Here is a 56206-nt window from a genome sequence, read left to right on the forward strand (position 1 = left end):
TACATTTTATGTCAATCTAGTATACTCGGTTTTACAAAGAGTCCCGTTCCTAATAAATTTGATGCTTATATTCAAGAAGCTATTCATGACGAGTTAACGCTGACTTTTAATCAAGATGGAGACTTGGTATCTGCCGAGCGCTCAAAGCGAGGAGACACACCGAGTGAAGATCAAAGTACTACAACAGATAGAGATGAGTCCTATGGATATGTTGATTACAAATTTCATTTAAGCTCGTTCATCACTTACCACGACCACAGGAGGAATGAGGTTTGAGAACCCGTCTAACCCCGCTCATTATCGGATCGATTTGTCTGGCCAGTCTTGTTCTATGTCGTACTTCTTTATCCGCCCCAACTGCATCTGCGAATTCCGCCGCGTCCCCGGCTTCAGCGATCTTATCTTCGGCATTAAGTGACAATGGCAGCCAGGTCTATCCCGTGGATAACCGCTCTGTTCTCGTTCGGGTCGATAACCGCATAGACGCGGCCAAAGACCGTCTGGTTCTGGTCGATCTCCAAGACGGAACGCTTATTAAGGATTTAAGCAGCAACCAAGATATTCTGGATGTTCACACGCTCTCACACCCGAACAAGCTCATTGTGATCAGTAGGTCCTCTTCCGGCAAAATCATTAAATTGGTATACAATGACCAGGGAACCCAACTCCGTTCATTTCAATACCCCATATCCGTTGATTCCAGTGCTGAAGCGAAATGGGCGGCGCCCTACGGCAAAGTAAATGAACGTCTAATGATTCGAACGGGCAGCAAGTTCTCCTTGTATGAACCGGCCAGCAAGTCGGCTTTAGCAATCTGGAATGCCTCATTGGATGACAATTCCGGATATGAATTCTTGCAAATCGACGATTGGGATTTTGCGGCTTACCCCTACCTTGCCATTAAATATTACTTACAGGGAATCATGTCAGATTCCTATGAGGTCCAGACTGTTAACTTGTATTCCCGGTCCGCCGCAGTGCTCAATCGGCCTTCCTACAACACCCGGCTGCAAATCGTAGACCGCAACAAGCTGGAGCTGTGGAGTTCCTACACTTACTCGGATACGCCTTCGGGGAATTCGCCGGTACCTAAACCAGCGGAGCGGCAGGCCTTTCATTCGCTTTATCTTTTGAATTCCGGACAGTTTCTGCGGCAAGATACTCATCTATTTAACCAGACGCCGGGGCGGACCTCGGGGTGGAAGACGCAGCTGTCCGGCGCATACGTATGCGTACAGGACTTGGGCACAGGGGGCTGGAGTCTGTATAACCGCACTTCCGGCGTTCCCATCGCTCTGAATCAGAGCGGGTTGCCAAGCCCCTGGCTGTTTCTAAGCTATGATCCCGATGCACGCGCGGCTTACTTTCTGTTCTCTTCCCAAGAGAGTAGTAATCCCCCCTCCGTAAAAAAAGTCCTTCTTCCTTAAGCTGCCGTCCTTGCAGCTCCTCACCCGCTATAATCCGGGCCGGTTCCCTGGCCCCCTGTCTGTCGCACACACCCCAAGCGGCACAGTTGCAACTGTGCCGCTGCTCTTGTCGTATCGCCCGAACCTGCGGTGCGGATGGCTTCAGCTTCCGCCGACAGGAGGACCGGGGTGCGGCCCTGGGTGCCGCCCTTCCTCCTGGAGGAGCAGACGGTCCAACTGCGTGTTCTCTACGCCGAGAATCTGTCCGCATTCTTTCCGCGTAATCAGCCCGCGGCGGTACGCGTGTATGACTTGATCTTTATCCATTGGGAATCGACCTTTCATTGGGCTTAGAGGGCATGGAGCTGCGGCTTCTAATTTCAGTATGACTGCGGGAGACGCTTCGTATACCCGAAGCCAGGCAAAAGGACGCAGCACAAAGCCGGGTCCTTTGCGGAACCCGGCCGGGAGATACAGCTTATTTTTTACGGTAAAAGAACGTTTCGGTCGACTCGAATCCGTACTGGGAGGGGGTGAAGATCTGCTCCGTGCTGCCCACGAACAGATAGCCTCCCGGCCGCAGGGCGGCGGAGAACTTGTGATAGAGCTTGGCCTTCGCTTCCTCGGTGAAGTAGATCATTACATTGCGGCAGATAATCAGGTCAAAGCCGGTGTCGAACGTATCCAGCAGCAGGTTCTGCTTGCGGAAGTCAATGCCTGGCTTCAAGGACTCGTCCACCTTGTACATAACGCCTTCAGGCTTGAAGTAACGTTCAGCGACCTCTTTTGGCACATCCTTGAGCGAGCGCTCCAGATACATCCCCTGCTTGGCCTTGGCCAGCGCGCCGTCGTCGATGTCCGTCGCCAGAACGCTGGAAGCCGCAAGCAGCTTCTTGTCCGCCAGAATCATGGCCAGCGTATAGGGCTCTTCGCCGGTCGAGCAGGCCGCGCTCCACAGCTTCAGCTTCCGGGAACTCTTCGTCAGCTCCGGCAGTATGGTATCCCGCAGCACCTCCCACCGGTTCGGGTTGCGCCAGAATTCGGAGACGTTGATCGTCATCCGGTCCAGAAACTCATAGAATAAATCCTTGTCCTTCATCATCGCGGCAAAAAAGTCGGCAAACGTGTGAAAGCCGTTCTTCTGCCGCAGTGTGGTCAGACGCCGCTTCATCTGGGCTTCTTTGTACTGGGAAAGGTCGATTCCGGTGCTCTTGTTCACATTGTGAATGAAACCGAGGTAATCGGGATCGGGAGTCGAAGTTTCGCGTTCAGACATCATGTCAGTTCCTGCCTTCCGCCTGTCCCTACATCCAGGCCGATATGGTCTTGTCGTACGTGTTGATCTCTTCGGGCGTGAAGAAGTTGGCAATCTCGCGCGCCGCGCTCTCCGGCGAATCCGAACCGTGGATCAGGTTCAGCGGCGTATGGCTGGCAAAGTCTCCGCGGATGGTTCCCGGCAGCGCTTCGCCCACTTTGGTCTTGCCGATCAGCAGCCGGGACAGAGCAATGACATCGTCGCCCTCCCAGACCATCGCGAACACGGGACCGGACGTAATGAACGATACCAATTCTCCGAAAAAGTCCTTCCCTTCATGCTCGGCGTAATGCCGCTTGGCCTGCTCTTCGGTTACGGTAATCAGCTTGGCCGCCGCCAGCTTGAAGCCCTTGTCTTCCAGCCGGGCCACAATGCGCCCGATCAGACCGCGCTGCACGCCGTCAGGCTTGATCATCAGATACGTTCTCTCCATTGGCTCACACTCCGTATTTGGCTTTGTGTTCGTCATGTAGCATATCTTACCAGAATCAGCCCCCGCTGTTAACGGGGAATTTGCACGAAATCAGTATGCCCGGCCGGTGACAAAATGAGCGATGTCGCGCAGATTGCGCTTCGTCCGGTTATTGGGGAGCTGATCGAGCGCGGCCAGCGCCTTGTCGACATACCGGGAAGCCAGTTCTTCGGCCCGCTTGATGCCGTCGCCGGTAAGAATCAGATCAATGGCCCGGCCGGTACCCGACCGGCTCTCGCGAATGCGCCCAATCTCGCCGAGCAATTCTTCGCGCAGCCGCTCGTCTTCCAGTGCGTAAATAACTGGAAGCGTAATATTGCCCTGCCGCATGTCACTTCCCGGCGGCTTGCCGATCTGCTTCTCCGTTCCGGAGAGATCGAGCAGGTCGTCGCGGATCTGGAAGGCCATCCCGACGTTGTAGCCGTAGCTGTACAGCAGCCGGACCGCCTCTTCGTCGGCTTCCGCAGCGAGTGCGCCGAGCTGACAGCTGATGGCGATAAGGAGCGCCGTCTTGCGCCGGATCCGCCGCAGATAATGGCGGACGGTCTGTTCGCAGTTGAAGAAGTCGCGGATCTGCTCCATCTCGCCGATGGACATCTCAACCATCGCTTTGGACAGGATGCGGTGAATCCGCGGGTTCGGCAGCCCAGCCGTCAGAGCCAGCGCCTTGGCGTAGATATAGTCGCCGGTGTACATCGCGATTTTGTCGCCCCATTTGGCTTTGACGGTCGGTTCGCCCCGGCGGGTATCGGCGTCGTCGATGACGTCGTCGTGCACAAGCGAAGCGCTGTGGATCAGTTCAAGCGGAATGGCCACCCGGCTCAGCTTGTCCAGATCGTACTCGCCGAATTTCCCGCCCATGAGGACGAAGACCGGACGAAGCCGTTTGCCGCCCGCTTTCAGCAGATGGAGCGAGGTTTCGGTCAGCAGTTCTCCTCCGCCTTCGACGCTGCGGTAGAGCTGTTTCTCCAGAAGGTCCATGTCCTTGTTTAAATACCCGAATAGCTGGAATCGTTTCATTCTTTCACCCGTGTCAACAGATTGTCGCGCCAAAGCTCCATCTTCACCCGCTTCGGCAGCAGCCCGAGCTCGTGAGCATAGCGGAAATAGAGATTCAGGCCTTCCTGCTGCCTTTCCCCGAAATCATAACATAAATGGCGGAAATAGCTGTACCAGTAGTCCGCAACGCCTCCGACGGCGGCGCAGGCCGCCTGCACGACCCCGGACAGGTCCTCCAGATTGCGGCGCTTGCTCGTCCTGAAGGCGTCCGAAACCGCAGCAAGCCGCTCCGGCCGCGAGGCGGCTGCGCTGCGCGAGACGGCCCATACGGCAAACGTCATGCTGCAACCTGTGAAATCCTTCCACAGTTGGCCGAGGTCGGTGACGGTATATCCGCTCCGGTCCCAATCGGCCCGGATGGCATGATCGCCGATCAGCAGACAGGCATCCGCCGAAGCCATCATCGCCGTCAGATCCGGTTCAGCCGTTCTGTACGCCGGCGAGCGGCCCAGCGCGTAATGCATCAGAATCTTAAGCAGATTGACCGACGTCGCCGAGGTCCGGGTTACGGCGACGGTATTCAGCGGCGCTGATTCAAGCGGTCCGCGGGTAAACAGCAGTATCGAACCGACCGGCCCCTCGGCGCTGACGGATAAATCCGGCAGCAGCAGCAGCCGGTCGCTCGCTTCGGCATAGGCGAAGGAGGACAGGGCTCCGATATGGATCGTGCCTTCCTGCATTCCGCGGTTCAGCTCCGAAGGCACCTCGCTTAGCATCCGCGCCGGAAATCCGAGCGACGCGCAGTCGAATCCGTGGTATACCGGCCAAGAGTTGGTATAACTGATTTTGCCGATTACGGTTGTCTCTTGTCCAGTCATTCCCCGCTCCCCCATCTCCGGAACAGCGTATGGTCGATCCGCAGACTGTCCAGCACTTTGCCGACCATAAAGTTCACCAGATCATCAAGGGTCTGGGGGCCGAAATAAAAGGCGGGCATGGCCGGAATCAGGGTTACGCCGAGCCGGGAGAGCTTCAGCATATTCTCCAGATGAACGGCGTGCAGCGGCGTCTCTCTCGGCACAAGCACGAGACGGCGTCCTTCCTTCATCATGACATCTGCGGCCCGGGTCATCAGGTTGTCGGAGGTTCCGTTCGCCACGGCCGACAGCGTGCCCATCGAGCAGGGCATAACAATCATGCCTTCGACCCGGAACGAGCCGCTCGCAATGGAAGCGCCGATGTCGCTCACGGGGTGATACAACAGAGAACCGGGACCGGCCCCGAACTTGTCGTTCAGCAGGCCCTCCCGGTCGGTGACATTCCAGCCCAGTTCCTCTTTGATCACGCGCCATCCGGCGTTGCTGACCACCAGATGCACCGTCATCCCGAGCCGGAGCAGCGTCTCGGTCAGCCGCACGCCGTATATGGCGCCGCTGGCTCCGGTTATACCAACCACATAGCTTGCGGAAGAAGGAGTACTCATCGGTATGTCTGCACCACCAGATCAATCAGAGTAAAGGAGAACACGACGATGCTGAGCACGCCGTTCATCGTGAAGAAAGCCGTCTGAAGCCGGCTCAGATCGCTCGGCGATACGATATGATGCTCATAGAACAGAATCAGATAAGCGATGACCATCCCGGCTACATAGAACCAGCTCAGATCGGCCAGGAAGAGCAGCGAAATGAATCCGATTCCGGTCAGGATGTGAAACGCCGCCGCGATCCGAAGCGCTCCCGCAACGCCGAAGCGAACCGGAATCGAATACAGTCCTTCCCGGCGGTCGAAATCTACGTCCTGGCAGGCATAGATCACATCAAAGCCGGCGGTCCAGAACACAATGGTAATGTACAGCACCATCGCCGTCAGATCCACATGTCCGGTAACGGCGACCCACCCGCCCAGCGGAGCAAGCGCAATGGTCAGGCCCAGAATCAGGTGGCAGGCCCAGGTGAACCGCTTGGTGAACGAATAGAACACCAGCAGGAAGACTGCGATCGGCAGCAATTTCGCCGACAGCGAATTCAGCTTGAAGGCTGCCCAGAACAGCAGAAAGAAGGAGACCGCGACGAAGACGATCACCTCTCCCACCTTCAGCAATCCGGCAGGAATAGCTCTTCCCGCCGTGCGCGGATTCTTCGCGTCGCTGATCCGGTCAATCAGCCGGTTCAGGCCCATCGCTGCGCTTCGGGCGCCGAACATGGCAATGACAATCCAGCCGATCTCGGGCCAGCTTGGCAGCTTGTCCGAAATCACCATGGAGCCCAGCAGGGCGCCCATAAAGGCGAACGGCAGGGCAAACACGGTATGCTCGAACTTAATCATTTGCATAAATACGCCGATTTTCTTAAACATTCGGATTCTCCTTGACGCCAAGATGTAATGCCGCGATGCCTCCGGTCAAGGGGAAGGATTCCACCGCCGTCAGTCCGCACTCCCGGAATATGCCTTCAAGCTGCTTGCGGTCCGGGAACATGGCCAGAGATTCCGGCAGCCATTTATACTGCTCGTAGCTCTTGGCGAACAGCTTGCCCATCAGGGGCAAAATTCGGCGGAAATAGAAATAATAAATGCCTTTGAACGGCTGGGCCGTCGGCTTGGACAGCTCCAGGCATACCACCATGCCGCCCGGTTTCACAACACGTTTCATTTCGGCAAGCACCTGCTTCGGATCAGGCACATTCCGGAGCCCGAAGCCGATGGTCGCGTAGTCGAAGGAATTGTCTCCAAAAGGAAGGCTCATCGCATTGCCCTGCACGAGCGAAATCTGTTTATCCATTCCGCGCTCGGCAATTTTGCGCCGCCCGACGGCGAGCATGCTCTCGCTGAAGTCGAGACCGACAATGCTGCCGGTTCGGCTGGCATCGGCCAGCGATATGCTCCAGTCGCAGGTGCCGCAGCACAGATCCGCCGCCGTATCGCCTTCCCGCATCGCCATCTTCTTCATGGCAAAGCGGCGCCAGGCTTTATGCCGGCGGAAGCTGAGAAGATCGTTCATCGTATCGTATTTGCCGGCTATCTTCTCAAACACGGAATGAACATACTGCTCTTTGGGCTTCATTTCTTCCTCGCCGGCTGTTGTCATCTTGTTCATGAATGCTACTTACGCCTCCCCCGACGCTTGTTCGGTTCTCGCAGGCTGCGCTATCCAAGCGCCCAAGGCAAGTTCCAATGCTGACCGCAGCGCTTCTTCACGCACCCCGGCCACCCGTGCGGCGATCCGCTCCCGGGACTCGCGCAGCTTGTCCGACAGCCGTTCCCGCATCTCATCTCCCGCATCCGGCTCTGTCTTGTTCCGTTCTTCCCAGGCCAGCGCTTCATACAGGCCCAGCTCCCGCAGCAGCGATAACCACAGTTCCTGATAAGAGGCCCCGATCAGAGGAGTGAACGACCGGAAAAGCACCGTATTCAATTCGGCCAGCATTTCCATTCGCGCTTCTCCCTCCGGCGCCCTGCTGCCTTCTCCGTACAATTCGGCCTTCTTCACATTGTATTCGGCAATCGCCTCGCTGAGGGAACCGACCCTCTCGATCTCGCCTTTCTCGGCGAGCAGCCGGTAGAACCAACTGCTGAAATAATCGCCGGCCAGCACTTTCAGCTGCCGCGAGCGCATCGCCTCTTCCCCGCTTCCAAGCGCGGGCCGCTCGATCTCTTCATGGGTGTCCAATCCCAGCTGGACCAGTCCCGTCACAAGCGCGTAGAGTTCGGCCAGTTCCTCTCTATTCGTGGAAGGGACACGGCTGCCGCAGCTCACAAAGGCGTACAGCAGCGCCCCCCGGGCGTCCGCGAACGGCGGCAGCTCCGTGTGCCGCTGAATCATGTCGTAATGGGTATATTGTTGGGCGGTTTGCGGTACGCGATACGATTTCATGTCAGCCTCCGAGCGGTTTTTCCATAACCGGTTGTTCACAATCTTGTCTATTATATCATATGTGATTTCTTCTCGCACAGTCCTGCCGCTCTTCTTAATCCCCGGGTGTCAAAAAGCGGAACCCGCTCTTCCACAGATCGCTCTCCCGCAAGCGCAGCAAATTCCGAAGCGGCTCCGTCGGAGGCCCGCTTCCGAGCGACAGCAGAGCGCTCCGGACCGATGCGTCCCACCGGCCCCGCCGGACATCGGCGGCCAGCAGCAGACGCGAGGTCCCCTGCCATTTGTCCACCGCGATGATACGCAGCAGCACCTGATTGACGTTGTCCGTGCGCCCGAAGGCAAAGTCGAGGACGTCGGCGATATTCAGGTAAACCTCGCCGGGAGGCTGCGCGCTGTCCGTTACCTGCAGATCCAGCGACAGCGCGCCGTCGCTCCAGCCTGCGCGGCCAATCGGCAGCGTCAGCGGCAGGGCAGCCAGCTCGTCGACGAGGGTGCCGCCGCTGAGCTGCACCGGTTCGCTTGATGCCATGACGGGGCGTTCCCCGCCATGGCGCACGCTCCCGTCCAGCCCGGCAAGCGCCGGCAGGAGAAAGGCGAACAGCAGCGTTGCCAGCAGCGCGGCGGCAAGCCGGCCTTTTGGAATAAGCGCCATCCCTCTCCCCTCCCGTCTGCCGAAATGCGGTATACCCCAATATATGGAGCAGAAGGGCGGGCTATGCCGGAGGCGGGGTCTGCGCTCCATGAAAAAGAACCCCACAGACGTGGGGCTTGGCAGCTGGAGTGCCGGAGACGCGGGGCGGAAGACCGCCATCCGCTAGACTCCGCTTTCGGTTCGTCCGTGCTTCGTGTGAATCTCCGCCCTGCCGCGAATCTTGATTGCGGAGGTGTGGTCGGTGAACTGCGCAATCAGCACTTCGCCTTTGTCGAGCTTCTCCGTATGATGGAACCGTGTGTCGAGACCGCGGGTCAGACCGATGACCTGGACGCCGTTCTCGACCGCCTTGACCACCACATAATCGTTCTCCGCCGACTTGGCCGCCGGAACGCTCTTGTTCTCGCTCATCTTGCCGCCTCCTTGCCGATAATCTATAAGGTGTAAGATCAACAAATGCCGCCCTTTCAGGCGGCATCGTGTGTGCTACTAGGAATCGATATGTAGGAATCTTATTTGATTCCGTCTTTAAGCGCCTTTCCTGGCTTGAACGCCGGAACCTTGCTCGAAGGAATTTCGATTTCTTCGCCGGTCTGCGGATTGCGGCCCTTGCGTGCGGAACGCTCGCGTACCTCAAAGTTGCCGAAGCCAACCAGCTGTACCTTATCTCCGTTCTGCAGAGCTTCAGTGATTGCCTCGAATACGGCATCTACCGCTTTGGTAACGTCCTTCTTGGGAAGTTCCGTAGCTTCTGTCACCTGGTTGATCAGATCAGATTTGTTCATTCATTTCACCTCCCCGACAAATGCTTGTTACTGTTCACTCTTTCCGTTTCAACGCAAAATATACGTAGATTTACTGCGAAGAGCAAGCTTATGGCCATCCTTACCTCAGGATGCGCAACAAATTTATAGTAATACAGGCGCTCCACAATTTCAAGGCAATCCTGAAAAAGAGCGCGCAAAAAGGGCGTTCCTTCGGCCTTTCGGCCATGAAACGCCCTCCTTGACGCGTCAGCGAGAATGGGAGGATAAGAAGAAGCGGCTACAGAATAATGGCGATCAGACCGCCGGAGCCCTCGTTAATAATCCGCCCGAGCGTCTCCTGCAGCTTGTAGCGGGCGTTGTCGGGCATCATGGCAATCTTGCCCTGAATTCCTTCCCGCACTATGCTGTGCAGCGAACGGCCGAAGATATCGGACTCCCAGATCTTGATCGGGTCGTTCTCGAAATCCTGCATCAGGTAGCGGACCAGCTCCTCGCTCTGCTTCTCGGTGCCAATGATGGGGCTGAATTCCGATTCCACATCCACGCGGATCATATGGATGGACGGAGCGGTCGCCTTCAGTCTCACACCGAATCGCGAGCCCTGGCGAATCAGTTCCGGCTCATCGAGCGCCATTTCCGCCAGAGACGGCGCCGCGATGCCGTATCCGGTCGTTTTTACCATTTCCAGCGCTTCCGAGAACCGGTCGTATTCCCGCTTGGCGTGCGAGAATTCCTGCATCAGCTGCAGCAGATGATCCTTGCCGCGGATTTCGACGCCGACCACTTCCATCAGCACCCGGTCATACAGCTCTTCCGGCGCGTACAGGTCGATTTCGGCCACGCCCTGGCCCATGTTCATGCCGCTGAGCCCCGCCCGGTCAATAAAATCATATTCGGCGAACTGGGCGACCAGACGGTCTACATCGCGCAGGCGGCGGATGTCGCGGACCGTGTCCCGAACCGAATTCTCGTAGCTGCTGCGCAGCCAGTGGTTCTCCGGAAGCACCATGACCCAGCTCGGGAGATTGACGTTCACCTCATGTACAGGAAATTCATACAGCACTTCGCGCAGCACGCCGGTGACGTCTTCCTCGGACATACTGGCCGCGCTCAGCGTCATCACCGGGATATCGTATTTGGCCGCAAGTTCGCCCCGAAGCTGCTGCACCTCTTCGCTGCGCGGACGGGTCGAGTTAATGACCAGCACGAACGGCTTGCCGACTTCCTTCAGTTCGGCGACTACCCGCTCTTCGGATTCCACATAAGAACTGCGGGGGATTTCGGCAATCGTTCCGTCCGTCGTAACGACAACGCCGAGCGTAGAGTGCTCCTGAATAACCTTGCGGGTGCCGATTTCGGCCGCCTCCTGAAAAGGGATCGGCTCCTCGAACCAGGGCGTCGATATCATCCTCGGCCCGTTCTCGTCCTCGTAGCCCTTCGCTCCTTCCACCGCATAACCGACACAGTCCACCAGCCGGACATTGACCTCAAGACCCTCGGCTACCTTGATCTGCACCGCATTGTTCGGCACAAACTTCGGTTCGGTGGTCATGATGGTTTTGCCCGCGGCGCTCTGCGGCAGTTCATCCACGGCCCGCACCCGGTCGGCTTCGCTGGTGATATTGGGAAGCACGATCGTCTCCATGAAGCGCTTGATGAACGTCGATTTCCCCGTGCGGACGGCGCCGACAACTCCCAGATAAATATCGCCGCCGGTCCGTTCGGCAATGTCTTTGAAAATATCCACTTTTTCCAAAAGAGATCCCCTCCTCATATGCTTCCGAAGAAAAATGCCGTTCCAGCATCGACTTCGCGCTTGGCGCCTTGCGTCCGCCCTGCCGGGCTCCATCTGCGCCGGCTTTCCGGCCTGGCTTCGGCCTCATTATCCCTGTCCCGTGCGCCAAGTCCCGAATGCCCGGACATGCATTTGGACTAGTATCATCCTATGTATCCGAATCGCATTTATGCCGGTTATCCGCAAAAATTGCGTCTGCCGCCGGCAGACGGGATACGAACCCGTACGCTTTTCGGCGCCCGAAGCCTTCCCGTCATTTGTATGCGGTCCCTGCGCCAAAAAGAACCCCGCGCGAGGCGCGGGGTTCTTCTCTACCACAGACTCTCTTCTTCGCCCCTGCGGGCGGCTTCCAGCTTCCTCCGAACCGCCGCCTTGAGCGGGTCCTCGGGCACCTCCGCTTCCACGTCTCCCGCGATGCGGGCCTGACAGGCGAAGCGGTAGCCGCCGTCCAGGAGCGTCCCAAGCTTGCGCTTCTCCTGAACGGAGGGCTCCTGAAGCCCCTGCCCGCCGCCGGCGGTGACCCGCACCTTGCACATCAGGCAGCCGAGCTTGCCTCCGCAGCGTACCGGAGGCGCCACGCCGGCTCTCCGGCAGGCGTCCAGCAGCGTCGTGCCTGCGGGAACGGCAACCGTACGGTCTGCCGGCAGCAGACGGACGCTGCAGGATTGGACGTTTCTCATATGGCCACACTCCTTCTGTATTCCGACCAGGAACCCCCGAGCAGGAGGGCCATGACCTCGATATGCCTCACGGTCAGCTGATTGCGGGCAATCAGCGTTCCAAGCTCTCTCAGATGCCGCGCCGGAGCCATTCTCATGGCTTCCGCGACCGCGCCGGCGCGGTCGCGCCGCCCCCGAAGCACATTGAAGATCAGTTCATGGGCAAGCGGCATCAGCCTGACCGGGATTCCGCCGGCGGCGCTCGCTACGGGAGCCCAGGCCTGCAGCACTCCGGCTTCCGTCCGGTAGCGCGATCCCTCCGCTCCGATCTCGAAGCCGCCGACGAGCTCCAGGGGAAAGCCCGCGAGCCGGTAGCGGCTCCTTACCGAGTAGCAGCCCCTGCTGTAATCCTCCTCGGGCTGGCTCTCCGCACAGCCGATCAGCGCCCGGTGCAGCACGGCAGCCTCCTCCGTATCCGCATACAAATCCAGATCGCGCGGCGGAGCCGCCAGCTGTACGCCCTGGAGCATCAGTCCTCCGCTCCCTCCCAGCAGCCAGCAGCTTCCGTCGCTTGCGCCCTGTGCCTCCAGCAGACCTGCCGCAGCAGCCAGCGCAGCCTCCCACCCGAAATCTCCCATCTTAATTCACGCTCCGCCTGTCCAGAATCGCACCTCGAAATTCAGCCATATTATAACATAAAAGGCAGCGAAGCAGACGCTTCAAGCGCTGCATTCGCTGCCCTTCAGTTCGGGTGCATCCTACTTCTTCATCATCATCTTCATCAAGGTCTCCATGCTGCTGGGATTGGTCCCGCTCTTCTTGACCGCGTTCACAATCTCCTGCACGGTATTCTCGGTTACGGGCACTTTGGCCATGGCCGACACCTGTTTGATCAATTGGCGGAGCTGGGCTTCGCTCTGCAGCGTGCTCGGCTTGACCGTGCTGGCCAGCTTCTTGACCGCACCCTCCGTGATGTGCTTGCCTGCTTTTTTATTGATGGCACTCAGGGCGTCCTTGGAAAAATTTCGGCTCACTTCTCATCCCTCCTCCGTCAATCCCAACATATGAGATTCGGCGAAAAAAGGTGTTGGGCGAACCGCCCGCCCTCTCTAGGTATACCACTGTTCCCAGGTCTCCTGGGACATGGTCTCCATTTCGGCCTTGGGATCGCGGCCCATCAGCGCCTCGACGGCGCTGCGGGGACTTTTGTTCTGGAAGAGAACCTGGTAGATCTGGACGGTGATCGGCATCTGCACGTTCATCTGTTGGGACAGCGCATACGCCGCCTGGGTCGTCCGTATGCCTTCTACTACCATCCCCATGGATTCCAGCACTTCATCCAGCGGCTTGCCCTGTCCCAGCAGCGACCCGGCCCGCCAGTTACGGCTGTGCCGGCTCGTTGCCGTAACCACCAGATCGCCGATTCCGGCGAGGCCGGCAAAGGTAAGCGGGTTCGCGCCCAGGCCGACCCCTACCCGGGAGATCTCGGCAAGACCGCGTGTAAGCAGCGCCGCCTTGGCATTGTCTCCGAAGCCGAGACCGTCGGACAGACCCGCGCCCAGAGCAATAATATTCTTGAGCGCCCCTGCCAACTCCACTCCGACCAGATCGCGATTCGTATACACCCGGAAGTCGTTGTTGTTGAACAGCGACTGCGCCCGGAACGCTGCCGTCTCGTCCTGGGAAGCGACCACTACCGTAGTGGGGCAATGGCGAACCACTTCTTCCGCATGGCTCGGCCCGGAGAGCACGACAATCTGTCCTTCCGGGCAGCCCAGCTCCTCCGAGATCACCGTAGACATCCGCTTCATGGATTCCGTCTCAAATCCTTTGGTAGCATGGACACAGAGCATGTCAGGCTTCCAGAACGCCTTCAGATCGCGGGACACCTGCCGCATGGCCGAGGACGGGGCCACGATGACGACCGCCTCCGCTCCGCTGACCGCTGCTCCCATATCAGTCGTAGCGATAAGATTGTCCGGAAGAAGGATTCCGGGAAGGTAGTGCTCGTTGCTGTGGCGCCGGTTGATTTCTTCCGCCTGTTCGGCACTTCTCGTCCAGATTCGGACCTCGGGATGATTGGATGCCAGTACGGAAGCCAGCGCGGTTCCCCAGCTTCCCGCTACCAGCACAGCTACTTTGTCAGACACAGCTACTTTGTCAGACACGGCTACTTTGTCAGACAACGCGTTTGCCTCCTTTGCTCTTGGAGCCGATCTTGTTCTCCCTGCCTTCTGCAATCTTCACGATGTTCGTCCGGTGTCTCCAGAACGCAAAAGCGGCAATAATCAGACTGCTCCAGAGCACCGGATATGTAAACCCGAACACCAGCAGGAACACCGGTGTCAGGGCCACGAAGATCAGAGAGCCCAGCGATACATAGCGTGTGATAAATATGGAAGCGATGGCGATTACGCCGGCGATCAGCGCCGGCCAGAAGCAGAGGGTTGCCATAACGCCGATGGTCGTCGCAATTCCTTTGCCTCCGCGAAAATGAAAGTAGACCGGCCAGTTATGTCCGATAATGGCCGCGATACCGCAGGCGGCCGCCACCCAGCTTCCGGACCCTTCTGCCCAGAAGCCGAGCCAGACGGCGGCAATTCCCTTCAGTACGTCCAGAGCCAGCACGGCAATGGCAGGCCCTTTGCCCAGAACGCGAAGCGTATTGGTCGCCCCCGCATTGCCGCTGCCGTACTGGCGGATATCGATTCCTTTCAGCAATCTGGCAAGCAGCACACTGAAGCTGACCGAGCCAAGCAGATAGCTCACCACAATAACCACGATGTCAAACGCCACGCTTCTTCTCCCCTAACTCTCGTCGGATTTACGCCGCGTAAAGATGCGGATCGGCGTCCCTTCAAAATTGAATGCCGCCCGGATCTTGTTCTCCAAATAACGCTCATACGAGAAATGCATCAGCGACGGGTCATTCACAAACACCACAATGGTCGGCGGTTTCACCGCAACCTGCGTCACATAGTTGATTCGCAGGCGGCGGCCTTTGTCCGTCGGCGGGGGATTGATGGCCACAGCGTCGGACACCACATCGTTAAGCAGATGGGTTGCAATCCGCAGGGCGTGCTGCTGGGCCGCGTGCTGAACCACCGGCAGAAGCTTCTGGAGCCGCTGCTTGGTGAGAGCGGACAGGAAGACAACGGGCGCATAAGTCATGAACAGGAAATGGTCGCGGATCTTGTTCTCGAAGTGCTGCATGGTCTTGTCGTCCTTCTCGACCACATCCCACTTGTTGACGACGAAGATCGAAGCTTTGCCTGCGTCATGGGCATAGCCCGCGATATGCTTGTCCTGGTCGATAATGCCTTCCTCGCCGTTGATGACCACCAGCACCACGTCGGCGCGTTCAATGGCCCGCATCGCTCTCATGACACTGTATTTCTCCGTGGTCTCGTAGACCTTGCCGCGCTTGCGCATTCCGGCCGTATCAATCAGCACATACCGCTGTCCATCCCGCTCGAACGGGGTATCGATCGCATCCCGCGTTGTACCGGCGACATCGCTCACAATAACCCGCTCTTCGCCCAGAATCGCGTTGACGAGCGAGGATTTCCCGACGTTCGGACGGCCGATCAACGCTACGCGGATCACGTCGTCGTCATACTCCCCATCCTTGGGCTCGGGAAGCAGTCCCACTACCGCATCCAGCAGATCGCCGATCCCGGTGCCGTGGCTTCCGGAAATTCCGATCGGATCTCCGAAGCCGAGGCTGTAGAACTCATAGATATCTTCGGCGCGCTTCATATTGTCCACCTTGTTGATCGCCAGCACGACGGGCTTGCCCGAACGGAAGAGCAATTGCGCCACTTCCTCGTCGGCGTTGGTCAGACCGCTCTTCGCATCGCACATGAATACAATGGTGTCCGCTTCCTCAATCGCGAGTTCCGCCTGCGCCCGGATCGATTTCAGCATCGTATCCTCGCCGTCGATCTCGATTCCGCCGGTGTCGATGACGCTGAACGGCTTGCCGTTCCATTCCGCCACTCCATAAATCCGGTCCCGGGTAATCCCCGGCTTATCCTCTACAATAGCCAGCCGATCACCGATCAGCCGGTTAAAAATCGTCGATTTCCCGACGTTTGGCCTTCCTACAATGGCCACAACGGGTCTTGCCATGCCCATTCCTCCTGTCGTCCTTACGTTACCCATCATAGCAAAAAAGCGCTGTACAGCACAATCGGCGAACCCCAGCTCCGGGGTTCGCCGATGAGTATACCCTTTAATTGAAACCAAAGAAATTATTTCTCTTTGAATTTGTCCAGCTTGTCGCCAAAACGCTCAGCCAGCGTGAAGCTCAGGCCCTGGTTGTTCATGGAGACGTTCGGGTTGTCCAGAATCTCCTTCGGAGTTCTGTCTCTGTCGCGGTCTCTGTTTCTTTCCGGCTTGCGCTCGCTTTGAGCAGGCGCCTCTTCGGTTTCCTTGATGCTCAGGCTCACGCGCTTCTCGCCCGGATTGAAGTCCAGAACCTTGACCTGCACTTCCTGTCCTTCTTTCAGCACTTCATGCGGAGTGCCGATATGTTTGTGGGAGATTTGCGAGATATGAACCAGACCTTCTACGCCCGGAAGCAGTTCGACAAATGCGCCGAAGTTCACGAGACGCTTCACTTCGCCGGTTACGATATCTCCAATATGGATTTTGTCGGAAGCCGTGTCCCAAGGACCTGGGGAAGCGGCCTTGATGCTCAGGCTGATCTTGCCCTTCTCCGGATCGACCTTCAGTACCTTCACGCGAACCTTGTCGCCTTCGGATACAACGTCGGATGGCTTGTCGACATGGTTCCAGGCAATTTCGGATACGTGAACCAGACCGTCAACGCCGCCGACATCGACGAACGCGCCGAACTGAGTCAGACGCTGTACCGTTCCTTCGATGACCTGTCCTTCGGACAGCTCGGACATGATGCGTTGTTTGTTGGCTTCGAATTCTTCTTCCAGTACATCCTTGGCGGACAGAATAACTTTGCCGTTCTCGCGGTCCAGTTCCTTCACCTTAACGCGGAGCGTGCGGCCCTTGTAATCGCTGAAATCTTCAACGAAGTGGCGTTCTACCATGGAAGCCGGGATAAAGCCGCGGGCGCCGACATCAGCCACGAGACCGCCCTTGACCACGTCGGCCACAGTAACTTCGATAACGTCCTGAGCTTCAAAATGCTGCTCCAGATCGTCCCAAGACTTCTCGCTGTCGATGGCGCGCTTGGACAGCACCAGGCTCTCCTTGTTGTCGTTGATGCTGACCACTTTGCACTCCACTTCCTGACCGACTTCTACCGCGGAAGCGGCATTGTCCAGTTGAACCGAGGACAGTTCGCGAATCGGGATGACGCCGTCGTATTTATATCCAATGCTTACATAAGCTTGGTTGTCTTCGATTTTGACGATCGTTCCCTTCACGGTGTCGCCTTTTTTGACGGAGATGATCTGCTCCAGGTCCGCCTGGCTGGTCATTTCCTCTTGATTGCTTGCTGCGGCTTCTTCTGCGGCAACGCTGCCCGCGGTTTCGGTCGCTTCTGCGGAAGACTGGTTCAGCTCCGCTGCTTCTTGATTTCTTGTTTCTTCAGACATGTGATTACCCTCCTCGATTCAAAACCCCATTTATTTAAACCCGCACCAAACGCAGGGTTCAAAACAAAAACCTCGCGGCCCTAGCCCGCGTCTACCCTCTTGCCTAGTATGTTCCAAATAATTCCCGTTAATGCTATTTGCCGCTCGGCACTCCCGTCTTGAGCATTTCGCGGATCTTCGACATGATGACGTCGGTGACTTCCTCCAGCGAATCGCTGCTCGCACCTTCAAAGTTCGAGAGATCAATCGGGGCGCCGTACACGACGGTCATCCGCCGAAAAGGCTTATAGCTTCCGATGATTGCTGCGGGCACAACGGCCGCTCCGCTGCGGAGCGCAAAGCTTGCCGCTCCCTTCTTCGCGGTTCCCGTATCGCTGTTGCGGGTGCCTTCCGGGAAAATGCCCATCACCTTGCCGCTGCGAAGCAGATTCAGCGAAGTCTTGATCGACTCCTTGCTGACGCCGCCCCGCTTGACCGGAAACGCGCCCAGCTGCCGGATCAACCAGCCCAGAACCGGAACCTTGAACAGTTCCGCCTTGGCCATGTAATTGACCTTGCGCTGAAGCGGAATCCCCATTGTCAGCGGATCCAGGTTGTTCGTATGATTGCCGCACAGCAGCACTCCGCCCTCCGCCGGCACATTCTCCCGGCCAATCGTTCGGAGCGGAAAGACAATGGCATAGATCAAACGAAGCAATCCCCGGCAAATCACATAGATCATAAATGATTTCTCTCCCCGTCTACATAAGCTCTGCAGCGAGAAACGATCGCCTCCACAACCTGTCCGATATCCATCGATGTCGTATCCAGCAAAAAGCTGTCTTCCGCGCGCCGCAGCGGCGAAATCTCCCTGCTCTCGTCGAGCCGGTCCCGCTTCGCGATATCGTTCTCAAGCTGCTCCAGACTGATCTGTTCCTTCCCGCCCAGCTCTTTGAAGCGGCGGAGCGCCCGTTCCTCCACGCTTGCCGTCATGAAGATCTTCACTTCGGCGTCAGGCAGCACGGTCGTGCCGATATCCCGCCCGTCCATCACCACTCCCCGTCCGAGCGCCATTTCGCGCTGCAGCTGGCTGAGTCTGGTCCGGACCGGCTCCAGCTTCGCATACTGCGAGACCTGGCTGCTGACCTGGAGGCTTCGGATATGAGGGGTAACATCCTCACTGTTGATGTACACCTGCTGGCCTTCCGCTCCCGGCACTAATTCAATCACCAGATTGCGCATCGTCTGACGCACAAGCTCGTGATCGTCCGGGCCAATGCCTTCGCGGAGCATATACCAGGTAACCGCCCGGTACATCGCTCCCGTATCGACATAAATATAGGAGAGCCTGCTTGCTACCATTCGGGCTACGGTACTCTTGCCTGCCCCGGCAGGTCCGTCGATGGCGACGTTGATTCTGTCTTGTGTGTGTGTCCCCTGCCTAGCCAACGGGGCATTCCTCCTCAACTCTTGCATCAGGTACCCTGAATCATCAAGAAAAAAGCAGGCATTGCCTGCGACTTATGAAATTATACCACAGATTGCGAACCAGTGCAAAATCGCATAGACGATTTTTCTCAACGATTGCGGAAATCAAACTGCCGCTCAAAGCAATAACGGATGATCTTCTGCCGCTCCCCGTCGCTGATCCGGCTGAACTTCAGCATCGCCAGGGTGCGGCCGCTCTCCAGAGTCTTCATCCGCACCACTTCCGCTTCGAACGCCGCATGGTCGATGTTTCCGTTGCGGAAGGCAAGAAGAACCCAGCACTCCAGTTGATCCCCGACCTGCAGCGCCACCCCCGGGTCCGTCAGAAAAGAAGCGCCTCCTCCGCCGACGTCTTCGGTCCTTACCAGGAACCGGCGTCCGCTCTTAGTCTTCGCCGCTAGCTCCAGTTCCGCATTCACGCGGAGATAGCTGCGGCGCTGAATCTTCACGATGGAATCGGGCGAAGGCTTGCGGATGCGCACCATCCGGATGACATCCTCCTTGAACCCCAGCACATGGCTGTAAAAATAATTCTTGATGCCGCCTTCCGTCAGGTAGTAGACGGACAGCTCATCCCCCATATTCAGCCGTTTCAGCCGGCCGCTGCTCTCCTGAATCGGGATTTCGATCAGGAAGGCGTCTTCTTCCAGCTCCGCGATCCGCGACCGGTACTCGGCCTCCGATTCGGAGGCGTCGCCGGATGATACCTGAATATATAAGTTGTCGTTAATCTTGGGAAGCAAACCGTTCACCGCCGCTGTAAGATGATATTTAACTATCTGCGATTATAGCATGGGCTCCGCCGGCGGTGGAGAAAAACTTTCCAGCCTGCCCGCCCCCTCCGCCGGTCCGATTTCCAGCCGCCCTCCCCGCCGCGGAAACGGCGGGAGGGCGCAGCAAAAACCGGCAGAGCCTAGGCTCTGCCGGCGTTCTGCAGCCGGAGTCCGGCCGCCTGAAAAGGCGTCTCAAGCGCCCTGCGCTCCGGAAGCGGTGCGGATCTCCTCCACCGTCTCTTCGATTCCCGTATCGGCATTCAGGTAGATCCGGTACTGGGAGCCGTTGATTTTGCCGCCGAATTCATACGTCAGCACTTCTTCGCCGTTGTCGTTCTCGATCCAGGCCATCCGGTGGTACAGCTCGTGGAAGTCCCCGTTCAGCTTCGCCCGGGCGGCCTCAAGATTAAGCTTCGGCTTCGGTATCTTGCGGTTGTCCTGGTGCTCGTTCACATAATCGCTGGCCTGGAAGCCCGTAACGTCCCCCGTATCAAGACCGGCGCGGACGGTGATCTTCTCGGGGTAGATCAGCGTGTCTCCGGACCGGGTCACAAAGGTGATGTTGCCCAGATTGTCGTACCTGTCTGCGCTGACCGCCGTCATATGCGGGTAGCCCTTGAGCTTCAGGAATTCCCCCGCCTTCTCGACCGCCCGGGCCAGAGGCACATTCGCCGGTCCCACTTCACGGCTGTCCGAATAGGAGATCAGGAGCCCCCCGTTCACCGTGAAATCCATGCTGATCGGGCCCTTGGGAGCTTCCACCTTCGCTGTATAGGATTCCCACTCGGTTCCCTGTCCGTTATGGACCACCGATACCGGAGTCTGCGCGCCTGAATCGCTGAATTTTAGCGCTTTGCGCTTGATGTCTTCAGCCGATACCGGCACCCCGTCCAGCTTGCGAACCGAGCGTTTGTCATACATGCTGGCGACCGAGGGTCCCCAGTCAAGTTCCGGATAGGCGCCGACCCGTTTGTCCACCGTTTTGAATCCGTCGATAATCGTATTGTCCTCCGCCTTGTTATTCGTGGCGAGAGCGGATTCCACATCCATCCAGCGCAGCCGGTTGGTGATAACTTTCTCCTGTACGCCCTGAAGCTCTTTGGAAATTTCCGCCGAACTCTGGTACAGAGCCTTTAGATTCTTCAGTTCTCCGTCCGTGATCGGCTTGTCCTTGAAATCGCGGATGGCGGCTTTGTAAGAGAAATTCGAGATTTTGGACAAAAACTCTTCCGTCTTGCTGAACGGCAGCAGCGTGAGCGGAAGCTGATTGATCTCATTCTGCGCCTCGCTCGTCAGTCTCCATACATTGACCAGACCCTTGCGGTGCATACCGTCCGAAGCGGCGTGTACAGCCAGGGTGCTCCCCAGCTCGCCATGGAGCTGTTCCACGTGATAGGACAGATCGTGGAAGGCACGCTGATACTGGTTCTCGGCTTTCAGCAGAATCGCATTCTTTTCCTGGTTCTCCCGGTACCCCCAGACGAGAGCTCCTACAAACAGGAGAGCGGCCAGCGGAAAGAGAACGGCACTCATACGCTTGTACATAAGGCGGCAAGACTCCCTTCAATCGCTTGTTGCCGTTAGTTTGACTGAAAGAAGGAAGACTTATGCACCAAGATTCAATCCTGTTCTTCGATCAAAAAGCCGCTGGTGCAGCTGCACAGGCACTGCTTGAATCCAGTCTGGATGACGCCGCGTTCCCTGACGCCCCGCAGCACGTAGCTCTCGCCGCATTGTCTGCAAATAATTCGGACTTTGACACGCAAAAAAGACACCCCGTTTCAAGAGAGATTTCCGGAACGTTCCGGAAAAATATTCCTGAATACAGTGTGTCCTATTCGGCTACAGGTTAACCTCTTCTTCCCGCTTGGCAAGCCGGAAGGGAGAACGATTGTTGGCTCGGGCAACCTTGCCCATACCGCCATACCAGAGAACGGCCATCATCGGCACCATGAACCAAATCCAGTAATTCGGCGTGGCGCCGATAATGAAATCGTAAATACCGTGCCACAGCCAGGGCAGCACGAAGGACAGGGCCAGAATTCGGCGGGTTCTTCCCGAGGGCGAGAACTTGGCCCTTCCCAGATGGTATCCCATAATGATGCCGAACATGGCATGTCCAGACACGGGCAGCAGCGCCCGGACCAGCATCGGGCCCAGTGCCGCATGATTATACAGAGCGTACAGCACATTCTCTACGGTCGCAAAGCCGAGGGAAATCGCCACCGCATAGACGATACCGTCATACGGCTCGTCAAATTCCATATGATTGTAGATCATATGATAAAGGACGAACCATTTCAGCCCCTCTTCCACCCCGGCCGAAATCAGAAACGATTCGGAGTAAAGGTCCAAAGGCAGCCCTTTCATAAGGCCGTTCTGGATAATCATGACCGGGAAGACAATAAGAAACCCCAGCAGAAATACCTTGGCGACAAGCTGCAGGGGCTCCTGATCGTATTTATCTTTCAGATAAAAATAGGTCAGCAAAGCAAGCCCCGGTGCGACTGCCGACATCATGACCGAAAACAATAGCACCGATAAGGCCTCCCTGCTGTAGTTATTGCTGGCGCTTGAAATGCTCGCACAACTGCTCTACGGCGTTGTCCGCCATAACCGTCTTGCCGTACTCCGCCAGCACCGATTGGGTGACCGGAGAAGAATCGCCGAATTCGGACAGAACAGCGACCAGAGCCGCCAGCTCCGCTTCCTCGAAATCTTTGGGATCGAAATACAAATACCATTTATCGTTGTACGAATACAGCGTACCCGCCGAAGTGATCCGGCCGATGAGCACATGGGCGGCTTCGATCAGAACCTCGAAATCGCGGAATGCATAGACAACGGAATCGCTCTGTTCAAGCGTAACTTCCATCTCATAAATCTCATCGGGCATTTCTTCTTCGCCGGAGGCGCCGTATGAGTGGTGATCATATTTGCCCCGCGTGACAATGACAACCATGCCTTGGGCGGGCAGAGCGAACACTTCAACGGCAAGAGGACCGGTTGCGTCAAAACCGAGCTCTGTGTAGGCCTGATCCATCATTTCCGTAAAGAGGTCGTGTACCTTCGGTACTTCCTGCCACATGTCTTCCTTCTGGATTCCCCGCTCGCTAAGGTCGTCAAAAGTGAGGAAAATCCGTATCTTATCTTGACTTAAGCGCTCAATTCTCATGACAGGATCCTCCCTTTGCAAGCTCAATTTATTCTAGTGTATGATGAGTCCCGAGTTATGAGCCAAAAATGGATACTATGTATGTATGTTATCATTTTGGGACGGCAAATGCACGTAAATAAAAAAAGAATCATTTCGGAGCCGCCCAACGCGTCTCCAAAATGATTCCGGAGTCTCCGAACGCGGTTATAAACCCGGTACGGTTGTATGCGTCTCTCGGAGAATCCGCTCCACGTCATGCTTGACTTCAGGATTGCTGCGAATGAAATCCTTCAGCATCTTGAGATTGGCTTCATGGGATTTCGGCTCCGATTCGTGCTTGGCGGCATTGACGCCTTGTACGGAATGGTCTGTCCCTTTATCGCGGTTTGCTGTGCTCCCGAACCCGGTCAGGGCCATATCCACAATCTTGTCTTTGGCTCTTCCGGCAGCTTGTCCCTGGCCCAATGCGTTCATCAGCATCGGCCGCTTGCGGGACATCATCATGCTTGCCGTCGCACCCAGCACCAGACCGCAGAGAAATGACGAAGTCTTCACATTTCATGCCTCCTTGTATGGTAGAATCATGACTAGTGTTCGCGGAATGGAGAGCGGGCATACAGCCAAGTCAGACGAAAGCGAGATGAAAAAAGTGGGTAAACCGACAGTAGCATTCCTTCTCGCCGCCTTATTGCTGGCATCCTGTTCCAGCGAAGGCGGCTCTACTCCCGTCCAGACTCCGGGCGCTTCTTCCGGCCCCGCCCAGACGGCTGCGGCTTCTCCCTCCGCCGCCTTGCCGACGGCATCGACTTCTTCGGCCGTTCCCTCCGTCCTGCCTTCAACTTCGTCCGTGCCGGCGGCTTCGGGACTACCTTCTCCGTCGCCAAGCCAAGAGCCGGCTGGAGCGGAATCGCCGATTCCCATCCAATATCAGATGAACAGCAATTATGACATCAAACCGGTCGACGGGAACGCGAACAAGAAGGTCGTGCTTCTGACCTTCGATGACGGCCCGAAAGAAGCGGCAATGATTAACGCCATCTTCGATACGCTCGACAAACATCAGGCCAAGGCCATCTTCTTCGTCAACGGCTACCGGGTCAAGGAGCACCCGGAACTGCTGAAGCTGATCCAGGAACGCGGAGGCATCATCGGCAATCACAGCTGGGATCATATTGTGCTGAAGAAGAAGCCCTATGCCGAAGTGAAGAAGCAGATTGAAGACGTCCAGAAGATCGTCAAGGACGTCACAGGCGAGACTCCGGTCTTCTTCCGGCCGCCGCACGGAGCAGGGGGCGACGTCGGCAAGAAGGTCGCGGCCGAGAACGGCCTGCTCTACATGACCTGGTCCAACGGTTCGCTGGACTGGACGATGAATGAGAAGGAAGCCGGGAAGCCGGACAAAATTGTCAAGAACGTAACCAACCAGCTCCACGCAGGCAGCAATATTTTGATGCATGAGCTGCCCTGGACGGTCGAGGCGCTCGACAAGCTGCTGACCACGCTGGAAGGCAAGGGCTACAGCTTCGTCGATCCCCGCAGCATCAAGACTCCTGCGGCAGCGAATTAAGGAATGTGCATATCACTTGTATTATTAAAGAAGCGGCCGTTCAAGGAGGTAATCCTTGGACGGCCGCTTTCACTTCCCTTTTGAATTTTCAAGACCGCTCGGTCCCCTGCCCTTGCACGTCTTCCGTGTCCGGCTGTCCGCTGCGCAGCGTCAGTAGATGAATCTCCGCCGGACTGCCCCAGCGGAACGGCAAATGGGCCGTACCGTAGCCGCGGCTGATGAACACCCGGGTTGCGCCGCTTTCGTCCGGCCGGTCCGGCCAGCGAAAGAGACCTGCCGAGTACCGGCGGTAGAACGCTTCTTTTACGTGCCTTCTGCCCAGGACCGGGAGCACGATCTGTCCCCCGTGCGTGTGTCCGCTCAGGACGAGATCCGCCGGCACCTTCTCTCTGCCTTCCAGCCAGATCGGATCATGCACCAGAATGATCCGGTTATCCGCGGCGCTTCCCGGCGGAAGATGCGGCGGCGGCGCGGCTGAACGCCCGATTCCCCGCTTCGGATAATCAATTCCGGTCAGCCAGAGGCGGGTATCGCGTCCTTCCGCCAGCACGATGTTCTCGTCCTTCAGCAGCCGGATGCCCATCTTCTGAAGAACCTCTTCGAACTCCGAAGGCGTTACCTTGACGTCATGATTGCCGCTGACCGCGTAGACGGGAGCAACGGAAGCCAGAAGCCGCATGTTGGCCTTCATCCGCTCCAACTTATTGTCAAGCTCTGTAAGATCGCCTCCGGCCAGCACCGCGGCCGCCCGGCCCCGAGCCGGGGCAATCAGCCGCTCCGGCAGCCGGCGGCTGTGAATATCGGTGACGAGCAGCAGCTGCAAGCCGTCGAAAGAACGGTCCAGTTCTGCCAGCGTCAGCTCCTGCTCGATCAGCCGGCCTCCATGCGCCAGCGCATACATCCATCCCAGCAGCGCAAGCCCCGCCAATGCCAGAATCAATACGGCCCAAGCCAGAACCGTTACCATAGTTCATTCAGCGGCGGAGCGCCCTTGATTCCCCAGAGCAGCAGCATCGCCAGCAGCGCCAGGAACAGGGCCTGCAGGGAATTGACAAATATTTTGCTGAGCCGCACCCGCTCCGACGAATGCTTGCTGGCGCGGGAAGGGGTGCTTCCCTCCGTCTTCGCGGCCCGGCCGCTTCTGCCGGCGGCGGAACGCCGGCTGCCGGCTGCCGCAGCGGAATGCTTGCTGACCCGGCTCCCGACGGCCGGTTCCTTCGGCTTCCGGACAGCCGGCTTGGACTCCGGAGCGCTCCCCGCTTCCCGGAGCGCGCTCCGTTTGCTGCGCGACAGCGCAGCGGCGGCTCCTTTCGTGTCCGGGATGCGCCCGGACGCGCGGCGGGAGGCCGTTTTGGCAGCAGCTGCGGGCTTGTTCGCACTCTTGGCCTTGGCGCGCGATTTAACCCGGCTGAGTTCCTCGCTCATGACTCCCTCCTGTAACGAATCACCAGACCTGAGAACAGGTCGATGACAAAATGGCATACAATCGGGGCCCACAGGCTTCCCGACATCACATAAATATAGCCCAGACCATAGCTGCTGAGAAAGACCCAGCCCGTCGGCAGCCAGTGGCGCAGATAGCGGACATGGATGACTGCGAACAGAATACTGGTCCAGTAAATGCCGAAGCCGTGCTGAACGGCTCCCCGGAACAGCAGCTCCTCGCATACGGCCACAATCGCGGACAACAGCACGATATGCCATACCGGACGGCTCCTGAACAGCAGCTCGTTGATGCCTCCGTCATCCATCGTATTCTCGGGTACAACGCGGGTCAGCAGCAGATCGACAAGCAGCATGGCCAGGGCAAGACCAAGCCCCCACGCCAAAAAATCGTAACTGTTCGGAATTTGTAACAATTCCAGCGGGTTGCGCTTCTGTAATACGATCCAGATCAAACCGATAATAAAGGTGAGAGCCTGCGTGAAATACAGGTTCGCCAGCAAAAGCCGGTCAGTCAGCTCCTGAGGAGCCGCCTTTTTAATCTTGATGTCGCCGAATTTGAATTTTTTCATGCTAACCTGCCTGTCTTTATGAAGGTTGTAATTCCGAGTCTAAAGGAGCAAATGCCATGAGCCGCCGCAGTAACCGAAGTCAAATGCTGTATACCCTTGGATTCCTGTTCTTGCTCGTATCCGCGTTCGCCGTGTTCTTCACCGGCGTTAAAGTCGGAGCCGACAAGACCGAAGCCAAATATGTAACCAAGAACGCCGAAACACAGTCGGCCGAGGGCGGCGCCTATTCGCAGCAGGAACTGGTCAATTACTATCATAACGTATTTTCGCCCTATCGGGAATTCAAGGCCGCTTGGAACGGGCAGTTGAACCGCCTTTCAGGCAGCCTGACCAGCCGCGAACGGGCCTCCGTTCTCAAGACGATGGCAGAACTCGCCGACAAATCGTACAGCGAAGTGACCCGGGAGTCCCTCTTCTCCGACTCGCCGCTGCTGGAGCAGGGACAGCTTAATTCGCTCAAGAGCATCCGCCTGTTCGCCGAGGCAGCCAAGGCTGCCCGGGACGGAGGAGCGGCGTCCCAGTCTGCGGATGCCCTCGGCAAAGGGGAGCTCTCTGTGGGAGCCGTCAAATACGGGCTGCTCGGTCAGAAGAATTATTACGACGCGATGGTTGTATGGGGCGGGCGCAACAATGCCCAGATCCCGGGCAGCTACAAGGCTTCCCGCACCATCAGCCTCAAGGAATGGAGCAGCATGCCGCTGCTGCTCAAGAACGCCATCTCTGCGGACATGATGCTGAACCGCAAGCAGTTCGAGAGCTACGAGCCGCAGGACCTCAGCGCCAAGATCGACGACCTGATCCACTCGGGCGCGGCCCAGTCGCTGAGCGTATCGAGCGCGCAAAAAGCCTTCTCGCTGCTTGTATCGACAGGAGCGCTGCAGGAGAATGATTACAGCCGGGTGCGCGTCCATTATTACAGCAGCGAAGTGCTGCCTCAGCTTCCGTTCTTCTATGAATAATTCCGGGCTTTTTATTCTAGCACAGGATGCGCGCAAAACCTATTGACACACCTTGCGCAGCCATGTTACATTATGAAAAAATTAATGACCCAATCGATGACGGAACAGGAACACTGAAGGTCTTCAGAGAGCCGGCGGGTGGTGCAAGCCGGTAGGCGGACAGTCTTTCCCAGCGCTCCCGAGATATCGAGCCGAACGTTCAGTAGGCCCGGTCGGATCATCTCCGTTACCAGTGTTCCTGTAATCAGGATAATGAGGCTGCCGCTCTCTTCGGGCAGCGAATTAGGGTGGCACCACGACAACTCTCGTCCCTATACTACGGCCGTAGTATGGATTCGGGAGTTTTTTTGTTGGCTTCTTCCATGCCATCCCCTTCTCCCCGGCTTGCAGGAGCGTCTCTGCAGCTTTCTTCTCTGCTGCGATAACGCGGTTGTCCAATTGAATATCAACGCGTTGAAGAAGCGGTGACCTTGCGAAGTGTTGGTAATGCGGAGTGCCTCGCGGCCCTCCTCTTATACAGGCTTTTATATTAAGGAGGAAGAGAAATCATGTTTAAAGTTTTGGTATCGGACCCAATCAGCGATCTGGGCATTCAGCAGCTTATGGAAGCTGCCGATGTCACGGTAGACAAGAAGACAGGACTTAGCGAAGACGAACTTGTGGCCATTATCGGCGACTATGACGGACTGCTCGTCCGCAGCCAGACGACCGTCACGCCCAAAATTATCGAAGCGGGATCCAAGCTCAAGGTCATCGGCCGCGCCGGCGTAGGCGTGGACAATATCAATCTGGAAGCGGCCACCAAACAGGGCGTTGTCGTAATCAACGCGCCGGACGGCAACACGATTACAACATGCGAGCATGCTTTTGCCATGATGATGGCTCTGGCCCGGCATATTCCCCAGGCCTATGCGAAGACTGTCTCGGGCGTATGGGACCGCAAGAGCTTCCTCGGCGTGGAACTGCGCGGGAAGACGCTCGGCGTGCTCGGCATGGGCCGGATCGGAAGCGAAGTCGCCAAGCGGGCCAAAGCCTTCGGCATGAGCATCCTTGCCTTCGACCCCTTCCTGACCGAAGAGCGCGCCGAGAAAATGGAAGTGAAGCTGGCCACCGTTGACGATATCGTTCGCAATGCGGACTTTATCACCGTCCATACGCCGCTTACGCCGCAGACGCGCAACATGATCTCCCGTCCGCAGTTTGAAGTCATGAAGAAAGGCATGCGCATCGTGAACTGCGCCCGCGGCGGCGTCATCGACGAGCTGGCGCTGGTTGAAGCGATCGACAGCGGCATTGTAGCCGGCGCTGCTTTTGACGTCTTCGAGAAAGAGCCGCCGCAGGCGGATCATCCTTTCCTTACGCATCCGAAGATCATTGTCACTCCCCATCTCGGCGCTTCCACGGTTGAAGCCCAGGAGAATGTGGCCATCGACGTATCGGAACAGGTGCTGCACATCCTTCGGAACGAGCCGTTCATCAATGCGGTGAACATTCCGCCGGTTGCCCCAAGCGTCATGAACAAGCTTCAGCCTTACTTCAATCTTGGCGAGAAGCTGGGCAGCTTCGCCTCGCAGCTCGTCGATACCGCCATCCGCGAGATTGTCGTCAGCTATGCGGGCGACCTGTCGGATGTGGACACCCAGCCGCTGACGCGCTATATCGTCAAGGGCGTTCTGACCCGGTACTTCGGTTCGGACGCCAACATTGTCAACTCCATGCATCTGGCCAAAACGCGGGATGTCAACGTCGTCGTCACCACCTCTTCGAAGACGCAGGGCTTCACGAATCTCCTGACCGTTCTGCTGAAGACTGAGGAAGGCGAAGAGCGCGTGGTCGCCGGCACGCTGCTTCAAGGCTACGGCGAGCGGATTGTGCAGCTCGGCAAGTTCTCCGTGGATATTGCGCTGGAAGGCCATCAGATCGTGATCTCGCACAACGACAAACCGGGCATTATCGGCCATGTCGGCACCCTGCTCGGCCAGAACGACGTCAACATTGCTTCGATGCAGGTGGGACGCAGCACAGCCGGCGGCAATGCCATCATGCTGCTGACCGTGGACCGCGAAGTGCCGGAAGAAGTGCTGGCCCATCTCTCCTCGCTGCCGGAGATCAATAGCGCCAAGGAAATTGCGCTCGTCTGATTCCATTCTCATTCATAGCGTGGAAGCCGCCCCCGGGCGGCTTCTTTTATTAGAAAAGCCGTTCCCTCAAGTTCCGATACCGGACCCACCCCTGCTTACGGACCTACAAAACCGGCAAGGACCCAAGCTTGTGCGGGGATAGACAAATTTCTACCCGAATCCTGTATTTTTTACAATGGACGGCAGGTCTGATGGCCTATATACTGAGTCTGAAAGGAAAAATTTACAGGGGGAATGATTGTATGAACTGGTTCCACAAACTGCCGCTTCGCGACCGGGTAATCGCAGGCTGCTATATGGTGGCCGCCTTGTTCGCGCTGCCGTTTCTGGCGGCCTTGATGATGACAGGGAATTGGCTCCTGGGCGTGCTTCTGGTCTTGGTGCTCGGGGCCCTGACGTACCCGTTGGCGCGCTTTATAGAGAGAACGCTTACATCTTCATTTAGTGACCTGGCTTCCGTCACGCACAGCATCTCCAAAGGCGATTTCACCAGCCGTGCCGACGAGAAGGGCTCCATGGGCGATATCAGCCGCGCTTTTAACAATATGATCGACAAGCTCACCGGCATTCTGAACGAAGCGTCCCAGATTACGCGCCGGGTGATGGATGCGAGCCGCGGCATCGAAGAGAAGAATTCGCAGCTTCAGACCGTCATGCAGCAGGTGTCCATGTCGGCCAATGAGCTGGCGCTTGGCACCAACGAAATTGCCGGAGACATTGCCGGCATGACCGAATCCATCAAGGACATTGAGACGAAGGTATCCGACTATGCCCGCTCTACCAAGGAAATGGACAAGCGCTCGCGCCAGACGCTGGAGCTGGTCGAGCAGGGAAGGCAGTCCATTGATATCCAGGCGGAGGGCATGCGCCGCAACCTGGAGGCCACCCGCCAAGTGGCCGGTACCATTGATTCCCTTGCCAAAAGCGCCCGCGATATTTCCAAGATGACCGGTACTATCTCGGAAATCGCCGAACAGACCAACCTGCTCTCGCTGAATGCATCCATCGAGGCGGCAAGAGCGGGCGAGCACGGGCGCGGCTTCGCCGTTGTTGCCGATGAAGTCCGCAAGCTTGCCGAAGAATCCACACATGCCACCAAGGAAGTATTCGGGCTGGTCCGGCGCATCGAGGAAGACATGAAACAGGCGATTTCCAATACCGCCATCAACGAGGAGATCGTCAATCTCCAGAACCAGAAGATCGTGGAGGCAGGCGAGATCTTTGCCCAGTTGGTCCAGAGCGTCCAATACATAACCGAACAGATTGCCGCCTTCTCCTCGGAGAGCGATCAGATGCTGGACAGCGCGCTGAAGATTTCGGCGGCCATCCAGAACATCTCCGCGATCACCCAGCAATCGGCCGCCGGCACCGAGGAAGTCTCGGCCAGCATGAATGACCAGATCCATGCCATCCAGGTCGTCGCCGAAGAGACCGAGAACATGACCCGCGCGGTGCTTCAGCTTCAGAAGACCATTCATATCTTCAAATTCTGACCGCCGTCCGCAAGCCGCACAAAGCCCGCATTCTACCCGGAAGCTCCTGCTGCCGGCCCGAATGCGGGCTTTGTTGTCCTGACAGGACGGTTAACATGTTCCTGCCGGTCCTCTACCGGCCGTGCTTCTCCCATCCGACTGTCCGCGCCACCGCGTCCTGCCAGACGGCATACCGCTCCTCCCGCTCGGCTTCCGGCATGGCGGGTTTGAACACGCGCTCGGAACGGTTGAACGCCTCCAGGCCCTCCCGCGTCCAGAAGCCGGCGGACAGACCGGCCAGCAGCGCAGCGCCCAGAGCCGTGGTCTCGGCATAGACGGTGCGCGTGACCTCGCTGCCGAGCAGGTCGGCCTGGAACTGCATCAGCAGGTCGTTCCGGACGGCTCCGCCGTCAACCCGCAGGCCCGTCAGAGGCATGCCGGCGTCTTTTTCCATCGCCCCGATAACATCGCGGGTCTGGCAGGCGAGCGATTCCAGCGTGGCCCGGACCAGATGGGCGGCTGTAGTACCGCGGGTAAGCCCGAAGATGGCTCCTCTGGCGTACATATCCCAGTAAGGCGCGCCCAGTCCGGTGAACGCGGGAACGACGACCACGCCTCCGGTATCGGGCACCTCCATTGCTTTCTCTTCCGAGGCCATCGGGTTGTCGATCAGCCCGAGGCCTTCCTCGAGCCACTGCACCGCCGCCCCGGCCATGAACACACTGCCCTCCAGGGCATAGTACAATTCCTCTCCCATGCCCCAGGCGATGGTAGTCAGCAGCCCGTGTTCGGAAGCGACAGGTTCCGTGCCGGTATTCATGAGGATGAAACAGCCGGTGCCGTATGTGTTCTTGGCACTGCCGGCCTCCAGGCAGGTATGGCCGAACAGGGCCGCCTGCTGGTCTCCGAGCACGGACAGAATCGGAATCTCGGCGCCGAACCACTCGGCCCGGGCTATCCCGAACAACCCTCCCGACATCCGCACTTCAGGCAGCACCGCAGCAGGCACCCGCAGCTCGCGCATCAGTTCCTCGTCCCACGCCCGGCGGTGAAGGTCGAACAGCATCGTCCGGGAGGCGTTGGTCACATCCGTGACATGCTCCGTTCCGCCGGTCAGCTTCCAGATCAGCCAGGAATCGACGGTTCCGGCGAGCAGCTCTCCGCGTTCCGCACGTTCTCTGGCTCCTTCGACGTGATCGAGAATCCAGGCAATCTTGGTCGCGCTGAAATACGCGTCAACCACCAGCCCGGTCTTGCGGGCGATCTCTCCTTCGAGGCCGCGCGCTTTCAGAGCTTCGCAGGCGCCGGAGGTGCGGCGGTCCTGCCAGACGACGGCCGGGTAGACCGGTTCCCCGGTCGTCCGGTCCCACACCAGCGCCGTCTCGCGCTGATTCGTGATGCCGATGGCGGCAATCTGCTGCCCCGTCGCGCCCGCTGCGGCTATTGCATCCCGGGCGGCAGCCACCTGGGACTCCCAGATTTGGTTCGGATCATGCTCCACCCAGCCCGGCTTCGGAAAAGACTGGGCAATGTCGTATTGTCCGATTCCGCGCATGACGGCTTCGCGGTCGAACAGAATGGCCCGGGAACTGGTCGTTCCCTGGTCAAGCGCCAGGATATAGTTGCTCATGCACATGGCTCCTTTTGTAAATACTCCCTGCCCGGTTGTTCCACGGTGAACAAGATTAATCGGTCCGTTTCAACAAAAAGCACCTCTCTTGCAAGAGGCGCTGTCAGGACTTGGCCGGATTTGGCTGGCTTTCGACAGGAAGACGGAGCGTAAATACCGTTCCTTCCCCCAGCTTGCTTCCGGCGGTTATGGTGCCGCGGTGGGATTCCACAATATTCTTGACGATGGCCAGCCCAAGGCCGGTTCCGCCTGACTCCCCGCGGACACGCGCCTTGTCGGCCTTATAGAAGCGTTCAAAGATAAACGGCAAATCCTCCGGCGAAATGCCGACCCCCTCGTCGCGGATACAGACCTCGATTACGGTCCGGCTCTCTATCGTCCGTACTTCCGCCGACAGGGCAATCTTCCTTCCCTCTGGCGTATGCCGGAAGGCATTGTCGAGCAGATTGGTCAGCACCTGCTCCAGCTTGTCCTCATCGGCCGCCTCAAGATGCAGTCGGTCTGAACGGCGGTGATAGGTCAGGATAATGCCGCGCTCCTTCGCTCTCACCGAGAACTTGCGGTACATCCGCTCCAGCAGTTCGTTCAAATCCACCGGTCGAAGCGCCAGATCGCTGTGGCCGGCATCCATCCGCGCCAGATCCAGAAGGTCCTTCACCAGCCGCCCCATCCGCAGCGACTCCTCGTGAATGACCTGGATCAGCTCGCTGCTCTCTTCCGGCGAGGAAGCCATGCCGTCGAGCAGCGCTTCGCTGTAGCCCTGCATCATGGAGAGCGGAGTCCGGATTTCGTGGGAGACATTTGCTACAAAATCGCGCCGCATCTTCTCCAGCCGGACTTCCTCCGTCACATCGCGCAGTACCGCCACGGCGCCTTGAAGGTCGTCTTCGACATGCAGCGGAGCCATATGGACGGACCAGACCCCCTGCCGGACATGAATATTCGACCGCTGGTCTCCCCCGTCGCTAAGTGTCTGGCGGAAGAGCGGCAGCAGCGGCGGCGGCACCTGGTGGCGCCGGCCCGCAGCCTGACCCTCCTCTTCCTCCGCAGCCTCCGGCTCTCCCTTGTCCCACAGCAGGTCGCTCCATTCATTAAGCAGCGCCTGGCCCGGCGGGTTCGTCAGAATGACGCATCCGTCGGTATCGAAGGTAATGACTGCATCCGTCATGCTGCGAAGAACGCTGGCCAGATGGCTCTTCTCATGATCGAGGCTGCGGATGGTCGTCTCCAGCTCCGCCGCCATATGGTTGAAGCTGGTGGCCAGCTCCCCGATCTCATCGCTGGTAACGAGCTTCAGCCGTGTCCCGTATTCGCCGCGCCGAATGGCGTTCGCCGCCTCGATTACCCGCTGCATCGGCTGCGTAATCTTCGTGAACAGAAACAGCGCAAAAAAAGTCGTCATCGAAAAACCGATCATGGCCGTATACATAAACAACCGCTTGATAGCCCCGGAGTTGGAAAAATTGCTGTCGATGTACGGTAGCAGAAACAATCCCAGCGTCATCAGAACGACCGCAACGAGACAAATAATCGTCACCCACAGCTTGCCGACGAGCGATCTCCAGAAGTTCACTTATTTAGGCACCTCTAGCTTGTACCCGACGCCCCAGACGGTCGTAATCATCGCCGCCGATTCGGGCGACACTTTGTTCAGCTTCTCGCGCAGGCGCTTGACGTGGGTGTCGACGGTCCGGAGATCGCCGAAAAATTCATAATTCCAGACATCCTTCAGCAGCTCTTCCCGGGAGAATACCTTGTCCGGCGAAACGGCCAGATAATGAAGCAGCTCGTATTCCTTCGGCGTCAGGCTGACTTCCTGGCCGCCGGCCGTTACCCGGTGCGCATCGTGTTCGATCACGAGCTGCGGAAAGACAATATTGTTGCTCGAATTGCTCTCCTTGGACAGGAAAGCCGTCGCCGACGAGCGGCGCATGATCGCCTTGACGCGGTAGATCACTTCGCGCGGGCTGAACGGTTTGACCACATAGTCATCGGCGCCCATCTCAAAGCCCTGCACCCGGTTGATCTCCTCGCCCTTGGCCGTCAGCATAAGCACAGGGGTCGATTTGACGCCGCGCAGCCGCGTAAGCACTTCCATGCCGTCGATGCCGGGCAGCATGACGTCCAGCAGAATCAGGCCGTAATCGGCGGAAGTCGCCTTGCGGAGAGCCGTTTCTCCGTCTTCGGCTTCGTCGATCTCGTAGCCTTCCTTCTCCAAATACATTTTGAGCAGCCGGCGAATCCGTTCTTCGTCATCGACGACCAGGATGCGATTCAAATGATCTGCCATCTTCACAACAACCCCTTCATCAAGTACAAACCCTATAAATAATCGACCGGAATCGATTCTTTTCGCTAAAATCCGAATTCAACAGCAGGCCATCCTTGTCAGGCCCACTCTCTCTATTGTACTATCCCTCTGCCGTGTACTGTCAACGGTTGAGTAACCTTTTGTGGAGCCAGGCTCCCATTCAGCCCTCCGCAGCACAGCAAAAAAGCCCCCTCCGCTCCTTCCGATAATCCTGTTCATAAAATATGGAAAGTGTGTGAACATCCTATGAACATTATATCGAATGGCAGGGGGCTTCTTTGTGAACTTTCTGTGACGTTAACGCGGTCTTTGACTCTTGCCGAGTCCGGACAGGGCGAGCTGCTTGAGTTCGTTGACTTCGTCCTTGGTCAAATGGCGGAACAGACCCCGCTTGAGATTGCCCAGCGGCAGCCCGCCGTAGGAGATCCGCTTCAGCCGGGTTACCGGATGATGAATAGCTTCGAACATCCGCCGTACCTGGCGGTTGCGGCCTTCATGAATGGTAATGCTGATAACCGCTTCCTTCTTCTCTTCGTCGATATCCTTGTATTCCAACTCGGCGGGAGCGGTCATGCCGTCTTCCAGATTGATGCCCTGTTTGAGCTTGTCCAGCGAAGTTCCGTGCGGAATTCCTTCTACGGTTGCCAGATAGGTTTTGGGCACATGATGCTTCGGGTGGGTCAGGAGGTTCGCGAACTCTCCGTCGTTCGTCAGCAGCAGCAATCCTTCGGTATCATAATCCAGCCGTCCGACCGGATACACCCTCTCCTGGATCCCTTTCAGGTAGTCGGTCACAATCTTGCGTCCCTTGTCGTCAGAGGCGCTGGTGATAACTCCCTTCGGCTTGTTGAACATAAGATAGATCTTCTTCTCGTTCTTGATCGGCTTGCCTTGCACCGTAATCGTATCCACAGCCGGATCAGCCTTCGTACCGAGCTCCCGGACGGTCTCCCCGTTGACTTCCACTTTGCCGGCCAGAATCAGTTCCTCGCATTTGCGTCTGGACGCAACGCCGGCCTGGGCCAGTATTTTCTGCAATCGCTCCATTGTCGACTAGTCACCTCAGCCTAATGATAACCATCGTTCGGAGAAATCACAAGCTTGCTCCACGGAAAAAAACTTCCCGGACAGACGCCGTCATGGGACCGGACGGCGCCGGACGGAATCCGGTAGCGCCCCGACAGCTCGAGAATCAGCTTGCCGGCGGCGAACATCTGTTCAGGCGGCGCCCCGTCCCGGCCAGCAGAGCCGCCCGGTCCGAAGTCCCCTTCGAGACAGATGTGGATGGATTCCGGGTCGGTCAGAAGCGGCGCGGCATGGATTCCGCCGTCCCGGGCGACCCAGAAATCGAAGCCTTTGCCGTTGATGGACGGGCAGGCGGAGTGATGGATGACAAACCCCTGATAAGACAAATCGGCGCCCCCTTCCCACATGCTGAAATAGCATATGAGCCGGAAAGCGCCGGGGTGCCTGGTGCCTGCAAGGCGGGGGAATTACCTGAAGGTCAGCAGGCAGACCGCGATGGCGGCGGCAAAGCCGACCAGATCGGAGAATAACCCGACCTTAAGGGCATACCGCCCGTTGCGGATGCCGACTGCGCCGAAATAGACGGTCAGCACATACAGCGTAGTATCGGTGCTGCCTTGGATGGTGGATGCGATCATGCCGATGAGGGAATCGGGACCGTGAACGCGGATCAGCTCCGTCGTGTAGGCCAGCGATCCGGTGCCGGTAAGCGGGCGCAGCAGGCCGAGAGGCAGCACTTCGGGCGGAATGCCGACCGCCTCCAGCGCCGGCGATATGAGACCCATGAAGAAGTCCAGAGCGCCCGAAGCGCGGAAGACGCTGATCGCCACCAGCATGCCGATCAGCGGCGGAATGATGCCGATGGCCGTGCCGAATCCTTCCTTGGCTCCGGTTACGAAGGACTCGTAGACCGGAACCTTGCGCGTATAAGCGTAGAGGGGAATGAAGGCGACCAGGACCGGTATGGCCCAGGAAGAAATCAGGCTGAGGAACGCGTACACGGAACGTCCTCCTTCCCCTGTCCCCCGCCCGAGACAGGCGGTCCCGGAGGCCGCTTGCGCTGCCGGCGGACCAGACGCCTGCGGAAGTACCGGTCGGCGGCAACCGCAGCCAGCGTGGCCACAAAGGTCGCCATCAGCGTAGTGCCTACAATGCCGGCCGGGTCCTTCGATCCGTAGTTCAGCCGGATCGCGATCAGGGTGGCCGGAATGAGCGTGATGCTGGCGGTGTTCAGCGCAAGCAGGGTACACATTGCGGGCGTCGCCGTCTCCTTGTCGGGATTCAGCGTCTGCAGCTCCTGCATCGCCTTGATGCCCATCGGCGTCGCCGCATTGCCGAGCCCGAGCAGATTCGCGCTCATATTGCTGAGAATGTACCCCATGGCCGGATGGTTCTTCGGCACATCGGGGAACAGAAAGCGGACGAGCGGACCCATCGCCCGGGAAAGAACGCGGAGCAGCCCCCCCTCCTCCGCGATCTTCATCATGCCGAGCCAGAATCCCAGGATGCTGATGAGCCCGAAGCTGACGGTTACCCCGTTCTTGGCCCCGTCGAATACCGCCGCCGTAAAGGCGTCCATCCGGCCGTTGACGGCGGCAAAGACGAAGCCGATCACAATCATGCCGAGCCAGATGGCGTTGATCATCCGGCTTCGCCTCCTTCAGGGCGAACGGTCAGCAGAACCCGCAGTGCGTCGGCAAGCGCCGCGCTCCAGCTCTTGGCCGGATGCACGCCGGCGCTGCTGCTTCGGACGCTCCCGAAGGGCTGCGCCTCCGGCGGCAGCCGGTCCGGGTCGTAGACGGGGACCCGGCCGATCTCCCGGCCGCCGAGCGTCAACACCAGTCTTCCGCGCAGACCGAAAGCCGTATCGGCGGAAGTGCCCTGGGCCGAAGCGGTCCCGGACGCCGCGCTCCCTTCGGCCTGAACCTTCGCGCGCTTCCCGGCGCCGCTCTCCAGCACCAGCTGGGTCTTCAGTTTCTCGGCCTCGCCGGCTTTCAGCGGGTAGGCGAAGCCTGTTCCGGCAGCCAGCGCGTAGCCTTCCACCCGGTCCCCGCGCTCGACAATCCGCTTCAGCGGATACTGGCTGAAGCCAAAATCGAGCATCGCCATATGGTCGTTCCAGTCGTTGCCGTCGTTGAGCGTGACGGCGACAAGCTGCTGCCCGCTGCGGGTGGCGGAGCTTACGAGGCAGCGGAGCGCTTTTTTGGTATAGCCGGTCTTGACGCCGTCCGCGCCCTCATACAGCCGCAGCATCTTGTTCTTGTTGCTCCACTTGTAATCCCACGGTTCGTTCGGATTGTCGGCCGTCTTGACCCGGGTCTTCACGATCTCCTTGAATACGGGATTGTGAAGCGCGTAGGCGGTCAGGACCGCCAGATCGTTCGCCGTGGAATAATGGCCTTCGGCATCCAGTCCGTGCGGATTGGCAAAATGAGTATGCTTCAGCCCGAGCAGCTCCGCCTTGGCATTCATCAAATGGACGAACCCTTCTTCCGAGCCGCCGACATGCTCGGCGATGGCCGTCGCCGCATCATTGCCGGAGCGCAGCATGAGACCGTACAGCATAGTCTCCAGCGTCATTTCTTCGCCTTGCCGAAGATAGATCGAGGACCCCTCCTTGGCATAAGCGTTCTTACCGACCTTGACGACGCTGTCCAGCTTGCCGTTCTCAATGGCGACAATGGCCGTCATAATCTTCGTCAGGCTTGCGATCAGCATCGGCTCGTCGCCGTTGTGGCTGTACAGAATCCGGCCCGACTCCACGTCGATCAGCGCCGCCGCCCGCGCCTGGGTCGAGACGCCTCCTGCAGAGACGGCTCCGGGCGGCAGAAGCAGCGCCAGAATGCCGAGCAGCGCCGCCCATTTGGTAATCCATCGGTTCATAGGCATTTTCGGCTCCTTTATGCTCCGGTATGGTATAACCGCGATGGTACAAGTGTATGCCTGGTCCACTTTCCTTATGTCACCGGAACGCAGCAAAGCCGCTCCCTCTGCCGTCTTGGCATGGGGAGCGGCTTTGCTGCCCTTAGAGGGAAGCGGGGAATCACTGGCATCCAGATAGGCTCAGAGCGGATTGGCTGGCGTAAAGGAAACCTCGCTCTTGCCGCTTTGGGATGATCCGCCGTCCTTGTTCCCGCCTTCGGAGGAACCTTCCTGGAACATGCGCTGGATGCGGTCCATCAGGTTCGGAGCGGCGTCGATAATTTTCTCGAAGATGTGGGTCTGGTTATCAAGCGGCACAATGCGCACTCCTTCGCGGCCCACAACGAGAAACGCAATCGGCCGGATTGAGACCCCGCCCCCGCTGCCTCCGCCGAAGGGAAGGAGCTTCACGCCGCCCGCCGGAGCGGATGCCGACGTCGTCTTCTCATCCTCTTCAACGCGGAAATCGCTGCCCCCGGCCGCAAAGCCGAAGGCCACTTTACTGATTGGCAGAATGACGCTGCCGTCCGGCGTATTCACCGGGTCGCCGACGATCGTATTGACATCGACCATGGCTTTGATGTTCTCCATTGCGGTCTGCATCAGGCCCTGAATGGGATGGTCACTCATGAATAGTCCTCCTTAATGAGCTTTAATGAACTGTAGCGATCAGTTACAGTGTGCGCCCGGACTGGTTCAATTATGTACGCCCATCCCAAGGGTTCAGGCTGCGGGCCGCCGGCTTCCGGCTTCGCTCCGAAGGCCCCGCAGCAGGCTCTTCCAGTTGCTCCATCCATTCTCCGCAGCCCGCACCCGGCGCAGGAGCTTCCAGCCGGCCGCAGCCAGCTCCGCCACCCGAATCCGGCCCGCCGCTTCCATCTCCGTGACAAAAGACAGCTGGTCGCTGTAGACGGGCTTGACGAACAAACGCGGTGTTTGCTGCAGGCGGACATACCGCGAGAGCCAGCCGACGGCGATCCATTTGCAGCCCCAGAGCGCTCCGGCGGCCACAGCGGTCTCCGCCGCGTCTCCAAGAGAGAAGTCAGTGGCCCAATCCAGCCGGGTAACCCGGACGCGGGAGAGCGTCTCAACCGACCATTCCTTCATCCCGTCGGTCCCCTGCAGCGCCTGCCGGCAAATGCGGAGCATCCGCTCCACCGCTTCCTTGTCCACGCGCTTGCGCTCCTCTGCCGGTCCGATCAGCTGATCCATCCCCGACCGTTCGAGCCGGACCTTCAGCCCTTGTCTCAACCCGTCGAATACAATGGACGGAACGGTGTACTGCATGTTGACGAGACCATAGAACGCCTTGACGTCGATCCGGACCCGGTCATTTCGGCCGGAGCGGTTCAGGTGAACCTTGAATTCGATGAAAGAGATCAGAATCAGCGCGACAAGCGCTGCCACCGCGGCCAGCACGGCGATCCCCACTATCCATCCTATAGGCATGCTTTCTTCCTCCCGGACATTCGTCATGACTGCCACCTCAGGTAGTATGGCGAATTGAACTGGGAAAAATTCGCTGCGCTCGTTCCTCGTCCGGACCTCCTGCCGCATGAAGAGATATGAAGACAGGCCGAAGCAGAGAACGGCAGCGGCCACCTGAACCGGAGTCTAGGGTGTCCAGCCCGATAGCCGGCAGCTCTAGAGGAACCCAAAAACACCCGCCGGCGCTTGCCGGAACGTGTCCGGTAAGCGCCAGCGGGCGTTGTCATTGTCAGAGAAGGAAGACCGGAGTCCGTCAGTCATCGGTCCCGGGACCGACTTCGTCCAGGGTCATCTGCCGGGTATCCAGCTTGTCGAACAGCAGCTGGGTCTCTTCCTCCAGACTGTCGCTATCGCCTCCGGCCGGCTCGGGCAGCTGGTTCAGGCTGGCCAGCCCGAAGCTGTCCAGGAACGCCTTGGTCGTGCCGTACAGAATCGGCCGGCCCACCGCTTCGGAGCGGCCGACCTCCATGATCAGATCCTTGTTCACCAGCGTGTGGATGGCCCGCTCGGCCTTGACGCCGCGGATTTCTTCAATCTCCACCCGGGTAATCGGCTGCCGGTAGGCCACAATGGCCAGCGTCTCCAGTGCTGCCTGGGACAAGGTGGCCCGCGACGGAGAATACGCCAGCCGCTCAAAATAAGGGGCATGCTCGGGCAGCGTGGCCAGCTTGTAGTTGCCCGCAATCTGCACCACCTGAAGTCCCCGTCCCGCCGAAGCGAATTCAGAGCGCATATCGCCCAGCACGCGGCCGATCAGGTCGGGCTTCTGCTCGGTAATCTCGCCGATCTGACGGGTGGACAGACCGTCCTCGCCCGCCAGGAACAGCAGCCCTTCAATAACTGATTTCAGTGTCTTGTAATCCATTCCATTCGTCTCCTCCTCTCCACTCCATGACGATGTCCTCGAACAGCCGCTCCTGATAGCAGAAGATCGCCTTCATCTTCATCAGCTCCAGAATGGCCAGGAATGTGGCCACAATTTCATGGCGGGCCATCTCGTCATGCAGCAGGGACGAGAACCGCAGCCGCCCGCCTTTGCCGAGCAGACGCAGCGACTCCGACACATCGCGGATGCGGTCCTTGACCGATATTTCATCCCGGGTGATCCGGGCGTAGGAGGAACGGCGGGCCGCCTTGCCCAGCGCCTTGCGGAACGCCGCAATCAGGTCGGCGGTATGCAGACCCTTGACGCCCGAGGCTTCCTGCTCCGGCACGAACGGGGCGAGATCGTCGGGTTCCTTGGTGAAGATCAGGCTCCGCTCGCTCTCAAGATCCAGCAGCTGAACGGCAATCGACTTGTATTTGCGGTATTCGATCAGACGCTGCACCAGCTCCGCGCGCGGATCGTACTCTTCATCCTCGTAGAAATCCATATCCTCGAACTCGATCACCGGCGGCTTCGGCAGCAGCATTTTGCTCTTGATGGACAACAGCGTCGCGGCCATGACGAGAAATTCACTTGTCACATCCAGTTCCAGCTCCTGCATCGTCTGCAAATAGTCCATGTATTGTTCGGTGATTTCGCTGACCGGGATGTCCTGGATGTCGATCTCCGCCTTGTCGATCAGATGCAGCAGCAAATCCAGCGGACCCTCAAACGTCTCCAGCTTGTACAAAACCGTCACGCGTCATCCTCCTAGTGGGTAAAAGCCCGGGCAAATGCAAAAGGCAGCGCCTCTGAAGACGCTGCACAAGGGCAAAACGGACTTTTGCGCTTTCTTCCTATATTAATAAATAAGCACGAAAACGACGGCTTCGTCAATAGCCCGGGCTTAAAACAATTTGGACAGGTTGGCCATTTCAATGGCGCTGGCCGCCGCGTCCCAACCCTTATTGCCGGCTTTGGTGCCCGCCCGCTCGATGGCCTGCTCGATATTCTCCGTCGTCAGAACGCCGAAGATGGTCGGCACACCGGTCTTCAGCGCAATTGCCGCTACTCCCTTGGATACTTCATTGCAGACATAGTCATAGTGGGTCGTCGAACCGCGGATAACGGTGCCGAGCGTGACGACCGCATCGTACTTGCCGCTCTCGGCCATCTTCTGGGCAATGAGCGGAATTTCAAATACGCCCGGTACCCAAGCTACGTCGATCTCTTCGTCCTTGACGCCGTGGCGCTTGAACGCATCCAGCGCTCCCGACAGCAGCTTGCTCGTAATAAACTCGTTGAAGCGGCCCACGACCACCCCGTACTTCAATCCATCCGATACTAAATGTCCTTCAAAATATTGCGGCATAATCCCTCTCCCTTTCTCTTCTTCAAATTAGAATCAGACGCGGCCTGTCTAGGATTTAGAATTCTCATCCTGCTCGATATCGTCGAATTTCAGCAGATGCCCGAGCTTCGACTGCTTCGTGTGCAGGTACCCGGTATTGTCCTTGTTCTCGGGCATCTGGATCGGAACGCGCTCGACCACTTCCAGACCGTAGCCTTCCAGCCCCTTGATCTTGCGCGGATTGTTGGTCATCAGCCGGATCTTCCGGACCCCGAGATCCTTCAGAATCTGGGCGCCGATGCCATAGTCGCGCAGATCCGCCGGGAACCCGAGCTTCAGGTTGGCGTCTACCGTATCGAGCCCCTGCTCCTGGAGCTTGTAGGCTCTCAGCTTGTTGACAAGGCCGATCCCCCGGCCCTCCTGCCGCATATAGAGCAGTACGCCCCTGCCCTCCGCCTCAATCTGGCGCAGCGCCGCCTCGAACTGCGGCCCGCAGTCGCAGCGGTGCGAATGGAACACATCGCCGGTGAGGCACTCGGAATGGACGCGGACGAGGACCGGTTCGTCTCCGGAAATCTCGCCTTTGACCAAGGCGACATGTTCCTTGTCGTCCACCTCGTTCGTATAGGCTATCGTCTGGAATTCGCCGAAATCGGTCGGCAGCCGGACCGAGACTTCCCGGGTAACGAGATTCTCCTTCTCGTTGCGGTAATGAATCAGGTCCTTGATGCTGATCAGCTTGAGATCATGCTGTCTGGCGATCTCCACCAGGTCCGGCAGCCGGGCCATCGTCCCGTCCTCCTTGATAATCTCGCAGATGGCGGCCGCCGGGTAGGCGCCGCACAGCCGGGCGAGATCGACGGCGGCCTCGGTGTGGCCGGAGCGGCGCAGGACGCCGCCTTTTTTGGCAATCAGCGGGAACATATGCCCCGGCCGGCGGAAATCCGCCGCAGTGGCCTTGGGGTCCATGATCGCCTTCACGGTTAACGACCGTTCATAGGCGGAAATACCGGTTGTCGTATCTTTATGGTCGATCGACACCGTGAACGCGGTGCCGTGGAAGTCGGTATTCCGGCTGACCATCGGCTTCAGATCCAGTTCCTCGGCCCGCTCCGCCGTAATCGGCAGGCACACCAGCCCCCGGCCATGGGTAATCATGAAATTCATAACCTCGGGCGTCGTCCGTTCCGCCAGTGCCACGAAGTCGCCTTCATTCTCGCGGTCTTCATCATCGACGACGATGACGACCTTGCCCCGCATCAGATCGTAGATCGCCTCTTCGATCCGGTCGAGCACACGCTCCTGCCCTTGCGATTCACTCATCTTCTCTTCCTCCTGGCAGGGACTCCCGAATTTTGCAGGACGCGTCTTCCGGCAATCCCTTTACTTGGGGCGGGGACAGATTCTCATAGAAATCCGTTCGCCGCCAAAAATTCGCTGCTGATCTTGGATTCGCTGCGCCCCTCGCCTGCCGGTGTGGAGCCGTAATGCAGCAGGTGATCGACATATTTGCCGAGAACATCGCATTCCAGGTTGACGCTGTCGCCCGCATGCTTGTAACCGAGCACCGTCTCGCCAAGCGTATGCGGAATAATGGATACCGTGAACGACGAGCCGGCAGCCTGGACAACCGTCAGGCTGATTCCGTCAATGGTAATCGAGCCTTTCGGGATAATGAATTTGAACAATTCCGCCCGGTCCGGCACAATCTCGATCACCACGGCGTTCTGGTCCCGCTTCATCCCGCGGATAATGCCGGTTCCGTCCACATGTCCCTGGACGATATGGCCGCCGAAGCGGCCTCCCGCCGCCATGGCCCGCTCCAGATTGAGCCTGCTTCCCGCGCGCAGCTCCTTGAGCGTTGTATGGCGGTAAGTCTGCGGCATGACATCGACGGTAAAATGCCCTTCGCTTATCGACGTCGCCGTCAAGCATACGCCGTTGACGGCGACACTGTCGCCGATCTTCAGATCTCCCATAATTCTCTTCGCTGCAATCGAGAGAACCATCATTTCGCCGCCGGATGAGACGCCGCGCAGGCTTCCCACCTCTTCCACAAGTCCGGTGAACATAGCCTCCACCTCTCTTTAGGATAATTCCGCCGCATTCTGCGGCCCGAAGGTCCCCGGAATGCCGGTCAGACAGAGATTGTCGCCGAGCCGCTCGACCTCAAGCTCACGCAGGACAATCGCGTCTGCCATCCGTTCCACACCTCCGAAGCTGAAAGCGGAGGGCGCCTGGGCTCCTCCCCCGACAATCTTCGGAGCGAGGAAAAGAACCACCCGGTCTACCAGTCCTTCTTCCAGCATCGCCCCGTTCAGTTCGCCTCCGCCTTCCAGCAGTATGGAGCCGATCTCCATCTGGCCGAGCCGATCCATCGCCTGGTGCAGGTCGACGCGCGAGCCGGTCCCGCAGCGGATTACCTGCACCCCGGCCCGGGCCAGAGCCGCTTCCCGTTCCGGGTCGGCATCCTCGGTCGTCAGAATAATCGTCGGGGCCTGGCCGTCCGCAACAACCGCCGCCTCCAGCGGCGTGCGGAGCCTGGAATCGACCACAATGCGGATCGGATTGAGCCCCGGAACCGGGAGCCGGGTCGTCAGCGAAGGATTGTCGGCCAGAACCGTGCCCACGCCGACCATTATGCCCTGATGGCGATGGCGCAGCGTATGTACGACCTCGCGCGATTCTTCGTTGGAAATCCACTTGCTGTCGCCGGTACGGGTCGCGATCCGGCCATCCAGGGTGCTTGCCGTCTTCAAGGTCACGAACGGCAGACGGGTCAGAATATATTTGATGAATTTCTCGTTCAACCGCAGCGCCCGTTCCCGGAGCACCCCAACCTCGACCTCGACTCCGTGCTCGCGCAGCATGGCAACTCCCCGGCCTGACACCAGCGGGTTGGGATCTTCGCAGGCCACGACGACCCGGGCCACCCCTTCGTCGATCAGCCGTCTGCTGCAAGCGGGCGTAAGGCCCGTATGGCTGCACGGCTCCAACGTGACATAAGCGGTTCCGCCCTTGGCCTGGCCTGCGGCCATATTCAGCGCGTGCACCTCGGCATGTCCGGTTCCCCGCTTCAGATGCGTGCCGACGCCGATTACGGCCCCGTCCTTGACCACCACGCAGCCGACAACCGGATTGATCCCGGTCTGACCTTGGGCCCGTTCCGCCATATCCAGCGCGAGCGACATGTAAAACTCATCATTCATTATATCCATAGAATGGCTGCGACCTCTCCTCCGTGGCATGATAGCTGTTATAAGTATGCATCAAAAAAACCGTCTTGCGCTCCAGGGAGTCAAGACGGTTGAATGCAGAGAGCCATGCACAGCATACAGCTCCGGCCATGCATGTGAAAAGTAACACAAAGCCGCCGGTTACACCGATGCTGCCTTGCCGCCTGCAAGGGCGGCATAGCCGTTCTCTCCTTCTTCCATCCAGACTATACTGTCGGTCCCGGAATCGCACCGGGTCCACCGTTCAGCACGCTGTCTGCAGCGGCCGACCGGGTAGCGGACTTGTCCCGGCCGGGAAGACTCGCTTCGCCGTGCCGTTCATCACCGCCGGTAGGGAATTGCACCCTGCCCTGAAGGATCAATCCATATTCAGTTTCAACATTCTAAAAGTAACACCCTCTTTCAAAAAAGGCAAGCCGCCGCTACCGACGGATAGCGGCTTGAAGCCATAGAAAGATTCCCCTATCGACAACAACGAAGAGGCGCGGATCATCCGCGCCTCTTCGTCCTGCTATTTCCTGGGGAATGAAGCCCCGGCTATCATTCTAAGTTTAGTGGTCTTTGCGCGTTCGGCTGAAGAACCGGTTCAACAGAATTCCGATCAGAATCAGGCCCAGACCGGCCATATAGATCGGCATCGAACTGGATTCTCCCGTCTTCGGCAGCGACCCTGCGGCTTCCGACGTCGTTCCCTTCGGAGTCGGTTCGTCCGGAATTTCAACGCCGCCTTGAGGCACCGGTTCTTCCTCAATCTGAACCGGCGTTCCGTCATCCCCGGGAACGGTTCCCGGACTGACCGAAGCGGCCGGTGCTGCGGTCGGATTCGCCGTAACCAGGCCACCGCCCGATCCCGGTCCTGCCGGCGTGATGTCATCCGGAATGATGATCTCACCCGGCGATGCCGAAGGCGTCGGAGCCGTCGTAGGCACGGTCACCGGCGTTGGCGTAGCTCCGGTTCCCGGCGTATCGGTGACAGCAGGCGTCGGCGACGTGCCCGGCGCCGGCGATGCGCTGGTATCCGGAGACAGCGACGCAGTCGGCGACGGCGATGCACTCTCGTTCGGCGACGGTGTGGCGCTAGATGTTGGTGTCACACTCGGCGTCGGCGATGGCGATGCGCTTGGCGATGGTGATGGCGATGCACTCGCCGATGGTGTTGGGCTTGCGCTCGGCGTTGGTGTCGCCGGTACCAGTCTGTCATTGGTAATCGCCAGATCTACCGATGCTCCCGGACTAACGGTAACCGGATATTCCTGTGTGGAGAGGATATATCCCTGAGGGGCGGTTTTTTCGATCAGCACATATTGGCCTGACAGCACCTTGCTGAAGACGGCTCTGCCGTTCTCTCCCGTGGTCTCGGTTCCGAGCAGGAAGCGCTCGTTATCGATCACCCGGTACAGATCAAAGGTCGCACCGGCCAGTACCGTAAGATGATCCCGGGAGTCCAGCTTGCGTACCGTCAGTGTTCCCCGCACGCCGGTTCCCGTTCCCGAACCGCTGCTGACGCCGACAATAATGCTCTTCGTCGTCTCCTTGACGATCTCGGTCGCATTGGTTCCGCTCAGTTTCACGCCGTTTGTCACGCTCTCGCCGTTGCCAGCGGCAATCAGCGACTTGTATTCCAATACATAGGAAGAATGGATTGCATTCGGGAATGCGAGTACAAAATTCTGGTGTCCTTCGCTGTCCGTAGCGATTTCAAGCGTATAGTCGGTGCCCTCTGCCAGTTCGGCCGTGCCCTTCACCAGCCGTCCGTCCGGGTCCATCACCGTCGGATAGAGATGGAACGAATCCCGCAGGAACACCTGGTTCGCACTCCCCGTATCGGTGACCCTAGCTTGCTCCAGCGTGGACTGGCTGCGATTGATGTGAACCGTCCAGTCCAGGGTGAGTCCCGATTGGACGCCATCCTTGGCGACCAGATCGCCGCCGTAAGGAATGGTTACCTTGCCGGTCAGCGGGCCGGAGGCCGGTTCCGGGCCGTCATACACATAGGCCGTGTTCGTCAGGCTCGGAGAGTTCAGCACCTTCCCTGCGAGTGAGGTTCGGAAGCCTACATAGAACGGATAATCCGCAGCCTGCTTCAGCGTTACAGTAATGTCTTTGCCGCCGCTGCCGTTGTCGGCAACCTTGACCGTATACTTGGACTTGTCGATCTCGCCGAGTCGGCTGGTCAGCCCATTATTGCGCATCTGGAACTGGTAGACCTTGATCGAGGATTCGTCCAGTGTCTGTTCCGGGCCAACCGTATCCTTGACCACCGGCTCTTTCAGGGCCCGGTAGCTGTAATTGGCTCCGATATACCAATACACATCTTTGGTAACGGCGTTATACTGTCCGTATTTGAAGCCGTTGTTCTTCGTTTCGATCCGCGGATCGAACTGGCCGTAGGCCGTCTGCTGCAGCGTCTTGCCGCTGTCGTCGGTCCAGCTTACGGAAGCCTTGTTGCGGAATAATTTATAATTGGCATGAAGAGCGGAATAATCGAAATTCAACTGATAGCGAATCGTCATTTTGCTCTTGATCGGCTCGTTGAATTCTATCACGAACCCGCGGTCCAGATGAGCCGGGTCATAGGTCAGCGTATAACGGGAGGGGTCCAGAACCGTCTTGTCGCCGTCCCGCACTTCCACGCTTCCCGGAATGAGCGTAAGTCCGCCGGACTCAAAGGTGTCGGCAACCTTCACCTTGGCCATCGGGTATCCGTCCTCGTTGACGGTAATCTTCCAGTCCACGACCCGGTCGCGGTAGTTCGCTCCGTCGGCGTTGACCGTCTTGTAGATCACATCCGGCTTGATCTCCTGCTTCGCTTCGGAAGAATAGGTTCCGGTTGTAACGGTATTTGTTACCGTATCCACGGCAAGCACCCGCTCGTTGGCCCGGGTCTTGTATTCAATCAGATACGGAGATTGAAGGTCCTTCAGGAATTGCAGCTTGAAGCCGCTCTTCGCGCCATAGGTCGTCTTCTCGACCGTATAATCGGTTCCCGGAACCAGAACGGCGTCCGGTACCGGCTGCTCCTTCTCGTTCAGCACCACGCTGCGGACCACAACGGAGTCCTCCACCAGACTCTGGCTGTTGTTGAACTGGTCGGTCAGCACCGCATCGCGCTGGGCAATGGCGGCAAAATTATAGTTATACTGGATCGCCCAGGAGATGGTCTGGGTACCCGGATCGTAAGCGGTAACCGTCTTCTTGAGCGCAGCGGCCCGCTTGATCTGCACGGTAGCTGTGGCGCTTGCCGGGTTCAGATTGCCGCCCCGGAAGGTGGCCGTGTTCTTGAACACGGTTGCCGTCGGCGAGCTGACTGTTGTGGCAAAAGAAAGCCGGTACGCGCTGCGGATCGTATCATCGCTGAATTTCAGCCGGAGGGTGCCTCCCTCTGCGGACCAGCTGTAACGGGACGCATCCAGCGCCGCTCCCGGAATGACGGTTCCGTCCAGCTGCACTTCAAGCGAATGGACGGCTACCGAACCGGGGTCCAGCGTAAGGCCGGCCGGAAGCGGATCCGTGATCTCGGCTCCGTAGACGGCATCGAGCGTCTTGTTGACATCGACGTTCCAAGTAACGGTTCCGGCGTTGTAAGCCGGCGCATAGCCCTTCTTGTCTATGGTGGAGCTGACATGGGGTCTGAAGTGCAGAACCACCACCTGCGTATCCCCGTTCACAGGGAACTGGACCGTCTGCGTGGTACTGCCCGTAATTGTCTGCGTATCGAACTGCGTCTTCAGGCGCAGCGTGCCTTTTACATTCTCATGGTTCGTAATGAAATCGTTGAAGGTCATTACGACCTGGTGCGTGCTTGAGCTTGCGGTAAAGGTTCCGACTTCTCCTTCATCGGAAGCCAGAATGCCGCTGACGTCGTTGTACAGCTTGAAGGCGTCGGGAACCTCGAAGGAAAAGGTATCCCCGGCGGCATAGCCGTGGCCGTTCGGAAGCTCCCAGGTATAATCCAGCGTTACGTTGGAGCCCTGTTCGTAGACGTCTCCCGTGACCGTACTTCCATCCGGCCCGTAGACCGCCATGGAGACGCTTGTGATGATGGTGCCGGCGCGGTCGATTGCAGCCGCCTTGACCGATGGCTGAAAACCGACGCCATAGCTGTACTGGGCAACCAGCAGCAGCACGACCAGCCACATACTGATTCTTCTCTTCAACATGTACGCAACCCCTCCGGTTTCTTGTTCTTCGTGCAGCACGCACTTGCATTGTACCTGGCCGTTCCGGCAAATATGACCGTTCCGGCCACAAAACTTCATCCGCCGTATGCCTGCCGTATGCTTATGTAGGAAGCTCACCTCTCTCGATGCCCGCAGACGGGTATATACCTTATATCACCCTCATTGACACACCCGAGAATCAGCGTTTCTAAAAAAACTTCCTCCAGATGTTCTATATAAAGAACAGTTCTCCTTCATGGTATTCGGCAACCTCTATTCTGTCAACCTGCTTATGTCCTGTTTTCCCGCCGTTTCCTCCACGCAAAAAGGCCCTCGTTCGCCTTAGGGAACGAGGGCCTGTCCGTGTGAGCTGGGGTGTTCCGCGTCTTATGCCTCTACCACTTCAACGGACGCCATCTTGTCGCGTCCCTTGAAAGTATCCACCTGTTCCATCCCCTTGACCACTTTGCCAAAAACGGTGTGCTGGCCGTCCAGATGCGGCTGCGGCGCGTAGCAGATGTAGAACTGGCTTCCGCCCGTGTTGCGGCCGGCATGCGCCATGGCGAGCGTTCCGCGCTCATGCTTGTTCGGATTGATCTCGCAGTTGATGGTATAACCGGGGCCGCCTGTGCCGGTACCGTTCGGGCAGCCGCCCTGGGCTACGAAGCCCGGAATGACGCGGTGGAACACGAGACCGTTATAGAAGCCCGAATTCGCCAGCTTCTCGAAGTTGGCTACAGTATTCGGAGCGTCCTGCTCGAACAGGTCAATTACGATTTCTTCCCCGTTCTCCATTTGAATCTTCGCCTGCTTTGCCATATGTAAATACCCCTTTCCAATGTGGACAATGATTGGTCAAATCTTTTAACAGTGTACTATGAAAGCCGCCCGGACGCAAAGGGGGCCCTCCCGCCGGACGGGAATGCCCCCTTCTGCTGCGGCCGCTTGCGGCCTAGGCTTTCGCTGCCGGCTGCTGCGCAGCAAGCCGTCTCGGAATCACATCGCCGGCCACAATATCGTCCCGGGTCTCCCGGCGCACGACGAGGTCGCTGCGTCCGTTCTCCACGAAGACGACTGCCGGACGGCGAATCCGGTTGTAGTTGCTCGCCATCGAGTAGTTGTACGCGCCGGTGCAGGCTACCGCCAGCAGGTCGCCGCTCTTGGGCTCGGGCAGCTCGACGTCCCAGATCAGCATGTCGCCGCTCTCGCAGCATTTGCCGGCGATGGACACGGTCTCTGCGGCCGGCTCCGCCGCCCGGTTGGCCAGAATCGCTTCATACTTCGATTCATAGAGGGCCGGACGGGGATTATCCGTCATGCCGCCGTCTACTGCAATATACTTCCGCACGCCCGGAATATCCTTGCTTGTGCCGACCGTGTACAGCGTGGTGCCGGCGTCTCCGACAATGCTGCGGCCCGGCTCCACCCAGATTTCGGGCAGAGCGGCGTCGATCCCGGCAAAATGCGTCTTCACAGCATCCGCAATCGCCGCCACATATTCCGAGACTTCCAGCGGCGTATCGCCTTCCACGTAGCGGATGCCGAAGCCTCCGCCCAGGTTCACAACCCGGAAAGACGCGCCGAGCTCTTCCTTCGCCTTGCGGGCAAAAGCCGCTACGCGCTCAACGGCCAGCTGGAATCCTTCCGTCTCGAAGATCTGCGACCCGATATGGGAGTGAACGCCGAGCAGATCCAGATGGGCTGCCGCCTCTGCGGCGCGGACAGCTTCCAGCGCCGAACCGTTGCCGATGTCAAACCCGAATTTGGAATCGGTCTGTCCGGTCGCGGCATAGGCATGGTGTGCGTGCGCTTCGACGCCCGGCGTTACGCGCAGCAGGATGCGCACATTTGCCCCGCGCTCTGCGGAGATGGCTTCAAGCAGCGCAAGTTCGGTAAAATTGTCGACCACGAAGCAGCCGATCTCCGCATCAAGCGCCATTTCAATCTCTTCCGGCGTCTTGTTGTTGCCGTGAAAATGAATGCGCTCCGGCGGAAAGCCCGCCTTCAGGGCGGTATACAGCTCGCCGTCGGAGACGACGTCCAGCGACAGCCCTTCCTGGTCAACCAGACGGCACATCGCCATGACCGAGAACGCCTTGCTGGCATAGGCAACCTGGAACCCGAGTCCGGTCGCGGCAAAAGCATCCATATATTCGCGGCATCTGCGGCGAATGAGCGCCTCATCCATAATATACAGCGGCGTTCCGTACTCCGCCTTCAGTTCGGTTACGTCGCAGCCGCCGATCTCCAGATGGCCCGCCGCATTCAACCGGCTCGTCCCGTGTAGAAACATATACGCCATTCCTCCGCTTTCTGTGGAATTTCCATCCCAGCTGGTTATGGTATTCAGTATAGCAGAGCGGGGGAACGCCAAAGAATGGACTAAAGCGCTGTTGATTTGTATTTTCCTACGATTGTCCCCGATTGTCCGTGGAGTCCGACATCCGGGTATTGTCGCGCGCTTTGTTGAAAGACGGCCGTGTTTTGGCGTACAGCACTGGGGTTCGGAAGAGAATCGAGCCGAGCGCTTTTGCATTAAACGGTATGAACGGCCACAAATATGACGAATTGTACGAGCGGTTCAGGGTCAGCATGACGATCAGCACCGTCGAGCCGATGACGAGGCCCGGCACCTGGAATATCGCGACCAGCACCAGCAGCACCAGCCTGACGATCCGGTTCGCCAGCCCAAGCTCATAGCTTGGAGTCGCGAACATGCCGATTGCGGCGACCGCCATATACAGGATGACTTCGTTGACGAAGAGCCCGGTATCCACAGCGATGTTGCCAACCAGGATGGCCGCGATCAGGCCCATCGCCGAGCCGAGCGGATTGGGGGTATGAACGGCGGCCAGCCGGAGCAGATCGACGCCGAATTCAACCAGCAGAAACTGGGCGATCAGCGGCAGTTTCGCCGACTTTTGCGGACCGAGAAAATCGAACATCGGCGGCTTCAGCTCCGGATGAACCACGAGCAGCAGCCACAGCGGAAGCAGGAACATGGAGGCAAAGACGCCCGCGAACCGGACCCAGCGCAGATAGGTGCCGATAAAAGGAGTCTGGCGGTTCTCCTCGGCATGCTGGCACAGATCGAAGAAGGTCGTCGGAAGCACCACTACGCTCGGCGACGTATCCACGAACAGGATGATTCGGCCCTCCAGCAGCATAGAAGCGACAATATCCGGCCGTTCCGAATAGCGGACCATGGGATACGGATTCCAGCCTGCTCCGATTATCGCCTCCTCCAGCTGTTTGTCGGCCAGCGGAATGCCTTCGATGTTGATGGATTTGATTTTGTCGGTCACGGCCCGGACCTGGGTCTTGTCCACAATGTCGTCGATATAGGCCAGGCAGACGTCGGTTCTTGTACGCCGCCCGACCTGATGCATCTCCAGCTTCAGTCCGGGATCGCGGACACGCCGCCGCACCAGCGCCACATTGCTCAGCAGCGTCTCGGTGAACCCGTCGCGGGAACCGCGGACCACCCGCTCAATCGTCGGTTCGTCGGGACTGCGGGCGGGATAAGCACGCGTATCCATCACGATTACCCGGCTCTCTCCCTCGATGAAGAGCGCGCTGTTCCCTGTCAGTACTTTGTTCACCGTCTCGCTGAGCATATCGCTCAGTTCAACCTGGATATGCGGGATATAGACGTGCATGAAATCGCGGATGACTTCCGCCGACAGATTCTCCGGAGTGAGATAGGTCAGCCGTTTCAGAATCTCGTCCACAATCGTATCCTTGGTAAAACCGCTGATGCACAGCAGCGCCGTCCGCTTGCCGCCGAAGCTCATCTCCCGGAAAATGACGTCAAAGGTGGAGCCGAGGCCGACCGTCTCCTTCAGCGTCTCTTTGACCCGGTCCAGGCTGGAGTCGATCCGGTCGCTGCCCTGCCAGTAACGGATCGACTCCTCCAGAGAATCGGATTTCTCGGCGTCGCGTTTCTGCTGTCTGGGATCGTCAGACTTGGTTTCGCCAGCGGCCGCTTGGCTTGTATTCTTGGGCTTGCGCTTCGCCTTCGCCTTCCTGCTTCCCTCTTGCCCATCCTCGCTCTCTTCATCCGGCTGCTGTTTATCCTCCCCCGGCTTCTTGGCGCCGGACAGGCTTGGGTCTTCTTCGTCCTCCTGATCTTCCTCTTCCTCGCCGAACCACTTGTCCATCAGGGCTACAAAGCCCCTCCGGCGCGGTTCCCCGCCTTCCTCTCCGCCGGTCCCCGGTTCTTCGGCAGCTTCCATCTCTCCTGCCGCTTTCTTCTCCCCGCCTTTCTCCGGCGAGGAAGAATCCGGCTCGGCCTCCATCCGGTCAGCCCATTCGCCGACATGCGAAGCCGGAGTGCCGGAGCCTCCGTCCGGGCAGGCATCCGCAGTATTCTTGCGGACCTCCTCCGCTTCCTTGCTGAACTCCTCCGCTTTCTTCGTCTCCATTCCGCTCTCGCCCCGGAACGATTCGCTCAGGTCCACAGGCCTGTCTGTTCGATCTTTATCCTCCGAATCCGGCCCGGCGGCATTCGTGCGTTCGTCCTTCTCCGGTCCGTCCGGTTCTTCCATGTGTTCTCCGCTGTGAATATATCGGTTCACCTTGCAGCTCTCCTTCCTTGTCTACGGTCGATACACGAACCAGTCGAACAGCGACCCGGCCACTTTACCCGCCACCATCGCCATCAGAAGTCCGAAGAGATAAGCGGTCATACGAAGCCGTTTCGCCAGAATCGGCAGCACATTCAGCACCTCGGTCAATGCGGCCGCCAGCATGCCGACAAAGACGCCGTCCAGCCAGCCGACCCCAAGCTCCAGCGCCGGGCCGCCCGGCAGCTTCCCGTTCCAGAAATCAAACACCGTTCCGATCAGCGAGCCCGCTACCATCGATCCCTCGTACCAATGGACCTTGTCATATGAAGCGGTCAGCTGGGCCAGACGGGGAACAATGTCCAGTACTACGAACAGGGCAATGACGCCGCCGCCGACGGCAATTCCGCCTGCCAGCCCAAGCAGCAGCGTGATCCCAACCTCAAGCGGCGGAGTCACCGTCGCCGCTTCCGGCCGGGCCCCCGGGACCGGCCCTCCATTTTGCGGTACTCTTCATGAATAATGTACTGGTCCACGTTGCTCTGATAAAGGAACATCTCGACTTCCAGCGGCGTCGGCTCCTCATTCCATTTCTTCTTGAAGAGATGGTTGAAGAAGATGACCATACCGAACCCGATGCCCAGCGAATAGGCCGCCTGAAATAAATACGGATGCTCATCGCGCCTTCCGGTCAGCATCTCCACAATCCGCACCTGAACTTCCTGCATATTGACATCCGCGTGGAAATTCATAATCGTCAGCGCCGAGCCGAAGAACATCAGCAGCCAGACCAGTACGAACAGAGCCAGAGAGGGGCGGCGTCCCGCCGAACGTTCCCGCACCTGGACAATCGTCCGCCCTTCGCCCAGCGATTCGATAACGGCGCCGGGAAGCAGGGAACGGACCCGCGGAATGACCGTCAGCATATCCAGCAGCAGCAGGTTGCCGTCGCTGCGGCGCGGCTGGGCCAGCACCAGCTCCTTCAGCGCGCCTTCCCATTCGGGAGGAGCAATCAGGTTCGCGGCGTCCGCAAGCGTAACGCTGGCCCCCTGGGCTACGCTTATCCGCGGCTTCAGCTGGATATATACGGTCGGCATACGGTCTGCTTCCATGAACGAAGCCCCCTTACTGAATTCTCGAATACCGGTAGTATGGGAGATCAGGCTTTATTTTACTCCGGGGCGGTGTCTGCTTCGCACAAAAAAACCGGACCCCAGGGTCCGGCTCTTCTTCTCGTTCAATTGCTTTTAAAGGCGCCTTTGTCAGCGTCCGTCTCCTTCGTTCGGCACAGCGACTTCCTCGCGTCCCCGCTGGCTGGAGATCACGAACAGCGCGCCCCAGATCAGGACGAATCCCAGAAGCTGGGCGGGAGTGACCGCGATGGAATAGACGAACCAGTTAATGAGCACCCCGGTCATGGGGAAGCTGAGTTCGGCCAGCGTTGCATACGAAGCCTTGGTCGTATTCAGCCCTTTGTAGTAGAGCAGCATGCTTAGCAGACCGGGAAGCAGCGCCTGAAGCAGCAGATTCAGCGCGATAAGCGAGGAGGTTCCGATGCCCCCGCCGATATGCCAGGCCGTTCCTTC

The 56206-nt window shown here is 58.4% G+C and carries 59 protein-coding genes and 1 riboswitch (1 of these 60 running past the window's edge); of the genes, 6 read left to right on the top strand and 53 right to left on the bottom strand.

The features are described from left to right. Nucleotides 1-272 precede the first annotated feature (272 nt). Nucleotides 273-1427 carry a hypothetical protein gene (locus tag RBI05_RS03260; protein ID WP_310550111.1) on the top strand — a complete coding sequence of 385 codons (1155 nt, stop codon included), beginning with the start codon at nt 273-275 and terminating at the stop codon, nt 1425-1427. A 141-nt stretch (nt 1428-1568) separates the two neighbouring features. Here RBI05_RS03260 and RBI05_RS03265 read toward each other — a convergent pair whose 3' ends face one another. From RBI05_RS03265 to ypeB, 24 genes are all read right to left on the bottom strand, one after another. Continuing rightward, nucleotides 1569-1733 carry a hypothetical protein gene (locus tag RBI05_RS03265; RefSeq protein WP_191089476.1) on the bottom strand — a complete coding sequence of 55 codons (165 nt, stop codon included), beginning with the start codon at nt 1731-1733 and terminating at the stop codon, nt 1569-1571. Between the two features lie 151 nt (nt 1734-1884). Then, nucleotides 1885-2682, bottom strand: coding sequence for a CheR family methyltransferase (locus RBI05_RS03270; RefSeq protein ID WP_150457443.1), 798 nt, complete (start codon nt 2680-2682; stop codon nt 1885-1887). 28 nt (nt 2683-2710) lie between these two features. Beyond that, nucleotides 2711-3154, bottom strand: a complete 444-nt coding sequence (ndk, locus tag RBI05_RS03275; RefSeq protein ID WP_310550112.1) for a nucleoside-diphosphate kinase — start codon at nt 3152-3154, stop codon at nt 2711-2713. Nucleotides 3155-3244: 90 nt separating this feature from the next. After that, a complete protein-coding gene (locus RBI05_RS03280; protein WP_310550113.1) occupies nt 3245-4213 on the bottom strand; it encodes a polyprenyl synthetase family protein in 969 nt (322 codons plus the stop codon). Then, the gene (locus RBI05_RS03285) at nt 4210-5070 is read right to left on the bottom strand and encodes a menaquinone biosynthetic enzyme MqnA/MqnD family protein (protein ID WP_310550114.1); all 861 of its coding nucleotides are present in this window, start codon (nt 5068-5070) and stop codon (nt 4210-4212) included. The genes RBI05_RS03280 and RBI05_RS03285 overlap by 4 nt, the downstream gene beginning before the upstream one ends. Beyond that, the gene (locus RBI05_RS03290; RefSeq protein WP_150457067.1) at nt 5067-5675 is read right to left on the bottom strand and encodes a UbiX family flavin prenyltransferase; all 609 of its coding nucleotides are present in this window, start codon (nt 5673-5675) and stop codon (nt 5067-5069) included. Before RBI05_RS03290 ends, RBI05_RS03285 begins: the two co-directional genes overlap by 4 nt. Next, nucleotides 5672-6547 carry a UbiA-like polyprenyltransferase gene (locus RBI05_RS03295; RefSeq protein WP_150457066.1) on the bottom strand — a complete coding sequence of 292 codons (876 nt, stop codon included), beginning with the start codon at nt 6545-6547 and terminating at the stop codon, nt 5672-5674. Before RBI05_RS03295 ends, RBI05_RS03290 begins: the two co-directional genes overlap by 4 nt. Then, a complete protein-coding gene (locus RBI05_RS03300; RefSeq protein WP_150457442.1) occupies nt 6540-7277 on the bottom strand; it encodes a demethylmenaquinone methyltransferase in 738 nt (245 codons plus the stop codon). The genes RBI05_RS03295 and RBI05_RS03300 overlap by 8 nt, the downstream gene beginning before the upstream one ends. A gap of 18 nt (nt 7278-7295) precedes the next feature. After that, on the bottom strand, nt 7296-8063 hold the full coding sequence (locus RBI05_RS03305) for a heptaprenyl diphosphate synthase component 1 (RefSeq protein WP_310550116.1): 768 nt from the start codon (nt 8061-8063) through the stop codon (nt 7296-7298). 94 nt (nt 8064-8157) lie between these two features. Next, complete coding sequence (locus tag RBI05_RS03310) at nt 8158-8715, bottom strand: hypothetical protein (RefSeq protein ID WP_310550117.1); 558 nt, start codon at nt 8713-8715, stop codon at nt 8158-8160. A gap of 162 nt (nt 8716-8877) precedes the next feature. Then, on the bottom strand, nt 8878-9126 hold the full coding sequence (gene mtrB / locus RBI05_RS03315) for a trp RNA-binding attenuation protein MtrB (RefSeq protein WP_150457063.1): 249 nt from the start codon (nt 9124-9126) through the stop codon (nt 8878-8880). Nucleotides 9127-9227: 101 nt separating this feature from the next. Beyond that, nucleotides 9228-9500: an HU family DNA-binding protein gene (locus tag RBI05_RS03320; protein WP_038697055.1), complete on the bottom strand. Its 273-nt coding sequence runs from the start codon at nt 9498-9500 to the stop codon at nt 9228-9230. A 259-nt stretch (nt 9501-9759) separates the two neighbouring features. Continuing rightward, nucleotides 9760-11238 (bottom strand): stage IV sporulation protein A, encoded by a 1479-nt coding sequence (spoIVA, locus tag RBI05_RS03325; protein WP_150457062.1) that lies wholly within the window; start codon nt 11236-11238, stop codon nt 9760-9762. A gap of 350 nt (nt 11239-11588) precedes the next feature. Beyond that, entirely contained in the window at nt 11589-11957 is a 369-nt protein-coding gene (locus RBI05_RS03330) for a 2Fe-2S iron-sulfur cluster-binding protein (RefSeq protein ID WP_150456468.1), read from the bottom strand. After that, a complete protein-coding gene (locus RBI05_RS03335; RefSeq protein WP_310550119.1) occupies nt 11954-12574 on the bottom strand; it encodes a hypothetical protein in 621 nt (206 codons plus the stop codon). The genes RBI05_RS03330 and RBI05_RS03335 overlap by 4 nt, the downstream gene beginning before the upstream one ends. Before the next feature lie 120 nt (nt 12575-12694). Beyond that, nucleotides 12695-12970, bottom strand: a complete 276-nt coding sequence (locus RBI05_RS03340; protein ID WP_150456470.1) for a stage VI sporulation protein F — start codon at nt 12968-12970, stop codon at nt 12695-12697. 75 nt (nt 12971-13045) lie between these two features. Next, complete coding sequence (locus tag RBI05_RS03345; protein ID WP_310550295.1) at nt 13046-14086, bottom strand: NAD(P)H-dependent glycerol-3-phosphate dehydrogenase; 1041 nt, start codon at nt 14084-14086, stop codon at nt 13046-13048. A gap of 28 nt (nt 14087-14114) precedes the next feature. After that, nucleotides 14115-14732, bottom strand: coding sequence for a glycerol-3-phosphate 1-O-acyltransferase PlsY (plsY, locus tag RBI05_RS03350; RefSeq protein WP_150456471.1), 618 nt, complete (start codon nt 14730-14732; stop codon nt 14115-14117). A gap of 12 nt (nt 14733-14744) precedes the next feature. After that, nucleotides 14745-16067, bottom strand: coding sequence for a ribosome biogenesis GTPase Der (gene der / locus RBI05_RS03355; RefSeq protein ID WP_310550120.1), 1323 nt, complete (start codon nt 16065-16067; stop codon nt 14745-14747). Nucleotides 16068-16189: 122 nt separating this feature from the next. Next, complete coding sequence (gene rpsA / locus RBI05_RS03360; protein WP_150456473.1) at nt 16190-17515, bottom strand: 30S ribosomal protein S1; 1326 nt, start codon at nt 17513-17515, stop codon at nt 16190-16192. Between the two features lie 133 nt (nt 17516-17648). After that, on the bottom strand, nt 17649-18236 hold the full coding sequence (locus RBI05_RS03365) for a lysophospholipid acyltransferase family protein (protein WP_310550121.1): 588 nt from the start codon (nt 18234-18236) through the stop codon (nt 17649-17651). Continuing rightward, complete coding sequence (gene cmk / locus RBI05_RS03370; protein ID WP_150456475.1) at nt 18233-18943, bottom strand: (d)CMP kinase; 711 nt, start codon at nt 18941-18943, stop codon at nt 18233-18235. Before cmk ends, RBI05_RS03365 begins: the two co-directional genes overlap by 4 nt. 128 nt (nt 18944-19071) lie before the next feature. Next, entirely contained in the window at nt 19072-19725 is a 654-nt protein-coding gene (locus RBI05_RS03375; RefSeq protein ID WP_310550122.1) for a flagellar brake protein, read from the bottom strand. 222 nt (nt 19726-19947) lie between these two features. Continuing rightward, the gene (gene ypeB / locus RBI05_RS03380) at nt 19948-21300 is read right to left on the bottom strand and encodes a germination protein YpeB (protein ID WP_310550123.1); all 1353 of its coding nucleotides are present in this window, start codon (nt 21298-21300) and stop codon (nt 19948-19950) included. A 62-nt stretch (nt 21301-21362) separates the two neighbouring features. Here ypeB and RBI05_RS03385 point away from each other — a divergent pair, with 62 nt between their 5' ends. Continuing rightward, nucleotides 21363-21608, top strand: coding sequence for a hypothetical protein (locus RBI05_RS03385; RefSeq protein WP_310550303.1), 246 nt, complete (start codon nt 21363-21365; stop codon nt 21606-21608). On the opposite strand, the gene prsW is transcribed toward RBI05_RS03385, so the two are convergent. The 3 genes from prsW to RBI05_RS03400 all read right to left on the bottom strand — a co-directional run bounded on the left by prsW (nt 21598) and on the right by RBI05_RS03400 (nt 23467). Continuing rightward, a complete protein-coding gene (prsW, locus tag RBI05_RS03390; protein ID WP_150456478.1) occupies nt 21598-22293 on the bottom strand; it encodes a glutamic-type intramembrane protease PrsW in 696 nt (231 codons plus the stop codon). The two genes, RBI05_RS03385 and prsW, sit on opposite strands and share 11 nt — an antisense overlap. A 22-nt stretch (nt 22294-22315) precedes the next feature. Then, nucleotides 22316-22930, bottom strand: a complete 615-nt coding sequence (locus RBI05_RS03395) for a genetic competence negative regulator (RefSeq protein WP_150456479.1) — start codon at nt 22928-22930, stop codon at nt 22316-22318. Between the two features lie 186 nt (nt 22931-23116). Next, nucleotides 23117-23467: a hypothetical protein gene (locus tag RBI05_RS03400; RefSeq protein ID WP_150456480.1), complete on the bottom strand. Its 351-nt coding sequence runs from the start codon at nt 23465-23467 to the stop codon at nt 23117-23119. An 85-nt stretch (nt 23468-23552) separates the two neighbouring features. Here RBI05_RS03400 and RBI05_RS03405 point away from each other — a divergent pair, with 85 nt between their 5' ends. Then, the gene (locus RBI05_RS03405; RefSeq protein ID WP_408638287.1) at nt 23553-24479 is read left to right on the top strand and encodes a polysaccharide deacetylase family protein; all 927 of its coding nucleotides are present in this window, start codon (nt 23553-23555) and stop codon (nt 24477-24479) included. A gap of 88 nt (nt 24480-24567) precedes the next feature. On the opposite strand, the gene RBI05_RS03410 is transcribed toward RBI05_RS03405, so the two are convergent. Genes RBI05_RS03410 through RBI05_RS03420 form a run of 3 tightly spaced genes read right to left on the bottom strand, consistent with a single transcriptional unit; the run spans nt 24568 to nt 26494 of the window. Continuing rightward, nucleotides 24568-25446 (bottom strand): metallophosphoesterase, encoded by an 879-nt coding sequence (locus tag RBI05_RS03410; protein ID WP_310550125.1) that lies wholly within the window; start codon nt 25444-25446, stop codon nt 24568-24570. After that, nucleotides 25440-25904 carry a hypothetical protein gene (locus RBI05_RS03415; protein ID WP_310550126.1) on the bottom strand — a complete coding sequence of 155 codons (465 nt, stop codon included), beginning with the start codon at nt 25902-25904 and terminating at the stop codon, nt 25440-25442. The genes RBI05_RS03410 and RBI05_RS03415 overlap by 7 nt, the downstream gene beginning before the upstream one ends. Then, nucleotides 25901-26494: a CPBP family intramembrane glutamic endopeptidase gene (locus tag RBI05_RS03420; RefSeq protein WP_310550127.1), complete on the bottom strand. Its 594-nt coding sequence runs from the start codon at nt 26492-26494 to the stop codon at nt 25901-25903. Before RBI05_RS03420 ends, RBI05_RS03415 begins: the two co-directional genes overlap by 4 nt. Before the next feature lie 56 nt (nt 26495-26550). Here RBI05_RS03420 and RBI05_RS03425 point away from each other — a divergent pair, with 56 nt between their 5' ends. The 3 genes from RBI05_RS03425 (at nt 26551) to RBI05_RS03435 (ending at nt 31087) form a co-directional block, all read left to right on the top strand. Next, nucleotides 26551-27453 carry a hypothetical protein gene (locus RBI05_RS03425; RefSeq protein WP_150456485.1) on the top strand — a complete coding sequence of 301 codons (903 nt, stop codon included), beginning with the start codon at nt 26551-26553 and terminating at the stop codon, nt 27451-27453. A gap of 548 nt (nt 27454-28001) precedes the next feature. After that, a complete protein-coding gene (serA, locus tag RBI05_RS03430) occupies nt 28002-29594 on the top strand; it encodes a phosphoglycerate dehydrogenase (RefSeq protein ID WP_150456486.1) in 1593 nt (530 codons plus the stop codon). A 242-nt stretch (nt 29595-29836) separates the two neighbouring features. Beyond that, on the top strand, nt 29837-31087 hold the full coding sequence (locus RBI05_RS03435) for a methyl-accepting chemotaxis protein (RefSeq protein ID WP_310550128.1): 1251 nt from the start codon (nt 29837-29839) through the stop codon (nt 31085-31087). Between the two features lie 112 nt (nt 31088-31199). Here RBI05_RS03435 and glpK read toward each other — a convergent pair whose 3' ends face one another. The 23 genes from glpK to RBI05_RS03550 form a co-directional block, all read right to left on the bottom strand. After that, the gene (gene glpK, locus RBI05_RS03440; RefSeq protein WP_223879741.1) at nt 31200-32696 is read right to left on the bottom strand and encodes a glycerol kinase GlpK; all 1497 of its coding nucleotides are present in this window, start codon (nt 32694-32696) and stop codon (nt 31200-31202) included. Nucleotides 32697-32799: 103 nt separating this feature from the next. Beyond that, nucleotides 32800-34269, bottom strand: coding sequence for an ATP-binding protein (locus RBI05_RS03445; RefSeq protein WP_310550129.1), 1470 nt, complete (start codon nt 34267-34269; stop codon nt 32800-32802). After that, a complete protein-coding gene (locus tag RBI05_RS03450; RefSeq protein ID WP_150456490.1) occupies nt 34270-34986 on the bottom strand; it encodes a response regulator transcription factor in 717 nt (238 codons plus the stop codon). A gap of 318 nt (nt 34987-35304) precedes the next feature. Beyond that, nucleotides 35305-36054: a pseudouridine synthase gene (locus RBI05_RS03455; RefSeq protein ID WP_310550130.1), complete on the bottom strand. Its 750-nt coding sequence runs from the start codon at nt 36052-36054 to the stop codon at nt 35305-35307. Between the two features lie 20 nt (nt 36055-36074). After that, nucleotides 36075-36419 (bottom strand): peptidoglycan recognition protein family protein, encoded by a 345-nt coding sequence (locus RBI05_RS03460; protein WP_310550131.1) that lies wholly within the window; start codon nt 36417-36419, stop codon nt 36075-36077. 81 nt (nt 36420-36500) lie between these two features. Then, entirely contained in the window at nt 36501-37034 is a 534-nt protein-coding gene (locus RBI05_RS03465; RefSeq protein ID WP_310550132.1) for a spore maturation protein, read from the bottom strand. Next, nucleotides 37013-37678, bottom strand: coding sequence for a nucleoside recognition domain-containing protein (locus RBI05_RS03470; RefSeq protein WP_310550133.1), 666 nt, complete (start codon nt 37676-37678; stop codon nt 37013-37015). Before RBI05_RS03470 ends, RBI05_RS03465 begins: the two co-directional genes overlap by 22 nt. Continuing rightward, the gene (locus RBI05_RS03475) at nt 37675-38922 is read right to left on the bottom strand and encodes a D-alanyl-D-alanine carboxypeptidase family protein (RefSeq protein ID WP_408638289.1); all 1248 of its coding nucleotides are present in this window, start codon (nt 38920-38922) and stop codon (nt 37675-37677) included. Before RBI05_RS03475 ends, RBI05_RS03470 begins: the two co-directional genes overlap by 4 nt. A gap of 174 nt (nt 38923-39096) precedes the next feature. Next, the gene (ytfJ, locus tag RBI05_RS03480) at nt 39097-39585 is read right to left on the bottom strand and encodes a GerW family sporulation protein (protein WP_310550135.1); all 489 of its coding nucleotides are present in this window, start codon (nt 39583-39585) and stop codon (nt 39097-39099) included. Nucleotides 39586-39678: 93 nt separating this feature from the next. Further along, nucleotides 39679-40404: a DUF2953 domain-containing protein gene (locus RBI05_RS03485; protein WP_310550136.1), complete on the bottom strand. Its 726-nt coding sequence runs from the start codon at nt 40402-40404 to the stop codon at nt 39679-39681. 292 nt (nt 40405-40696) lie between these two features. Next, nucleotides 40697-41308 carry an SMC-Scp complex subunit ScpB gene (scpB, locus tag RBI05_RS03490; RefSeq protein WP_150456699.1) on the bottom strand — a complete coding sequence of 204 codons (612 nt, stop codon included), beginning with the start codon at nt 41306-41308 and terminating at the stop codon, nt 40697-40699. Beyond that, a complete protein-coding gene (locus tag RBI05_RS03495; RefSeq protein WP_150456700.1) occupies nt 41277-42068 on the bottom strand; it encodes a segregation and condensation protein A in 792 nt (263 codons plus the stop codon). The genes scpB and RBI05_RS03495 overlap by 32 nt, the downstream gene beginning before the upstream one ends. A gap of 147 nt (nt 42069-42215) precedes the next feature. Continuing rightward, nucleotides 42216-42680: a 6,7-dimethyl-8-ribityllumazine synthase gene (gene ribH, locus RBI05_RS03500; RefSeq protein WP_150456701.1), complete on the bottom strand. Its 465-nt coding sequence runs from the start codon at nt 42678-42680 to the stop codon at nt 42216-42218. Nucleotides 42681-42728: 48 nt separating this feature from the next. Further along, complete coding sequence (locus RBI05_RS03505; RefSeq protein ID WP_310550137.1) at nt 42729-43982, bottom strand: bifunctional 3,4-dihydroxy-2-butanone-4-phosphate synthase/GTP cyclohydrolase II; 1254 nt, start codon at nt 43980-43982, stop codon at nt 42729-42731. A gap of 83 nt (nt 43983-44065) precedes the next feature. Further along, entirely contained in the window at nt 44066-44731 is a 666-nt protein-coding gene (locus RBI05_RS03510) for a riboflavin synthase (protein WP_150456703.1), read from the bottom strand. 15 nt (nt 44732-44746) lie between these two features. Beyond that, nucleotides 44747-45877 (bottom strand): bifunctional diaminohydroxyphosphoribosylaminopyrimidine deaminase/5-amino-6-(5-phosphoribosylamino)uracil reductase RibD, encoded by a 1131-nt coding sequence (gene ribD, locus RBI05_RS03515; protein ID WP_310550138.1) that lies wholly within the window; start codon nt 45875-45877, stop codon nt 44747-44749. A 203-nt stretch (nt 45878-46080) separates the two neighbouring features. After that, nucleotides 46081-46257: riboswitch (FMN riboswitch) on the bottom strand. Between the two features lie 189 nt (nt 46258-46446). Then, nucleotides 46447-50055: a collagen binding domain-containing protein gene (locus tag RBI05_RS03520; RefSeq protein ID WP_310550139.1), complete on the bottom strand. Its 3609-nt coding sequence runs from the start codon at nt 50053-50055 to the stop codon at nt 46447-46449. A 387-nt stretch (nt 50056-50442) separates the two neighbouring features. Next, nucleotides 50443-50874: a peptidylprolyl isomerase gene (locus RBI05_RS03525; protein ID WP_150456706.1), complete on the bottom strand. Its 432-nt coding sequence runs from the start codon at nt 50872-50874 to the stop codon at nt 50443-50445. A 133-nt stretch (nt 50875-51007) separates the two neighbouring features. After that, nucleotides 51008-52348: a diaminopimelate decarboxylase gene (gene lysA / locus RBI05_RS03530; protein WP_310550140.1), complete on the bottom strand. Its 1341-nt coding sequence runs from the start codon at nt 52346-52348 to the stop codon at nt 51008-51010. Between the two features lie 115 nt (nt 52349-52463). Further along, nucleotides 52464-54215, bottom strand: coding sequence for a spore germination protein (locus tag RBI05_RS03535; RefSeq protein WP_408638300.1), 1752 nt, complete (start codon nt 54213-54215; stop codon nt 52464-52466). A 438-nt stretch (nt 54216-54653) separates the two neighbouring features. Next, a complete protein-coding gene (locus RBI05_RS03540) occupies nt 54654-55079 on the bottom strand; it encodes a stage V sporulation protein AB (RefSeq protein WP_310550141.1) in 426 nt (141 codons plus the stop codon). Next, a complete protein-coding gene (locus RBI05_RS03545; protein WP_310550142.1) occupies nt 55076-55732 on the bottom strand; it encodes a stage V sporulation protein AA in 657 nt (218 codons plus the stop codon). Before RBI05_RS03545 ends, RBI05_RS03540 begins: the two co-directional genes overlap by 4 nt. Nucleotides 55733-55882: 150 nt before the next feature. Further along, on the bottom strand, nt 55883-56206 hold the end of the coding sequence (locus RBI05_RS03550; RefSeq protein ID WP_310550143.1) for a DMT family transporter. It continues 648 nt past the right edge of the window; the window shows 324 of its 972 coding nt (coding positions 649-972); the start codon falls outside the window, past its right edge; its stop codon occupies nt 55883-55885.

It is taken from the genome of Paenibacillus glufosinatiresistens (genome assembly GCF_031470375.1).
In the GTDB taxonomy this organism is placed as follows: Bacteria; Bacillota; Bacilli; order Paenibacillales; family Paenibacillaceae; genus Paenibacillus_AQ; species Paenibacillus_AQ glufosinatiresistens.

What these genes read in the sequence shown, in the direction of transcription:
- RBI05_RS03450 (WP_150456490.1), bottom strand. Translation starts at nt 34,986, where the DNA reads ATGGCAGATCATTTGAATCGCATCCTGGTCGTCGATGACGAAGAACGG.
- RBI05_RS03505 (WP_310550137.1), bottom strand. Translation starts at nt 43,982, where the DNA reads ATGAGTGAATCGCAAGGGCAGGAGCGTGTGCTCGACCGGATCGAAGAG.
- RBI05_RS03365 (WP_310550121.1), bottom strand. Translation starts at nt 18,236, where the DNA reads ATGATCTATGTGATTTGCCGGGGATTGCTTCGTTTGATCTATGCCATT.
- glpK (WP_223879741.1), bottom strand. Translation starts at nt 32,696, where the DNA reads ATGAGCAACTATATCCTGGCGCTTGACCAGGGAACGACCAGTTCCCGG.
- rpsA (WP_150456473.1), bottom strand. Translation starts at nt 17,515, where the DNA reads ATGTCTGAAGAAACAAGAAATCAAGAAGCAGCGGAGCTGAACCAGTCT.
- RBI05_RS03470 (WP_310550133.1), bottom strand. Translation starts at nt 37,678, where the DNA reads ATGATCAACGCCATCTGGCTCGGCATGATTGTGATCGGCTTCGTCTTT.
- RBI05_RS03525 (WP_150456706.1), bottom strand. Translation starts at nt 50,874, where the DNA reads ATGGCAAAGCAGGCGAAGATTCAAATGGAGAACGGGGAAGAAATCGTA.
- RBI05_RS03385 (WP_310550303.1), top strand. Translation starts at nt 21,363, where the DNA reads ATGCACCAAGATTCAATCCTGTTCTTCGATCAAAAAGCCGCTGGTGCA.
- RBI05_RS03535 (WP_408638300.1), bottom strand. Translation starts at nt 54,215, where the DNA reads ATGGACAAGTGGTTCGGCGAGGAAGAGGAAGATCAGGAGGACGAAGAA.
- RBI05_RS03265 (WP_191089476.1), bottom strand. Translation starts at nt 1,733, where the DNA reads ATGGATAAAGATCAAGTCATACACGCGTACCGCCGCGGGCTGATTACG.
- RBI05_RS03455 (WP_310550130.1), bottom strand. Translation starts at nt 36,054, where the DNA reads ATGGAGCGATTGCAGAAAATACTGGCCCAGGCCGGCGTTGCGTCCAGA.
- ypeB (WP_310550123.1), bottom strand. Translation starts at nt 21,300, where the DNA reads ATGTACAAGCGTATGAGTGCCGTTCTCTTTCCGCTGGCCGCTCTCCTG.
- RBI05_RS03520 (WP_310550139.1), bottom strand. Translation starts at nt 50,055, where the DNA reads ATGTTGAAGAGAAGAATCAGTATGTGGCTGGTCGTGCTGCTGCTGGTT.
- RBI05_RS03435 (WP_310550128.1), top strand. Translation starts at nt 29,837, where the DNA reads ATGAACTGGTTCCACAAACTGCCGCTTCGCGACCGGGTAATCGCAGGC.
- RBI05_RS03420 (WP_310550127.1), bottom strand. Translation starts at nt 26,494, where the DNA reads ATGAAAAAATTCAAATTCGGCGACATCAAGATTAAAAAGGCGGCTCCT.
- RBI05_RS03285 (WP_310550114.1), bottom strand. Translation starts at nt 5,070, where the DNA reads ATGACTGGACAAGAGACAACCGTAATCGGCAAAATCAGTTATACCAAC.
- ndk (WP_310550112.1), bottom strand. Translation starts at nt 3,154, where the DNA reads ATGGAGAGAACGTATCTGATGATCAAGCCTGACGGCGTGCAGCGCGGT.
- RBI05_RS03425 (WP_150456485.1), top strand. Translation starts at nt 26,551, where the DNA reads ATGAGCCGCCGCAGTAACCGAAGTCAAATGCTGTATACCCTTGGATTC.
- RBI05_RS03475 (WP_408638289.1), bottom strand. Translation starts at nt 38,922, where the DNA reads ATGCCTATGAACCGATGGATTACCAAATGGGCGGCGCTGCTCGGCATT.
- RBI05_RS03305 (WP_310550116.1), bottom strand. Translation starts at nt 8,063, where the DNA reads ATGAAATCGTATCGCGTACCGCAAACCGCCCAACAATATACCCATTAC.
- ytfJ (WP_310550135.1), bottom strand. Translation starts at nt 39,585, where the DNA reads ATGAGTGACCATCCCATTCAGGGCCTGATGCAGACCGCAATGGAGAAC.
- serA (WP_150456486.1), top strand. Translation starts at nt 28,002, where the DNA reads ATGTTTAAAGTTTTGGTATCGGACCCAATCAGCGATCTGGGCATTCAG.
- der (WP_310550120.1), bottom strand. Translation starts at nt 16,067, where the DNA reads ATGGCAAGACCCGTTGTGGCCATTGTAGGAAGGCCAAACGTCGGGAAA.
- RBI05_RS03485 (WP_310550136.1), bottom strand. Translation starts at nt 40,404, where the DNA reads ATGCCTATAGGATGGATAGTGGGGATCGCCGTGCTGGCCGCGGTGGCA.
- RBI05_RS03295 (WP_150457066.1), bottom strand. Translation starts at nt 6,547, where the DNA reads ATGTTTAAGAAAATCGGCGTATTTATGCAAATGATTAAGTTCGAGCAT.
- RBI05_RS03320 (WP_038697055.1), bottom strand. Translation starts at nt 9,500, where the DNA reads ATGAACAAATCTGATCTGATCAACCAGGTGACAGAAGCTACGGAACTT.
- RBI05_RS03330 (WP_150456468.1), bottom strand. Translation starts at nt 11,957, where the DNA reads ATGAGAAACGTCCAATCCTGCAGCGTCCGTCTGCTGCCGGCAGACCGT.
- ribH (WP_150456701.1), bottom strand. Translation starts at nt 42,680, where the DNA reads ATGCCGCAATATTTTGAAGGACATTTAGTATCGGATGGATTGAAGTAC.
- RBI05_RS03270 (WP_150457443.1), bottom strand. Translation starts at nt 2,682, where the DNA reads ATGTCTGAACGCGAAACTTCGACTCCCGATCCCGATTACCTCGGTTTC.
- RBI05_RS03545 (WP_310550142.1), bottom strand. Translation starts at nt 55,732, where the DNA reads ATGGAAGCAGACCGTATGCCGACCGTATATATCCAGCTGAAGCCGCGG.
- lysA (WP_310550140.1), bottom strand. Translation starts at nt 52,348, where the DNA reads ATGTTTCTACACGGGACGAGCCGGTTGAATGCGGCGGGCCATCTGGAG.
- ribD (WP_310550138.1), bottom strand. Translation starts at nt 45,877, where the DNA reads ATGGATATAATGAATGATGAGTTTTACATGTCGCTCGCGCTGGATATG.
- RBI05_RS03405 (WP_408638287.1), top strand. Translation starts at nt 23,553, where the DNA reads ATGAAAAAAGTGGGTAAACCGACAGTAGCATTCCTTCTCGCCGCCTTA.
- RBI05_RS03510 (WP_150456703.1), bottom strand. Translation starts at nt 44,731, where the DNA reads ATGTTCACCGGACTTGTGGAAGAGGTGGGAAGCCTGCGCGGCGTCTCA.
- RBI05_RS03415 (WP_310550126.1), bottom strand. Translation starts at nt 25,904, where the DNA reads ATGAGCGAGGAACTCAGCCGGGTTAAATCGCGCGCCAAGGCCAAGAGT.
- RBI05_RS03290 (WP_150457067.1), bottom strand. Translation starts at nt 5,675, where the DNA reads ATGAGTACTCCTTCTTCCGCAAGCTATGTGGTTGGTATAACCGGAGCC.
- RBI05_RS03335 (WP_310550119.1), bottom strand. Translation starts at nt 12,574, where the DNA reads ATGGGAGATTTCGGGTGGGAGGCTGCGCTGGCTGCTGCGGCAGGTCTG.
- RBI05_RS03395 (WP_150456479.1), bottom strand. Translation starts at nt 22,930, where the DNA reads ATGAGAATTGAGCGCTTAAGTCAAGATAAGATACGGATTTTCCTCACT.
- RBI05_RS03310 (WP_310550117.1), bottom strand. Translation starts at nt 8,715, where the DNA reads ATGGCGCTTATTCCAAAAGGCCGGCTTGCCGCCGCGCTGCTGGCAACG.
- RBI05_RS03280 (WP_310550113.1), bottom strand. Translation starts at nt 4,213, where the DNA reads ATGAAACGATTCCAGCTATTCGGGTATTTAAACAAGGACATGGACCTT.
- RBI05_RS03300 (WP_150457442.1), bottom strand. Translation starts at nt 7,277, where the DNA reads ATGACAACAGCCGGCGAGGAAGAAATGAAGCCCAAAGAGCAGTATGTT.
- mtrB (WP_150457063.1), bottom strand. Translation starts at nt 9,126, where the DNA reads ATGAGCGAGAACAAGAGCGTTCCGGCGGCCAAGTCGGCGGAGAACGAT.
- scpB (WP_150456699.1), bottom strand. Translation starts at nt 41,308, where the DNA reads ATGGATTACAAGACACTGAAATCAGTTATTGAAGGGCTGCTGTTCCTG.
- RBI05_RS03410 (WP_310550125.1), bottom strand. Translation starts at nt 25,446, where the DNA reads ATGGTAACGGTTCTGGCTTGGGCCGTATTGATTCTGGCATTGGCGGGG.